Genomic DNA, 56,551 nt, shown 5'->3' on the forward strand with positions numbered 1-56,551 from the left:
GGCCCTTGCCGGGGACCCCGCCCGCGCAACAACTCCTCATCCCTGTCCGTGCCTCCCAGCCTCCCAGCCGCCATCGACAACGCGGGCTTGCCCAGGGTCGGGGCCCTGACGCGGTCGTTCCCACGGTCAGGGCCCCCAATGGCAGACGAGTCGGCTGTCCGCCGGGCTCAGTGCAGCATCATCAGCGCGCACGGGGAGGGTCAGTTGACGCCCCGGTCACGATCCGCCCAGTACGGCTCCCGCAGCTTGAACTTCTGGATCTTCCCCGTCGCCGTCCGCGGGATGGCATCCCGGAACTCCACGCTCGTCGGCGCTTTGTATCCCGTCATCCGCTCCTTGCAGTGCGCGATGATCTCGGCCTCGCTCACCGCCGCGCCCTCGGCCGGCACCACCAGCGCCTTGATCGTCTCGCCCCACTTCTCGTCCGGCACCCCGATCACCGCCACCTCCGCCACCTCCGGGTGACTGAAGATCGTGTCCTCCACCTCGATCGACGACACGTTCTCGCCGCCCGTGATGATCACGTCCTTCTTGCGGTCGGAGATCGTCAGGTGACCGTCCGCCTCGTCGACGGTGCCGCCGTCGCCGGTGTGGAACCAGCCGCCCTCGAGTGCCGCCTCGGTCTCCTCCGGCTTGTCCCAGTACCCGTCGAGCACGACGTTCGACCTGGCCAGGACCTCTCCGGACGCAGAGACCTGCAGCTTGACCCCGAGCGCCGGCAGCCCCGCACGGGACAGCTTGCGCGCCCGCTCCTCAGCCGGCAGCTTCGCATCCGCCGGCCGCGTCCGGTTGAACGTCAGCAGCGGCGACGTCTCGGTCAGACCGTAGATCTGCGTGAACTCCCAGCCCAGCTCCTCACTCACCCGCCGGATCATCCTGCTCGGTGGCGGCGCCCCCGCACACACGATCCGCACCTGATCCCGGCCCGGGATATCGCCCTCCCACGTGGCCGCCGCATCCAGCACCGCGTTCCACACCGCCGGCGCACCGCACATGAGCGTGACACCATGCTCTTCGACCCGACGCAGGATCTCCGCACCGTCGACCTTGCGGAGCACGACCTGCTTGACGCCGAGTCCCGCCATCACGAACGGCATCCCCCAGCCGTTGCAGTGGAACATCGGGAGCGTGTGCATGTAGACGTCGCGTTCCCAGACGCGGGTGTGCAGGCCGAAGGTCAGGCCGTTGACCCAGATGTTGCGGTGGGTGAGCTGAACCCCCTTGGGGCGCGCGGTGGTTCCCGACGTGTAGTTGATCGTCGCCGTGGCCTCCTCGTCCGGGCTCGACCACGGTCGCGGCTCCACACCGAACCTCATCAACTCGGACTCCGTCTGCTCGCCGAGGACGAAGCGGTGACGGGCCTTCACACTCGTCAGAGCGTCGTCCAGCTCGGGGTCGACCAGCAACACCGAGGCCCCGCTCTGCTGCACCACGTATTCGACCTCGTCCGGCTTGAGCCGGAAGTTCACCGGCACACAGATCCGGCCGCTCATCGTCACCGCGAACAGCAGCTCCAGCAAGCGGGCGGAGTTGTGGCTGACCACCGCCACCCGCTCCCCTTCACCGACGCCGAGCGGGTCGAGCCCTGCCTGCCAGGCCCGTACGCGGTCGCCCAACCGCCCGTATGTCGTCATCGGCACCGGCGGTGCGGGTTGATCCGGCTCGTCGACCACGCCGATGCAGTCCCTGAAGCCCAGCTCCGCACGGTCGAGGAAGTCGTTGACGGTCATCGGTACACGCATCGCTCTTCAGCTCTCCCCTATATGACTTGCTGCTTGTCTGGGACTGTTACAGCCAGGGCCGATCGCCGCCCATCCTCCATCACGCCGCGATCCGCGATCGAAAAGCAATGCCCACTGATCTTGGTGTCTTGAAGACGTCGTCGGTGCGGCCGACGTAGGTGATGTCACCGTCGGGGTCGCGCGCACCGTTGTCGCCGGTGCGGGAGTACCCGCCGGCCATCACCTCGGCCATGCGGTCGGAGGCCCCAACCGGGTCGGTTGACAGGTCCAGGGCGATCCCCCCTCGTCCGCGCCGGGCTTTCCGCTGACGGGGTCGAGGGCCCTCCGTGTGGCACCCGTCCGCCTTCCCCACTCGGAGGGTGGTGACGTCACGGTGGCCGGGGTGACCCGCCGCACCGCCCGGGTGACGTCAACCGGTCCCGGTGTCTCAGTCCGTCAACTCCCCGAAGCGCACGTCGTGGTCGGCTCCCGGAGCGACGATCGCCAGCAGGCGCCCCGCCTCCTCGGCCACGGCCGTGCGCTGCGCCGCCGTGAGGCGGACGAAACTCCGCACGGTGAGCGTCACGGCGCCGGCCTCCTCCGCATCACGGTCCCGCTTCCGTCCGCCGCTCCCACCCCGCCCGCAGGTCCGCCAGATCCCGGCCGCGCGACCGTCGACGAGGAGGACACTGCGGGCCTGGTTCCCCTTCCACAAACGATCCCTGAAGTCCGGCGGGACGAAGCGGGAGCGGTCCGCGTGCGAGAGCAGGAGGTTGTCGAACTCGGGAAGCAGACGCGGCGGCGCGGGGGTGTCCGGGTCGGGCCGGGGGCCTTCCGGGAGGTCGAAGAGTTCGACGCCCTTGTCGTCGTGGAAGGCCACAAGTTCGGGGCGCAGGCGCTCGAACGCCCCCTTCAGCCGCGTCAGACCGGACCAGGTCTGCATGTCCCTGACGGAGGCGGGTCCGAAGGCGGCGAGATAACGCCGTACGACCGACTCGGGCTCGGGAGCGGGGCCGACGGGCAGGCCGAACCACTGCTCCGCGGTGGTGAGCGTGACCTGTCCGCTCCTGCCCCACAGCCCGCGCGGGGTCGTCTGCACCAGCGGCAGCATGCAGCGCACGGCCGTGGTGAGCGCGAGCGGATCGGCGTCCGGCCACCGCGCGAGCAGCGCGTCGCGGAGTTCCCCGACCGGCCTGGGCCGTTCCTCCAGCAGTTCCCTGCCCACGGCGGCGAGCCGATCCGGATCGATACCGCCGAGACGCCTCGTGAACATCCGCAGTTCCCGCTCGGGGCCGCCCGGCTGCGCGAAGGGCCGCAGGGTGAGGCAGTCGTGCGCACCGTGGGTGTGGAGGGTGGAACGCATCGTGACCATGCGGGCGACGGCGCGGGACGCCATGAGCTCCGACAGCTCCTGCGGGCGGAAGCCGTGCAGCCGGGCGGCGAGGGCGTGGTACGGGGGTCCGACGTTCTGCGCCTGGAGGCCGATCAGATGCTCCACGGCCACCTCGGCGGTCATCCGCTCCCCCGGGTCGCGGCGCAGCAGCAGCTGGCGGTCCAGGGTGGCGCGGCCGAGGGCGCGGGGGCCGAGCACGGGCGGTGTCTTCGGGGCCATACCGGGACGCTACTCGGCCTTGCGGTCACCGTGCGTCCGCGATGACGATCCTGGGTGCCGACGAGCGCGATCTCTCGGCCCGGCCGAATGGGGGCCCGCCGCAGCTCCCCGGGCGCGGGCTCACCGGCGGTCCGCCATGCCGCCGCCGGTGAGCCCGGATATCCTGCCCGTGCCGGTCAGGAACGCATGTACACGGCGTGAACGCGGGTAGAGGGGCGGGTACGCAGAAGCGCAGCGTGCGCCTCGCTCGCACGGGAGGTGACCCGGGATGCCCCGACGAGCCCGTTCCGCCCCGGCCTCGAAGCGGCAGTCGTGGCGCCGCCGGGCCTCCCCCGCCGCTGCCCCGCCGAAGCCCCCGGAGCCCTCGGCGCCGGCGCCGGCCGAACGGGCGCGCGAGGAGCAGGACCGGCGCAGCATCGTCCAGGCCGTGCTCTACCGTGACGGACGCCGGGTGTCGTCACCCTCGTCGCTCGCCGAGACCTTCCGACTGTTGAGGGACGACCCGGCCGGGATGGCCTGGATCGGCCTCCACCGACCGACCGATGCGGAACTGCGGGCGCTGGCCGAGGAGTTCGACCTGCACGAGCTGGCCGTCGAGGACGCCATGGAGGCCCACCAGCGGCCCAAGCTGGAACGGTACGGGGAGACCCTCTTCGTCGTCCTGCGCGCCGCCCGCTACCTCGACGCCCTGGAAGAGGTCGACTTCGGCGAACTGCACGTCTTCGTCGGCCGAGACTTCGTGATCACGGTCCGGCACGGGGCGGCGCCGGACCTGTCGGCGGTCCGCCGCCGCATGGAGGCCGACCCCGAACTGCTCGCCCTCGGCCCCGAGGCGGTGCTGTACGCCATACTCGACGCGGTCGTGGACGGGTACGCGCCCGTCGTCACCGGTGTGCAGAACGACATCGACGAGATCGAGACGGAAGTCTTCGGCGGCGACCCCGCTGTGTCCCGCCGCATCTACGAACTGTCCCGCGAGATGGTCGAGTTCCAGCGCGCGACCCGGCCGCTGGTCGGCATGCTGCACGGCCTGATGGCGGGTTTCGCCAAGTACGGTACGGACGAGGAACTCCAGCGCTACCTCCGCGACGTCGCCGACCACGTCACCCACATCAGCGAGCGCGTCGACGGGTTCCGCCAGGCCCTGGCGGACATCCTGACGGTCAACGCGACGCTGGTGACGCAGCAGCAGAACGCGGAGATGCGGGCGCTGGCGGAGGCGGGCTTCGAGCAGAACGAGGAGATCAAGAAGATCTCGGCCTGGGCGGCCATCCTCTTCGCACCCACGCTGGTGGGAACGATCTACGGCATGAACTTCGAGACCATGCCGGAGCTGCACTGGAGCTTCGGATACCCCTTCGCCATTGCCCTAATGGCGGTTGTATGCGCGAGTTTGTACGTCATCTTCAAACGCCGAGACTGGCTATAGGCTGCCACCCCTGACACCATCAACGTCATTGAATTTGCGATTGCACACGCCTTGTTGTGGCGCTCCATGTCCGCTGGGGAGTGGCTGGGGAGAATCAGCGCTCTGTGATCTCTTCTCCCTTCAGAACGGCAACCGCTGGATCCGTCACCTATACGGAGCCGTTGAATCTACTGCGGCGCCAACACCCTGCCTTCACCACCGGCTACAGCCCAGTGTCAGCGCCGTCGGGTTCCAGTCGAGGGGCAGCGGTCGTACCGCGACGGACGCTGGCTCCAGTTGGACCGTCTCGTGCATCTCGGCGGACATCGTGATCGCGGTCATCATCTCCAGGACGTGCTGGGCCAGTTCGCCCGTTGTCCGGTGGGCTTCGTCGCGCGGATGGCCCGTGCCATGTCGAGTACCCCAAGGCCGCGCCCGGCCTTGCTGCCCACGACCGGCAGTTCCCGCCAGCCCTTGTCCTCGAACCCGCGTACCAACACTGGTCCGTGGAAGGCGTTCGGGTCCGGCAGCGACAGCGTGCCCTCCGTGCCGGGTGATCTCGATCATCGTGCGCGGCACCGAGGCGAAGCTGAATGTGGAGGATGTTCTTGCTGACCGCGATGCCCGGTTGACGGGCCAGCCCCAACCAGCACCGGCCCCGCCTGGAGCAACGGCGACACCACGACAGCTGGATCAGCAACTGGGTCGGCGTCACCAACATGTTCACCGCCTACGGCACCGACCACCGCCGCCTGCGCAAGCTCGCGACGGACCGGAGCCGTGTGCTGCGCCGCGCACCTCGCCCGGATCACGAGATGATCAAGTACCGTGACCTGCTCTTCACAGCTTCCACGACCTGTGAAACTCTCCGCTCGGTACCGCGGTGTTACGGCAGTGTCATGATGCTGGGGTGTGCGGGGTGGGAATCAACGGCACGCAGCCGATGGTCTGGGCGAGGAGCGGGCGGGGGTCATCAGGGCAGCGGAGCTGGAAGGGCCGGAGCAGCACAAGGAACCGTCCGCGCGTGCGCACATGGTGACCGAACGGCCGCGCCGCGAGGGCTACTCGGCGGCGGCCGCGCCACGTCGGCGCATGATCCGGCGCCCGCCCGAGCCCGCCACAGAGAGCTGCCGTCCGGTCACCCGCACCTGACGGAACCAGACGGAACCAAAAAGGGGAGGGAACACCATGTCGGAACCGGCGGATTTCGTCGCCCGGCTGCGTGCGGAGCGGCAGGACTTGGGACGCAAGGAGGCCCTGCGTCGCGACGGGGAGCATCGGCGGCGCAAGGCGATGCTCTTGGCTGGCGCCGCCGCCCTGGTGCTCGGCGGCTTCGGGGCCTGGCTGGCCGGGGCCACCGCCGGGGAGCGGCCGGAGAGCGAGCCGTACGCGCCATTGATGCTGGACGAGGCCATGTGGCCCGACAAGTGGCCAGCCACAGTCAGGCTTCCGTTCCGGGGTTCACCCGCGGCCAGCTGGTCGAACGGAGCCGACGGGATCGTACTCCCGGAGGCGAACGCCGTCGGCGGGCTGACTCCGTCGCAGGTAGGCGACGCGCTGCGCAATACCAAGGAACTGCTGGTCGAGGCCAACCTCACGGCTGGCACGCTGCAGGGACTGAGTCCCACGCGGGCGCTGAACCTGCTAGATCCGCACGATCACGACAAGAGCGAGCTGGAGGACACCTTCCAGCACCCGCGCGACGGCCACAGCCCGCTTCAGATGTTCACCCGCTTCGACCCCCAGGAGGTTCGCGTCCACGGGGACGTCATCAAGACGCGGGGAACGATGACGTACGAGGTCTCCGCCTCGGGGGAGCTTCTGGTGCACGCCGACTACACCTTCGTGTACCCGGTCGTGAAGGCCAAGGGCGGTCTGGAAGTGGTGCCGGGGGCCGAGGAAGTGGCCCGGGTGATCGTGCGGCGCCAGCTGACCCTCGTGTCAAGAGACGGGAAGCTCAATCCACGCGAGTATGTGCGGCAGATCGGCAATGACGACTGCCGGGAGCCGAAAGACGGGTTCATCCACCCGCTCTTCTCTCAGGAGGCGGCCAAGGCACCGAAGTGGGCCCCTGTGGATCCCTACGACACCAGCAAGGACATCCAGGCAAACTCTAGCAACTGCTCTATACCCACCCAGACCTGACAACCTGCCCGGACCCGATCCCTCCAAGGCCGCACCGCGGCGCAACTTTTCACCGCAGTACTGCCGAGCGCTCTAGTTGACCAAGCAGGCCGACTAAGAAGTCATCTCATTTGGCGAACCTGCGGTAGCAGATGAGGGTGCAGGCGATGCTGGTGAAGGCAAGGAAGTGCTCGGCTTTGCGTTCGTAGCGTCGGTGGAGGCGTCGGCAGGTGGCGAGCCAGGCCATGGTGCGCTCAACGGTCCAACGGTGGCGGCCCAGCCGCTGCGAAGACTCGATCCCCTTGCGGGCAATGCGGTGCGTGATGCCGCGCGCGCGTAACCATCGCCGCAGGTGGGAGTAGTCGTAGCCTTTGTCGGCGTGCAGCTTGTCCGGCCTGCGTCGCCGACGCCCTCGGCGGGAGCGGATCGGTGGTATGCCCTTCACCAGGGGGATCAGAGCCTGGCTGTCGTGCAGGTTCGCCCCCGAGATTCCGATAGACAGGGGCAGACCGGTCCGTTCGGTGATCAAGTGGATCTTCGAGCCGTACTTGCCCCGGTCCACAGGATTCGGACCCGTCAGGTCCCCCTTTTCAGGGCCCGCATGTTCACCGAGTCGATCGCGCAGCGGGACCAGTCCAACTCACCGCGGGAGCCGAGCTCGTCGAGGACCAGGCGGTGGAGTTTCGCCCACACCCTGGCCTTCGTCCACTCGGAAAAGCGGCGGTGAGCCGTCGCCCCCGACGGCCCGAACGACGCGGACGGCAACTGCTGCCACGTGCAGCCCAATGTGGCCACGAACACGATCGCAGCCAGCACCTCCCGGTCACCGTGCCGGCCGGCCACCACCCTGAGGCCGCGACGACGCCTCTGGCACCACCCGCTGGAACAGCTCCCACAACTCGTCCGGCACCAGCCGCTCAACGATCTCCGTCACGACCCGAAGTTTACCGAGCCAACCAAATGAGATGAATTCTAAAGCGTGTTGCAGAAGGCTGTGATCTGGCAGGTCAGGGCCTGGTTCCGACAGTTCTGTTCATGCGGCCAGGATGAGGTTGTGCGTGTGGGCGACGGCGCGGACTGCATGGTGGAGACCGTCGCCGTGCCGCCGCCAGTCCCGGAGGATCTTGTAGTGCTTCATGCGGGCGAAGGCGTGCTCGACACGGGCGCGGACCCTGCGGTGCTCGGCGTTGTCTTCCTCCTCGCTGGCCAGGAGCGGCCCGCCGGGGCGTTTGCGGTGCGGGACGACGAGTCCGGTGTTGATGTACGCACCGTCGCCCAGGACGGTGATGCCTTCACACTGCTCGGCCAGGCCGGAATCCCGCCACGCCTTCGCATCGGAGGTGGTGCCGGGCGCCGGCCGGGCCGCGGCAACCACGAGTTTCGTGTCGGCGTCGATGATGACCTGCACGTTTGCCGAGAACCGGTAGTTGCGCGAGGAGGCTCCGACCTTACGGTCGCGGACGGGAACCAAGGTGCCGTCCACGATCCAGAACCGATCCGCGGCGTCGGCGGGGCGAGCGGCCAGCTCGAGGGCGAGCAGGGGCCGCAGCCGCTGGATGACCCAGCACACCGTCGCCGACGAGATCCTGAACAGCGGCGCGAGCTGCCGCATCGTGAGGTTCGTGCGGTAGTAGACGGCCACCAGCAGGACCCGGTCCGCCAGCGGCAGGCACCACGGCCGGCCGCCACCGGGACGGTTTTTTCGCCCCGCTGCACCACCTTCAACAGACGTTCAAACTGCCGCATCCGCAACCCCCCACCCGCCGCGGCCGTCGTCCGCTGACGTTGCCCGTCAGCGTTGCCGTCAAACCGCTGGGAGCCCCACCAAGTCACGCTTCGGTGGGGCTCCAGGGCGACTCTGTTGCTGAATTGCCTGCAGAGGCACGGGCAGGTCGGCATGATCGTTGGTGCGGTCGTTCTGTCTGCTCCGGCCGCAGGGGGTTGGCGCGGTGTCCATGCGGCCGGGGGGATTGCCGTCCATTCCTGAACAGACGGCCAGAACGGCCCGTGCGGCCTTCCCTGGTGGGAGCCTGCCCATGCGCGTGCGTGACCACCTTGCCGAGGTTTTCGACGACGCGTTGTTCACCGATGCGTTTCCCGATCGTGGGGCTCCCGCCCAGTCTCCGGCCCTGCTCGCGCTGGTGACGGTGCTGCAGTTCACGGAGAACCTGACCGACCGGCAGGCGGCGGACGCGTCGCGGGATCGCCTGTCGTGGAAATACGCGCTGGGCGCGGAGCTCTCCGATGCAGGCTTCGACTTCTCCGCGCTGTCGAAGTTCCGTGCCCGGCTGGTCGGGCACGGCCTGGAGCGGACACTCTTCGACAGGCTCGTCGAGCACTGCCGCGAGGCCGGGCTGATCAAGGCCGGTGGCAAGCAGCGCACGGACTCCACCCATGTGATCAGCGCGGTCCGTGACCTGAACCGGACCGAGCTGGCCGGGGAGAGTGTGCGGGCCGCTCTGGAGGCGCTGGCGGTGGCGGCGCCGTCCTGGCTGGCCGGCGTGATCGACGTCGCCGAGTTCGCCGAACGCTACGGGCCGCGCGTGGATGGCTGGACGATGCCGGGCTCGAAGACCAAGCGGGACCGGCTTGCCCAGGTCTTCGGCCAGGACGCGCTGGTCCTGTGCCGGGCGGCCTGGTCCGATACCGCGCCGGTGTGGGTCCGCGAGATCGAGGCGGTGGCCCTCCTGCGGCAGGTCATGGTGCAGACCTACATCATCCGTACCGATGGCCGGGGACGGGAGGTGATCAAGAAGCGGGACGCCGACGACAGCGGGGTCCCGCCCGGCCATATCCGCCTGGCCTCCCCGTACGACCCCGACGCCCGCTGGTCGGCCAAGGGCGACGACCTGTTCTGGCTCGGATACAAGGTCCACCTCACCGAGACCTGCGACACCCTCCCCGAAGCCGAAGCCGAAGCCGAAGCCGAAGCCGAAGCCGAAGCCGAAGCCGAAGCCGTGAGGCTTCCATTACGGCTGATCACGGATGTCCACACCACCGAGGCGACCGTTCCGGACGTCAAGGCCACCGCGCCCATCCAGCAGAACCTGGCCGAGCGGCAGGTCGCACCGGGCGAGCACTACCTCGACTCCGGATACCCCTCCGTCGACCTGGTCGTGGAAGCGGCGGGCCGGGGCATCGGCATGGTCACCCCGCTCCTGGCCGACCACTCCCCGCAGGCCAAGGCCGCCGAGGGCTTCGCCAAGAGCGCCTTCCGCGTCGACTGGAAGGCCCGCCAGGTCCACTGTCCCCAGGGGGCCACCAGCGCCGGCTGGTACCCGGTCACCCAGCACCGACGAGACGCCATCGTGATCGAATTCGCCCGAGCCGACTGCCGTCCCTGTCCCTCCCGGACCAACTGCACCAGCTCGGTCCGCGGTACCCGCATGCTCACCCTGCGTCCCCGTGAACTCCACGAACGCACCACCACAGCCAGAACCGAACAGGACACCGAGTCCTGGAGGGCCAAGTACGCCCTCCGCGCCGGCATCGAGAGCACCGTCAACCAGGCCCTCGACGTCACCGGCATCCGCCAGGCCCGCTACCGCGGGCTACCGAAAGTCACCCTCCAACACGCCTTCTCCGCCACCGCCCTCAACATCGTCCGCCTCGACGCCTGGTGGACCACCAACCCACTACGCAAGCCCCGCACCAGCCGACTGCAGCGCCTCAGCCACCAACTCGCCGGCTGAAGGATTCAGCAACAGAGTCCAGGGCTCCGGCAAAGTCGTTGATCATGCTGTCAGGAGCAGGTTGATGGGGCGGCCGGTGTCGCGGGCGTGATGGCGTAGGGCGGCGGCGATGTTGTGGTGTCCGGCCAGGCGGAGCAGGGTGGTCACGGTGTTGCGCAGGGTGGCCGTGATGCGGGGTGCGTTGCCGGTGCGGATCTGGGAGCGGTCTTCGTCGAAGGTGACGTCGCGGACCCAGTGCAGGCGGTTCTCGATCTCCCAGTGTGACTGCACCCATGCGGCCAGGATGGCGGGCGGTGCGGTGCGGGCGTCCGCGCTGGTGATCAGGTAGACGATCTCGACGGTCCGTTTGCCCTTCCTGGTGACGGTGCGCCGCAGTTGGGCGACCTGCGCAGCGGCCGTGAACTCGACCCGGATTCATCGGCTTCTCCCTGCTGGCAGCCGGCCTCTGCGACACGCTGGACCTGGGCGACGTGAACCCCGATGCCGGGGCCGCCGTGGGGCGGACCATCGAAGCGAACGGCCTCCACGGAAAGGTCCGCTTCCACCTGTCCGACGGGTTCAGCCAGGTGCCCGATGACCTGCGCTGGGATCTGATGGTGGGCAACCCGCCGCACGTCAACGCGGTCGCGGCCGCCTCGGACTACCAGCGCAGCCACTCCCCGCTCATCTGGAAAGACACCGACTGGGCCATTCACCGCAGCTTCTACGCCAAGGCAGCGCAGCGGCTACGGCCCGGCGGCTCCGTCGTCATCCAAGAGAACCACCGGTTCTCCGCCCCGGAGGACTTCACAGAGATGGCCGAGGAGTCCGGCCTGGAGGTCGTCGGAGCCTTCGAGTGCGGGGCCGGCTACGAGGACTACTACTTCCTGTGGTCCCGGCTGCCCGCGCACGACGACCAATGCAAGCACACTTCATGACACCGCAAGGAGAGACGGCACCATGTTGCGTTCCATGATGAAGTCCAAGATCCACCGGGCGACCGTGACCCAGGCGGACCTTCACTACGTCGGTTCGGTCACCGTGAGCGCCGACCTGATGGAGGCGGCCGACCTGCTCCCCGGCGAGCAGGTCGACATCGTGGACATCGACAACGGCGCGCGGCTCACCACATACGTCATCGAAGGTCCCCGCGATTCCGGGGTCATAGGCATCAACGGCGCTGCCGCCCGCCTGATCAGTCCCGGAGATCTGGTCATCCTCATCGCCTACGGGATGGTGGCGGAGGACGAGGCCCGGACTCTCAGGCCTCGGGTGGTCTTCGTGGACGAGCACAACAGGGTGGTGAGCCAGGGTCACGAACCCGCAGACGTTCCGGACGGCTTCGGCCTGCGGTCCGGCAGCCGGGTGTCCTCGTAGCGGTCGGCCGATTACCAACGAGGGAAGGACATACGGCACATGAACCCTATGATCACGTGGATATACGAGTCCGAGGACGCGGATCCGACAGAGGTGGAGGCATTCGAGCGCAGCATCACGCAGCGCTACTCGGTGCTTTCCCGGCCCCGCGGCCTTGACTTCCGGGTGATCAGAGCAGCGGAGCTGGTGCCGTCCTCCGTGGGCAGGCCAGTCCTGCGCTACCGCGGCGAGGACCTGCTGGAGCAGCGGCAGTGCTACATCGTCGAAGACATGGCCACCCAACCACAGGGCGGCCAGGCGCTGCGCGCCATCTACCGCACCGTCCAGGCCAGCAGTTCGGTCCTGCTCAACCGCTCGTTCGACGGCCCCGACTACCTGGAGCGTGACAAGCTCGCACAACTCCAGCACGCCGGCGCGCTGGGCATCCCGACCACGGGAACCATCACGGTGCCGTCCGGCAAGTACGCCCGCCGGGCGATCGCCGAAGTGCGGCGTGAACTCGGCGACGGCCCCTACATCGTCAAGCCGCGCGAGATGACCGGCGGTTACGGCGTGCTGCGGGTCGACTCCGATCAGCAGCTGGCGGCGACGATCGACATCGTCGCCCAAACCGGGGCCGGATACATCGTGCAGCCGCTGATCCCGCACTACGGCGACATGCGTGTGTTCGTCGCCGACGGCAAGGTCGTGTCCTCTCTGACCCGCCGCCCCCGCCCCGGGGGCTACCTGGCGAGCGTCAGCCAGGGAGGGACCATAGAGGTGAACCAGGACCACCTGCAGGTCGCTGACTTCTGCAGTCGTATGGCACAGGACCTGCGAGCCGAATGGATGTGCGTCGACTGGCTGATGACCGACTCCGGTCCCGTGCTCAACGAGTGGAGCACGGCCCATGGCGGCTTCACCATGATGCCGGAGCCGGAACTCGGCAAGGTCGCCGACGCCTTCTTCGGCTGGATCCGTGGGCGACTGGACGCGGAGGTAGCCCGCCGTTGAGCAGAGGCGTTCCCCCTGGCAGCGTATGACAGGGCCCCACACGGTCCGCGCCGCACCTGCCGGTGAGCAGGGCGGCGCGGACCGTTCTCCGCTGCTGGTCTACGCCTTCGGAGCGGGGCTCACAAGCCCGCCCAGGCGTACCGCCCAGACGACCACGGCGGCGAGAGCGATCGCGATGACGGCCGTGGCCATCCCGGCCTTGATGCCGACGGACACGGTGATGCTGCTGGCCACCAGCGCGCCGAGCGGCACGCCCAGACCCGAGGACAGCATCCGGCGGGTGGTGTTGACCCGGCCCTGAAGTTCGGCCGGCGTCACCTCCTGGGAGTAGGTCATCGTGTTCACCAAGACGATGAGGTAGGCCGTTCCCCACACCGTCAGGGCCACCAGCGCGACCCGCCAGTCGGAGGTGAGCACGACGACGAGGCCGAGGAGCGCCCCGACCGGCAGCACCCACAGCAGCAGGGGGAAGGCGTCGAAGCGGCGCCGAAGCCGAGGCAGCAGCAGCGACCCGCCGATGCCTCCGGCGCTCCAGGCCATGTAGAGCAGGCCGATCCGCCCGTCCGAGCCGTGGATGCCCAGCCCCCGGTCGGCGAAGACGACCAGCTGACCGACGATCGCGCCGCCGGAGAACGACTGGAGGGTGCCGACCACGGTCATGATCCGCAGTGTGGGGTGACCGGCCAGGAAGCGGAGGCCTTGGCCGATGGATTCCTTGAAACCCGGCCTCTTGGCGTCCGAGGGCGCGGACCTGCGCGGGACACCGGTGACCGCCCTGATGAAGAGCGCCGAGACGACGAAGGTCAGGGCGTCGAGCGCGAGCGTACCGGCGGGGCGGAAGAGCATGATGAGGCCGCCCGCGAGAGCGTTTCCGGCGATGCGGACGACGGTCTCCGCACCGTAGATCGCACTGTTGGCGCGGGCCAGGCTGTCCTTGCCGACGATGTCCGGGACGAACCCGTAGACGCCCGCGTCGAAGAAGAGGGCGAGCGTGGACGACAGGAACGCCACCACGACGACATGCCCCGCCGTCAGCACTCCCATGGCCCAGGCCAACGGTATGGAGCCCAGGCACAGAGCGTTGAGCCAGTCAGCCGCGATCATCAGGGTGCGCCGGTCCACACGGTCCGCGACCGCGCCCGCGATCAGGCCGAAGGCCAGGTAGGGCAGCGTTCCAGCGGCTGCGACGAGGGCGACCAGCAGGGGCGATCTGCTTTCCTCGAAGACCAGGACGGGGAGCACGACGGTGGTGACGGCGGACCCGAGGCCGGAAACAGCACGGGAAAGCCAGAAGTTTCGAAATCCAGCGACGCGGCGGAGGGGAACAGTCTGTGAAGTCGACATCTCGTTATGTGTTTCATTCCTGCAGTGGCGAAATCGTGCGATCGTGAGAACCGGTCGGGTCGGCTTGCGTCAGCTGGTCACGTTGCCTCCTGCGCAAGGTGCCTGAGCACGTCCGGCAGGGGCCCCGGGTGCAGCACGTGCAGGCTCTGACCGGCCCGGGTCAGCGCCACGTAGAGGTCGCTGAGGCCTCGCGCGGAGCCGTCCAGGATTCCCTGGGGATCTGCCACCACGACGGAGTCGAACTCCAGCCCCTTGACCTGCCGAACGTTCAGGACGACGACGCCCTGTTCGAGGTCGGCGTCCGCGCCCCAGGAGGTGCCGGGGATCTCTGCGGCGACGGCGGTGGCGAGCCGTTCCAGCGTGGCGGAGGGAACGATCACGGCAACACGGCCGCCCTCGCCGCCCCGCGCCGCCTCGGCCGCGACCGCGGCGAGTCGGGCCGGGAACTCTTGGGTGGTGGTGCGTTCGCACCGCGGCGGTGCCGCTCCGTCGCGTACCGCACGTGCCGGTGCGAGGTCCGCGGCGATTGCCTCGAGTACCGGTCTGGAGGCTGACACGATCTCGGCGGGGGTGCGGTAGTTGACCGTGAGATCCTCCCGCCGCCAGCGCGTCCCGAAGAACGGTTCGAGGGCCTGCTGCCAGGATGTCGAGCCGGCGGCGTCGCTGGACTGCGCGGCATCCCCGACGATGGTGAAGGAGCGGGTGGGGCAGCGGCGAACCAGCAGGCGCCACGTCATCGGCGACACATCCTGCGCCTCGTCGGCGATGACGTGGCCGAAGACCCAGGACCGGTCGGCCGCCGCCCGCTCCGCGACGGTGCGCAGATCGGCCGCCCCGTGCCATTCGGCAAGCTGTTCGGCGGTGACCAGGTCGGCGGCGTTCAGCTGCGCGCCTGCGCCCGCGGTCCCGTCCTCACCGTGAGAGGCGCGCGCGATGTCCAGGACGCCTTGGGCGTAGTCGCGCTGGGCGGCCCGCCGGGCCGCCGCCCGCTCGGTCTCGGCACGGTCGTCGAAGCCGAGCAGTTCGGCCGCCTCATCGAGGAGGGACACGTCGGAGAGGGTCCAGGGCGCCGTCGGCTCACGCAGCAGCAGCGCCCGCTCGGCCTCGGTGAGCTGCGGGGCCGCTTCGGCAAGGCGGTCGGGGTCGGTGAACAGCTCGGTCAGCAGTCCTTCCGGAGTGAGGACGGGCCACAGTGAGTCCATCAGCTTGCGGGCCACCGGGTCGTGGGGCAGCTTGTCCAGCCAGTCGGCCTTGCGCTCGGCGAACTCGATGGGCTCCTGTGCCCGGATGTCGTAAACGGACACGTCTTCCCCGAACACACTGGCCAGATCCTTTCCCACGGCGCGTTCCAGGGCTTCGACGTCGACCTGGTCGGCCAGGACCTCTTCGAAGCCGGCTTCGATGTCGCCGATTACACGGGCGAGCCGGCCGGCCAGTTCGTCGAAGACGGCCTCACGGAACGCGGGGCGGGCGAGGTTGTGCTGGACCCCGCCCTCGGTGGCCCGGGCCGCCGCGTCGGCCAGGAACCTGCGCGTCAGCCGGATGAGCTCACCACCGATCGCCACGTCGACGGGGCCCGTGACGGCCGCCTGCCGGGCCCGTACGGCTGTCTCCAGGACATCGGCCATGACCAGGCGGCCCTTGATCTCGGCGGCGCCGGGGTGGTCCTCGGCACGCGCCAGGACGCCGGGGTACAGCCCACCGACGGACGACAGCAGCACACTGGTCTCGCCGAGGCCGGGCAGGACCTGGCCGATGTAGTCGAGGAAGACGGAGTTGGGACCTACGACCAGGACACCGCTCCGCTCCAGGCGCTGGTGGGTGTAGAGCAGGTAGGCGGCGCGGTGCAGGGCCACGACGGTCTTTCCGGTGCCCGGACTGCCCTGGACGACCATGACACCCGCGTGCGGCGAGCGAACGATGCGGTCCTGCTCGGCCTGGAGGGTGGCGACGGCGTCCTGCATCCGGCCCGTCTTGCTCTGCCGCAGGGCGGCCAGCAGCGCGGCTTCACCGGAGAGCTGGATGTCGTCGGGGACGGTCGACACGTCGGCGAACAACTCGTCGTCCACGCGCAGTACGCGGCGGTTCCGCGTGTGCAGGTGGCGGCGCAGCCGTACGCCTTGGGGAGCCGCCGCGGTGGCGGTGTAGAACGGCCGGGCGGCAGGGGCGCGCCAGTCGATGAGAAGAGGGTCGTCGTCCGGCTCGGCACCGGGTACGCCGATCCGGCCGATGTAGAGCCGGTCGCCGGTCATTCGGTCGAGCCGACCGAAGCAGAGGCCGTTCTCGGCGGCGTCCAGCGCGGCCAGTCGCCGGGTGAGCCGTTCTGCCGTGGCCCCGCGCTCCACCTGCCCCTGAGCGGTGCCGGTGGACTCGCGTAGCACGATGCGCAGTTCCCGGGCGATGTGCTCACGCAGGACCCCCACCTGCTGGTGGAGCAGGTCCAGGCGATCCTGTTCGCGTTCCCTATCCGCTTGCTGGGCTGGTCGCTCCAGCGAAGAAGACGTCATAGAGGACTCCATGGCAAAGGGACCGGCGTGCGCCGTGGCGCCCGTCGGCCTGGCGTGCCGCAGTGAGGCTGCGGTCGGGACAGGTGGTTCCTCGTCACCGGCATACGGTCGGTGACGATCGTGAAAACGGTCGACGTCTGGCCCCGCCAACGGCGGGGTCAGACGTCGACCGAAGAAGACCGCGGTTCCCCTTGCTCAGGGGAGGAGGTCGTTGTGCTGGTGCGCGTCGGCGCTGTTGTCTGCCGGGGTGTACCCGTCAGCGGGGGTACCCGGGAGCACGGATCTGGAGCAGACCGGAGCAGGAGCGCGATGTGCGGGCTCCCCGCGTATCCGCCGACACTCGGGCGGACAGGGTGGTCATGCCCCTCGCTGCACCTTGAGCAACTAGTCCAAAGATCGTGGACTGCGAGGAACTATAGCAGGTTTCGACGAGATCAGGACATGTCAATCCCCTCAGAACCGGCATCCCTCGCGACGCCGTCCTCCCCCTCCTGCGGAGACAGGAACGAACGCACCTTCGGGTCAGCCCCCGGCCCCTCGTCGTCCAGCGGTCTCCATGGAGTGTCTCCCACGGCGGCAACCGCAAGTAGTCGATCGAAACTCCGCTAATGGAACGTCCGTGATCAGTAGAAGTTTGCAGCTTCTGTCACATTGCGTCACCGGGCTGGGAATGGACTTCCCGACTGATACACATAACCCGTTGGTGTCATGCGTCAGGAACTCGTGCGAATTTCACACGTGTTGCGCACGAGCGGCTGCCGGGTCGAAGAGGTGTGGTGTCGGACAATCGCGAATCCCTTCACCGGGCCGGACACGGTGTGCTCTCACTCGCCCTGGCCCAGTGCCGGACCGACAGAACCACCACGGCTCTTCGGGTGCGCGGCCGGCCCGGCGGGGTGTTCCATCTACAGCAAGGAAGCGTGGTCGCGGTCGAGAGTCCGGGAGCCCCCGGGGTCGAGGCACTCCTGCTGCGCTCCGGCCGGGTGAGCGAGGCGGGCTGGGCAGAGCTGTTCCCCTCGCGGACCGCCCCGGAGAACCCGGATGCCGGACTCATCGCCCGCGGGCACATAGGCGCGGCCGAGCTTCAGGTCGTCATCGCGATGGCACTGCAGGACGCGGTATTCGCCGTCGTCGCGGGAGACATGACCGACTGCGCCGCGGCCCACGACGGCCCGGAGGTCCCGGTAGCGCGCGGCGAGGATCCACTGCGGCTGCTGGACACCGCCGCCAGGAAGCTCGCAGGACTCGCCGCGCTGCCCTGCGCCGTCCTGCCCGACCGCGAGCGGGTGGTCGCCGGGCACGGTGTCAGCGGCGCGGCGGAGGAACTGGCGCCGCACAGGCGGGAGATCCTCTTCCTCGCCGACGGCCGGCGCACCCCACGGGACATCGCCTTCGCGCTCGGCCGCGGCGTTTACGGCGTGACCGTCGAGGTGTCCCGCATGCTCGGTGAGGGGCTGCTGGAGCGGGCCACGCACGGTGCGGAGGCGATCGGCGTGCCCAAGGTCTGGGCGGAGCGCGCCCCGGTGCCACGCAGTGCGGCCGCCCCCGGGAACGTCGTGCACGGCGTTGAGGCCCTCCCCCGCCGCACCCCCGGAGCCAGTGGGTTCAGGTCGAAGACTCTCGTCGCGGAGGAATCCGCAGCGAGCTGGAAAGGGCTCTTTCGGTTCAGGAGCCGTACCCGGGAAGCGGAATTCAGGGTCGCCGACTCCTGAAGCCCCGGGGAATCATGCACACGCGCGAGGAGGTATATGAATGGATCACGAGGCGTTGGCCGGTGAGATGAAAGGACTTCGTGACCAGATATCAGGAATTACCGACACGGTGATCGCCGCGGTGGACGGAATACTCATCGCGGCCGACACGGAGGACGGTATCGAACCCAACGAACTCGCCGCGCTCGCCGCGGCCAGTATGGGTATCGCCCAGCGTACGGCAGCGGCCACCGGCCGCGGTCCTCTGCGGCGCACGGTGGCTTGTGGAAGCAGGGGCTGCGCCGCGGTCTACCCGGTGGGTGACACGGCCCTGATGGTGGTCCTCGGTGACGAAGGACTCGCCGTCGAGCAACTGCACCTGGAGTCCCAGCCGATGCTGAAGCGCATCGGAGCCATCCTCTCCGAAGGGAACTGACGAAACATGGCCACGAAGCGCATCACGGGGTTCTCGGACCAGATCATGGCTCTGGTGAAGGCACTGAGGTCCGAGACTCCCGACTGTGTCGCGGCCGGTGTCGTCGACATGGCGACGGGCATGCTCCTGTCCTACGAGACCGTCGACACACACCCCACAGAGGTCCTGGACCTGCTTGCGGGAGCGACTCTGGACCTGTTCCAGGGGCGCACGGTGCTGATGATCGAGGACGTGTTCAAGGAGCGGCGGGGGGTTCAGAATGATCAGCACTATTTCCAGGAGATCCTGGTGAACAGTGAGAATCTGACCCACTTGTTCATCCGGATGAACGACAGTCAGGACGTCGTCGCGGTGGCGGTGTGCCGCAAGTCGGTGAACGTGGGCATGCTCTTCGCCCAGGCCAGGCGCGTGATGAAGGAATACGGCGGGATCTGAGCCCCGGGAGGATCCGGGGGCCCGGCCTCCGGATCGTCACTGCCGTCTGCTTGGACAGCCCTTTGGCGCCGGTGACGGCCCACGGGTCCGCTGCCGGCGTTCGGCGCCCGCCCCGAAGGACCGGCTTCCCGCCGGGCGGCGGCCGAGGAGGGCGCCGGCCGGCTCACCTTCCTCCGCTCCCTCGTCGCCCGCGGCCTGACCGGTGTACAACTCGTCGTCGAAACGTCGCACCCGGGACGCGCACCGCGACGCGGAGCGCGGACGGTCCGCCCTCCGAAGCCGGCAGCCTGCCGACCGCAGCTCTCCCGGACGTGGTTCCGGCGTCCCGGCCGCCGCGAGGGCCCGCGGAGACCGAACGCACCGGGGCCGCCCCGCCCTCTCGGGGGGCGGCCCCGGTGCGAATGCGCGGTCGGAGCGCTCGCCGGTCAGGCGACCGCGTCGGGAGCCGGACCCACCAGTTCCTCCAGGACGTCCTCCATGGTGACGAAGCCGATGACGGTGCCCTTGGTGCCGGTGACGGCGGCGAGATGGGTGCCGGCGCCCCGCATGGCGGTCATGGTGTCGTCGAGGGGGGTGTCGATGGCGACCTTGATGATGGGGTGGAGGGCCGTGCGCGGGAAGGGCTTCGTGCGGTCGGCGGCGCCGAGCGCGTCCTTGATGTGCAGGTAGCCCAGGATCGCACCGCTCTCCGCGACCACCGGAAGGCGGGAGAACCGGTTGGCGACGGAGGCCTTTTCCAGGCCCTGGGGGGTGATTCCGGCGCCGACGGTGAGCATCTTGTTGAGCGGCACCATCACCTCGCCGACCGGCCGGGTGCCCAGTTCCAGCGCGTCCTGCAGTCGCTCGCCGTCCTCCGGTTCGAGGAGCCCGGCCGCGCTGGAGTCCTTGACCAGGCGGGCCAGTTCGTCGTCGGTGAAGACCGAGGCGACCTCGTCCTTCGGCTCGACCCTCAGCAGTCGCAGGAGGGCGTTGGCGAAGGCGTTGATACCGAAGACCACCGGTCGCAGGGCCCGGGTCAGCGCCACCAGCGGGGGGCCAAGGAGCAGCGCGGTCGGCGCCGGGGCGGCGAGGGCGATGTTCTTCGGGACCATCTCGCCGACGAGCATGTGCAGATACGTCGCCAGCGTCAGCGCGATGACGAACGCGATCGGGTGGATCAGCGCCGCCGGGACGCCGATGGCGTGGAACGGGGGCTCCAGCAGATGGGCGATGGCCGGTTCGGCGACGGCACCCAGCACCAGCGACGACACGGTGATGCCGAGCTGGGCCGTGGCCATCATCGCGGACAGGTGCTCGATGCCCCAGAGGGTGGTCCGGGCACGCCGGTTGCCCTTGACCGCGGCCGGCTCGATCTGGCTGCGGCGCACGGAGATCAGGGCGAACTCGGCTCCGACGAAGAAGGCGTTGGTGACGAGGGTGAACGCACCGATCAGCAGCTGGAGGGTGGTCATCGGGTCTCCTCCGCGCTCTGCGCCACGGTGACGGGGGCGGTGATGCGGACACGGTCGGCACGGTGGTGCTCGGTGTGGAGCACGGCGAGCCGCCAGCCGTCGACGTCGAGGCGGTCGGCGGTGGTCGGAATGCGCTCCAGGCGCATGGCGATCAGTCCCGCCAGGGTCTCGTACGGGCCGTCGGGCGCGACGAAGCCGATCTCCCGGAGCTGGTCGATACGGACGCTGCCGTCGGCGTGCCACACCGGACGGCCGTCGAGCGCGGGCTCGGCGGGCGCCAGGTCGGGCGTCTCGTGGGGGTCGTGCTCGTCGCGGACCTCGCCGACGACCTCCTCGACGATGTCCTCGACGGTGGCGACACCCGCGGTGCCCCCGTACTCGTCGATGATCACGGCCATGGTGCGGGCCCTGCGCAGCCGGCCGAGGAGCTTGTCCACGGGCAGCGAGTGCGGCACCAGCAGGGGCGCAGTGGCCAGGTCGGCTATCGGTGTGAGCGGCCTCTTGTCCTCGTCGAGGGCGAGGACGTCGCGGATGTGCACGGTGCCGATGACCTCGTCGAGGCTGCCCCGGTAGACCGGGAACCGGGACAGACCGGTGGCGAGGGTGAGGTTCGCCGCGTCGGTCGCCGTGGTCTGCACTGCGAGGGCGCGGACGTCGACGCGGGGTGTCATGACGTTCTCCGCGGTCAGCTCGCCCAGGTGCAGGGTGCGGACGAACAGCTCGGCCGAGTCGGCCTCGATGGCGCCCTCCCGGGCCGAGTGCCGCGCGAGCGCGATCAGTTCCTCCGGGGTACGGGCCGACGCCAGCTCCTCGGCGGGCTCCAGCCCGAAGCGGCGCACGATCCGGTTCGCGGTGTTGTTCAGGTGGTGGATCAGCGGTCCGAAGGCGGCGGTGAAGCCGCGCTGCGGCCCGGCCACGACCCTGGCCACGGCGAGCGGGCGCGAGATCGCCCAGTTCTTGGGCACGAGCTCGCCGACCACCATCAGGACGACGGTCGAGATCGCGACGCCGAGCAGTGTCGACACGGTCGGGACGGCGCCGGAGGGCAGTCCCACCGCCTCAAGCGGGCCGCGCAGCAGGGCCGAGACCGACGATTCCGCGAGCATGCCGATCACCAGCGAGGTCACGGTGATGCCCAGCTGGGCACCGGACAGCTGGAGGGTGAGGCGTTTCACGGCCTTGAGGGCGCTCTCGGCGCCCCGGTCGCCGGCCCGCGCCGCCCGCTCCAGCTCACCGCGTTCGACGGTGGTGAGGGAGAACTCGGCCGCGACGAAGACGGCACAGGCAAGCGTGAGCGCCAGGGCGACGAGCAGCAGGAGCACTTCGGTCACCGTGCCACCTCCCGGCCCTCGGAGAACGGCGGGCGGGACGGGGCACGGCTGGGACTGGGAGGTTCACCCATTGCGGGTCTACTGCTCCTTCGTGGCTCGGTGGACCGGGATCGGCCCTGTTGGGGTCATGGTCGGGACAGTGTCCGCCGAACCATGGTAAAGGAGGGGTAAAGCAGCTGACCATTCCCTTTGCACTGGCCAACCGTGGCGTTTTCGGCCGTTCCGGGGCCACCCCCGTGTGCGCGGGCCGCGGCGAGAGCTCCGCTCCTATGCTTCTACATGCGTGTAGACAACGCCAAGGGCGGTACGGGATGTTCCCGCGCTGCGGGATGTTCCCGGCGACGAGGAGCGATGCCCACGGGCCCACCCCGTCCGTCCGTGCGGCATCCGCCGCGTCGTCCCGCAGGAACCCCGCACACGAAGGAGTGAACGCCACGATGGTGTTCAAGCGACTGCTCGGTTCGATCGGCGTCGGAGGCCCGGCCGTCGACACGGTCCTCGCCCCCGGAGCCGTCCCGCCCGGCGGCAGCCTCACCGGCGAGGTCCGGCTCGAGGGCGGGGACACCGCCTTCGAGATCGAGCACATCACCCTGGAGTTCGTCGCCCGCGTCGAAGCGGAGACCGAGGAGACCGACGAAGGGGAGCATGAGGCGGAGGTCGCCTTCGAGCGGATCACGGTGGGCGGCGGGTTCCGGCTCGACCCGGGCGCGCGGCACGTCGTCCCCTTCGCGGTGACGGTGCCCTGGGAGACGCCGCTGACCGAGCTGCACGGGCAGGCGCTCGGCGTCGTGCTCGGTGTGCGCACGGAGCTCGGCGTGGCCGGCGCCCGGGACAAGAGCGACCTGGACCTGCTGGCCGTGCGGCCGCTCCCGGTGCAGGAAGCGGTCCTGGAGGCGTTCGGGCAACTCGGCTTCGGCTTCCGGTCCGCCGATCTCGAGTACGGGCACATCGGGGGGACGGGGCAGTCGCTGCCCTTCTACCAGGAGATCGAGCTCACCCCGCCCCCGCAGCACACCCAGGCGGTCGACGAGGTCGAGGTGACCTTCCTCGCCGGACCCGGCCGGGTGGAGGTGGTCCTCGAGGCGGGCGGGCGCGGAGGGCTGTTCGCGGGCGGGCACGACGCACTGACCCGCTTCGACGTCGCCCACGAAGAGGCCGGCGACACGGACTGGAACGCCAGGGTCGGCACCTGGCTGCACCATCTGCTGGAGCACCGCTCCGGCCCCGCCGCGCACGGGCCGCACGGGGGCGACGCCACCCACGGCCTGGCCCACGGCAGCGGGCACGAGGACCACCACCACACCGATCGTCACGGCCACCACCACGGCGGGCACCACGGACCCGGCACGGGCGCCGCCGTGGCCGTCGGCGCGGCGGGCCTGGCCGTCGGCGCGGGCATCGTCGGCGCGGAGGTGGTGGACGAGATCGGCGACGCCCTCGAGGACGAGGGCCCGGACGGGAGCGACGCGGAAGGCGAGGGCGAGGAGGACTGACGGCACGGCGGGCCCTCCCGTGCCCGCGCCACGGCTTGCGGGGAATCAAGGCGTTGCTTCCCTGCAAGCCCTCACAGCGGCGTCGCGGCCTTCAGCACCAGGAACAGCACCACTGCCGAGTTCGCCGACGACAGCGCGGACACCGCCGCCCCCGCCGCGGCGGTCCAGAGCGCCACACCCGCGGCGGTGAAGGCGGGCGGCCAGGTCCCGGCGGGCGGCACCGGCCCCAGCAGAGCGGCGACCCTCCGCGGCACGGGTCCCGTGGCGAAACCGGCCGCAAGCGGGAACGGGGCGCCCCGGGACACCAGGCCCGCCTTGCCGACCGCCCTGGCCGTCACGCGCCGGTCGCCGATCACCCCGGCGGCCTCCTCGTCCGCCCAGCGCTCCGCGCAGTAGACGACGGCGGTGCGCAGGGGGCGCAGGAACGGATTGGCGCGGGAGGCCAGCCGGGCCGCGAGGAGATGGCGGTGGTGGCCCGCGGCCAGATGCGCGCGCTCGTGCGCGAACAGGGCGCGGCGCTCACGCGAGTCGAGACGGGCCAGCATGCCGGTGGACACCACGATCCGGCCGCGCACCGGGCCCCGGCCGCCGGGCAGGGCGTAGGCGTACGGCGAGTCGTCGGGCAGCACCGCGACGGGGGACGGCGGCAGCCCCTCCAGGGCGCGCTCCGCCCGGCGCCGGACGCGGTGGTGCCGCCACACCGTACGGACCGCGGCCGCCGCCACGGCGACCAGTGCGGGGATGGCGGCCTTGCCGACGACCTCGTCGTACGGGACCGCCTCGCGCACCGCGGCGTCGGACCAGGTGTCCGGCAGCGGGTTGCCCGGCAGTTGCGCGGTACCCACCACCATGATGAGGGCGAGGCAGAGGGTGCTGCACAGGGCCATCAGGGCGCCGACCCCGGCCAGGAGACGCGTGGCGGTGCGGGGGTGCAGATGCTGCTCGGCGAGGCGTGCGATCGGCCAGGCCGTCAGGGGCAGCACCAGCGGCAGGAAGACGAAGACGCCCACCCGGTCACTCCTCGGGATCGTCGTCCGTGTGGCCGAGCAGTTCGCGCAGCACCCGCTCGTCCTCGGGGGACAGGGAGGTGACGAAGCTGGTGAGCACCGCCTCCCGGTCCCGTTCCCCGTCGAGGACGCGGCGCATGCGCAGCGCGGCGAGCCCCGCCTGGTCGGCGGTCGCCTCCCAGGCGAACGACCGGCCCTCCCGCTGCCTGGTGACGGCGTTCTTGGCCCGCAGCCGGGACAGGATGGTCATGACGGTGGTGTAGGCGAGCCGCCCGGGCAGGCGCTCCTGCACCCAGGCGGCGGTGACGGGTCCCGGCGCGGTCCTCAGCACCGACAGCACCTGCGCCTCGAGCTCGCCCTGTCCGCGCCTGCGTCCACCACCCGCAGGGAGCGAGCCGGCCGTTTCACGGTTGCCCAACTCCGCCTCCCTCCGGCCTCGTCCGCGGCCTCGCGGCCTCATCGTACTGACCCACGGCGAGTCGGAGCGCGTCACCGGACGGACAATTTCTACACTGCTGTAGATTTCGAGTGTTCGCAGTTCCGTCGCCCGTGTGCCGCCGCACCCGGGCACACACACGTGAGGAGAACCGGTATGGGCGTGAGCCTCGCCAAGGGCGGCAACGTGTCACTGAGCAAGGAGGCACCGGGCCTGAGCGCGGTCCTGGTCGGACTGGGCTGGGACGTCCGCACGACCACCGGCACCGACTTCGACCTCGATGCGAGCGCACTGCTCCTGGACGACTCGGGCAAGGTCGCCTCGAACGGGCACTTCGTCTTCTACAACAACCTCACCAGCCCCGACGGCTCCGTCCAGCACACCGGCGACAACCTCACCGGCGAGGGCGAGGGAGACGACGAGCAGATCAAGGTGAACCTCGCCACGGTGCCCGCCGACGTCACCAGGATCGTCTTCCCGGTGTCCATCCACGATGCCGAGGCCCGCAGCCAGAGCTTCGGCCAGGTCCGCAACGCCTTCATCCGCGTCGTCAACCAGGCGGGCGGGGCCGAGCTGGCCCGCTACGACCTCTCCGAGGACGCCTCCACCGAGACCGCCATGGTGTTCGGGGAGCTGTACCGCAGCGGCGACGAGTGGAAGTTCCGTGCCGTGGGCCAGGGTTACGCCTCGGGACTGGCCGGCATCGTCTCCGACTTCGGCGTGGCGGTCTGACGCGAAGGGCTCCCTCGTACGGCGGAACGCCGCCCCGGGGCGAACGGCAGCGCGCCGTTCGCCCCGGGGCGGCTCCTTCCGCGGCGCTGCGGCAGTCAGGCGACGAGGGTGACGCCGCCGTCCCTCGGCGGGTCGGTCTCCTGCGACGGCCCGGGGAGCGGACCGGCGGTGGCGGGCAGGGGCATCCGCCCCGCCGCCTCCTCCAGCAGCGCGTCGGCCCGTTCGATCAGGGCACCGGTCCCCGAGGCGTCGGCGAGCCCGGTGAGCGACACGGTGACCAGCAGCATGGGGATCAGCGCCAGTACGGCGTAGTACGTCAGTGCCGCGGCCCAGTCGGTGACGTCGCCGTGCCAGGCGGACACCGGCGTCCGGCGCAGGGCGGTGAGCAGATCGCCCCGCGGGGGCGGCACCCCGCCGCGGCCCAGTCGGTGACGTCGCCGTGCCAGGCGGACACCGGCGTCCGGCGCAGGGCGGTGAGCAGATCGCCCCGCGGGGGCGGCACCCCGGACGGGGTGCCGTCCGGCGCGGGCCCGCAGGCGTGGACGGCGCCCGCGTCGGCCGCTGCTGGTGGTCCTCGCGGACGGCCACGACGCCGTGGACAGCCGGGGCCACACGGACGGCCCGGGCGCCTCGGACGGAGAGAGCGACCGATGAGCGGCAGTCGACGTGGTGCTGATGGACGTCCCACGCGTCCGGTCACGGTGCATGTCGTCTCCTGTCGCGGGGGGCGCTCCGGTCCGCGTGCCCGTGCGCGACCGATCGACGCGGGGCGGTCGGCGGCCCCGGACGCCTGCCCGCGTCCCACCCGGCCATCCGTCCCGCGCGGCCGCCACCGGGCGGGTATGTCGTGGCCCCGGGTGTCCGATGCCGGTAAAAAGATATGGTTGCGGTGGCGGGGACGGCCTCTGCCTCTGGATCTGCGGCGCTGCCACGGCCCGCGAAATGAGGGTGACCGATTCGGGGTGTCGGAAGGTATGGACGCGAACCACTCTGCTTCCGGGCCTCGCCGGCGCGACGACCCGGCGGTGGGCCACGAGTTCGTCGAACTTCTCGAGGCCCTGTGGACACGGGGCCGTGAGGTGCCCTACGCCCCGGTCTCCGCGTCGCAGCTCCGCGTCCTCTACACCCTCGACCGCGACGAGGGGATCAACCTCCGCACCCTGGGCGAGCTGCTGGGATCGGCCCCTCCCTCCGTCAGCCGGCTCTGCGACCGGCTCGAGGCACTCGGCTTCGTCCGGCGCCTCCCCAGCCAGGTGAGCAGGCGCGAGCTGGAGCTCCATCTGACCAGCCGCGGCCGGACCTACCTGCAGGAGCTGCGAAGCCGCAGGGACGCGTCGCTGCTCGAAGTGATCGCCGCGATGACTCCGGCCGCGGCCAGGTCCCTCCTCCTGGGCCTGTCGGGCTTCCGGGACGCGCTCGGCGAGACGGGCTCCGCACCGGGGCTGCGCCCGGCCGACAACGCACGTTCCGCCTGACCGCCCGCCGGGCCCCGTCCGAGCGGTCCTGCGAGGGGGCGTTCTTCACGCCCGCCACACCGGATCGTCAACCGATCGGCACAAGGATCGGCGGCCGGTCGGGTAGTCGGGGGAGGGATATGGTTGCCCCCATACCCGCCTCGTGCCCGCGCGACGACGCCGCTCGCCGGAATCCCGGCCACCGGTATCCGTCCGGCGCCGGGGCGCGCGAGGCAGGGGCGCGGCACCGGGTCCGCGGCATCGGCGGAGCACGTCTGATTTGGGGTGTCACGGCATGAGCACGAGTCCGGCTCCACACTCGCGGCGGGCGACCGATGCGGCACGAGCGGCCTGCGACGTCATCGAGATGCTCGAGATCCTGTGGGAGCGGGGCAGGGACACCGCCTCGGCCGTCTCCGCCTCGCAGCTCCGGGTGCTGTACAGCCTGGAGCGCGCCGACGGGATCAATCTGCGCACGCTCGGCGACGTCCTGGGCTCGGCGCCGTCGTCGGTCAGCAGGCTGTGCGACCGGCTGGAGGCCATGGGACTCGTGGAACGCACCCCCAGCCCGGTGAGCCGCAGGGAGCTGACGATCCGCCTGACCGGTCACGGCCGGGCGTACCTCTCGGAGTTGCGCTCCCAGCGCGAGGAGGTCCTGCTGGCGGCGATCGAGGCGATGGACCCCGCGTCCCGAGCGGCGCTGCTCGAGGGTCTCCACGGATTCCGGGACGCCGTGGTGGCCGACGGTGACCGCAGCCCCGGTCCGGACGGCGCCGGGAGCGCACGCCAGGACGGCGGTTCCGCGGGGCACGCGTAGCGGCCCGCGCGACACTCCGCGCCGCGGAGGCCGTCGCGCCCCACCCGTTCAGTCCGCGGTGCCCGCACTGCCGCCGGAACCACTCCCCCGTCCGTACCAGTCGAGGCAGACCACGAGCGCGTCGTCGTCGAGGGGCTTGTCCCCGCGGTGGCCGGCGAGCTCGCGCAGCACGGCCCCGGGGACCTGGGTGGGCGGGAGCAGGCTCGTGGCGAGCAGCGTACGGGCGAGGGTCCGCAGGCCGTAGTACTCGCCCGCGGGGGACACCGCCTCGTAGACGCCGTCGCTGCCGAAGACCAGACGGTCGCCGGGGAGCACGGTGAACCGCTCCGGTACGTACACCGTCTCCTCGAACATGCCGAGCGGCAGCTGCGCGTCGAACGGGATCGGCTCCACCTCCCGGTCACGGAGCCGCCACAGCCGGGGCGACCCGGCGTCGATGACCTCGACCTCACCCGTGGCGAATGCGAAGCGCAGCAGGAGCACGGACACATACGCCCGGCCCCGGTAGTGGGCCCAGACGGCCTGGTCGGCGAGGGCGGCCTGGTCGGCGAGGCCGAGGCCCGCGCGGCGGGCGTTGCGCAGGGCGTTGACGGCGAGATTGCTGAGGAGGGCCGCCTCGATGCCGTCTCCCATGCCGTTGGTGACGGCCATGGTGAGGTGGTCGGACGACACGGACCAGTCGTAGTTGTCGCCGAAGATCGCGTAGGCCGGTTCCAGCTGGGCGCCGAGCGCGAACTCGTCGCGGGCGCAGGCGTGGCCCGGGAGCAGCTGCCACTGCATCTCGGCCGCGAGGGTCAGCCGTGCCGCACGGCGGGCCAGTACGTACAGGTCCGTGTCGCGCTCCGCGACGAGGATCTCGTGGCCGAGCGCCTCGCAGGCCAGCCGGAGGTCCGGGAGGTCGCCCTCGGTGAAGGCGTCCGCGGCCATCCGCACGGTCAGCACACCGAGCCGGTCACCGCGCACGGTGACGGGCAGGTGCACGGCGATCCGGCCGCCGCCGTCCTCGGTGACGTACGGCTCCTGGGAGCCGAATACGCGGCCCTCGGGGGTGCCGTGGATCGGCACCGGTTCCGACGGGCCGGTTCCGGGGGCCACGGCCTGCAGAGAGCGCAGTCCGTAGTCGGCCAGCCGGAGCTCCACCCCGGCGGTGCCGTACCGCTCGTCGAGAGCGGCGCCCACCACGTCGAGCAGGGTGTGGGGAGCGGCACCGCGCAGGGCCTGCTCGAGGGCAGCGAACTTGTCCACGTCATCCGATTCTCGTCGTGCCGGGAGTACAAGCCCAGCATGCCGTCAGTGTGCACGCATCCAGGGACTTCCGAGGCCACGGACGCCGGGCACGAACACGTGATTCTACGAACCGAAAGCAACATTTGTCACGCGACAATGATGTACGGGCGGCAACTCAGCCCGGGGAGGTGTGCGAGCGGCGACACGGGGCACACGTGCTCCGGTCAGCACGGGTGTGCGACCCACACCGCGCGGCGCCCGCCACGGACGCGCCGGCCGAACGAACCATCCGAAAGCGGAGGCATGTCCCCCATGGAACAGAACCTGGACGTCGAGGTCGAGATCCACGACCCCGGCACGGCGTTGGTGACGATCCGCGGCGAACTGGACGTCGACACGGCGACGCTCCTCCACCACCACCTGGCGAACCAGGCCCTCCACGGCCGCCGTCACCTCGTGCTGGACCTGTCCGCCGTGGGCTTCATGGACTCCTCCGGACTGAACGTGCTGATACGGGCCACCCGCGAGATCCGGGCGACGGGCGGCGATCTGCACCTGGCCGCACCCGCACCGCCCGTCGCCAAGCTGTTCGACCTCACGGGCCTGAGCCTGACGACGGCGGTCCACGAGGACGTCGAGGCGGCGCTCACCGCCGTGGCGCGGGCGGGGGCACGGCCGTGACGCACCCGGATCCCTGACGAACGCGGGGCCGGGAGGGCTCCGCGGTACGACCCTCCGACGACTGCCTCGCGCCGGGACGGGACGCCCGGCGCGAGGCAGTCGCGGGAGCCGCGAGATCACCGACGGCCCTCGGGCCTTCGGGCCGAGCCGGCGGTGAGGGCACGCGGCGAGCGGGTGGGCAGCGGACCCCCGACGGCGGGCCCGCGTACGCCGGCCTCGCGGCGGGCCTGCTCCGGATGGCGGCTGCGCCAGTAGGGGTTGTCGTGCGGGAGCCCGCCGCTGACCCGTCCGTACATGCCGAAGGTGACGATCAGCAGGCCCATCACGAAGCTGAAGACGACATTGGACATGCCGAAGTCGAGGATGTTGGCGGGACGGCCGAGCAGGAACAGGTGCACGAAACCGCTGAGCAGGAACGACGTGCCCACGATCATGTTGAGCGTGCTCGCGGCGTTCCCGCCCACGACGGCGCCGCCCAGCAGCAGCAGACCCACGCAGAGGGAGATCAGACTGAGCAGGCCGTTGCTGGACAGTCCGGCCACCCGCGCGCCGTCGGTCTCGAAGAACCCGAGCCCGTCGGCGAGACCGAGGCAGCCGAAGACCAGCAGGACCGCACCGCAGAGGGCCGCGCCCACACGGTAGACGGTGGCGAGAGCGTGGTCGACGGGAAGTTCGTCCCTGAGCCTCACTGTGCCCTCCTTCCCGGCCGGGGCGGTTTCCGTTCCACCCGGCCGGATTCGCGTTCCGCTCCGTCACGGTCCGGCCTTCCTCCGCTCCCGGACCGGTCCTTCCGACTGCAGGCTGCGCCACCGCGGAGCGGCGGGCGAGTCGCATCGGTGCTGCATCGTTCATCGCGGGCATCCGGGAACGCGCCCCACGCACCTCTCCCTCCCGGCCCCGCGGCGTTCACGGTGACCGGCGGCGGAGAACCCCGTCCGCCGTCTATAGGCTGAGCGCGTGGCGAGTACGAACGAGACGGGGCCGGCGGACGCCGCCACCACCTCCACCGGGGACGGCGCGGCCGTGGGGGCCGCGGGCCGCGACCTGCGGGCGTTCGCGGTGCAACTGCGCCGTATGAACGGCGAGATGAACCGGCTGATCCACGGGTTCGCGGCCACCCAGGGACTGCACGCCACCGACATCCAGGCGCTCGCGGCGATCCTGGACTCCGACACCCCCCTGACCCCCGGGCGCCTGCGGGAGCATCTCGGCCTGACGTCGGGCGCCGTGACGGCCTGCCTCGACCGGCTGGAACGGGCCGGCCACATCCGCAGGTCCCGCGACAGCACGGACCGCCGGGTCGTCCATCTGCACTACGCGGCACATGGCAGGGCCGCGGCCCGGGCGCACTTCCAGCCGCTCGCCGAGGCGACGGCGCGCGCCCAGGAGGGCTTCAGCGGCGCCGAACTGGGCGTCGTCCTGCGCTTCCTGAACGCGATGAACGAGGAACTGGACCGGCTCTCCGGCCGCGGCTGACCGTTCCTCATCGCTGAGCAGGAGTGGTTGCGCCCACTCACCCGACTCCGAAGACCGGCAGTCGAAGCCCCTTGCGGCGACTCCGCGCGAGCCCATCGGGCCACGGGGCATCCGGCGGCGGCCCGTCCGCCGAAGAGGAACCGGCACACGCCGCACCGTCACGACCGGCCCTCCCTGCGGACGGCTCCGGGCGTCCCCTCCGCGCAGCGGACCCGGCGCATGCCAAACTGTTTCAATCATTGAGATAGTCGATGAGTGAAACACTTCGTCCGGGTGAGGTACCGGATGAAGCAACCGCACACAACCGGGAGTGCCATGTCCCCCTCCTCGCGACCGGCCCGCAGGCTGGTACCGCTCCTCCTGCTGGCCGTCTGGCTCGCCTGCGGAGCCGCCCTCGGCCCGTACGCCGGGAGGCTCGGCGAGGTCGCCACCAACGACCAGGCGGCCTTCCTGCCCCGCAGCGCCGAGTCCACGCGGGCCGTCGACGCCCGGGAGGCGTTCCGGCAGGACGAAAGCCTCCCGGCCGTCGTCGTCTGGACCGCCGAGGGCGACGGCGTCGCGGACCCGGCGGTGCGGCGCTCGGCGACCGAGGCGCTCGCCTCGCTCGAGGGAACCCCGGGGACCGCGGGCGCCGCCTCCCCCGCCCTGCCCGCCGAGGACGGCCGGGCGCTCCAGGGCGTCGTCCAGTTGCGGCCCGACCTGGGCGACCGGCTCCCCGACGTCCTGGCGGCGGTGCGCGAGGCGGCGGACCGGGTGCCCGGCACGACGGTCCACATCGCCGGGCCGGCCGCCACGCAGGCCGATCTGTCCGACGCGTTCGCGGGGATCGACGGACTGCTGCTCGGCGTCGCCCTCGCCACCGTGCTGCTGATCCTGCTGCTCGTGTACCGCAGCCTGCTGCTGCCGCTGGTGGTGATCGCCGGCGCGGTCCTCGCCCTGGGCCTGGCCTGCGCCGTCGTCTACGCGCTCGCCGACCGGGACGTGGTGCGGGTCGACGGCCAGGTGCAGGGCATCCTCTCGATCCTGGTCATCGGCGCCGCCACCGACTACGCACTCCTGCTGACGGCCCGCTACCGCGAGGAGCTGGCCGGGGACGCGGACCGGTTCGCAGCCATGCGGGCGGCGCTGCGGCGCTCCGCCGGCCCCGTCGTGGCGAGTGCGGCCACCGTCGCCCTCGGGCTCCTCGCGCTGCTCTTCAGCGATCTGACCAACAACCGGGCCCTCGGGCCGGTCGGTGCCATCGGGATCGTCTGCGCCGTGCTCAGCGCCCTCACCTTCCTGCCGGCCGTACTGGTCCTGCTCGGGCGGGCCGCGTACTGGCCCGCGCGACCCAAGCAGCCGGCCGGCGAAGGCTCTTCGGCCCGGGGCGTCTGGACGCGCGTGGCCGCTCTGGTGGACCGCGCCCCGCGCAAGGTCTGGGCGGCCACACTGGCCGGACTGCTGGCGTGCGCCGCGTTCGCCCCGGGGCTCGTCTCGAAAGGGGTGCCCCTGGACGAGATCTTCGTGAACGACGCGCCGTCCGTCACCGCGCAGGCCGTTCTCGGCGAGCACTTCCCCGGCGGCTCGGGCAACCCGGCCGTCGTCATCGCCGACGCAGGCCGGGTCGGGGACGTGACGGCCGCCGCCGCGGCGACGGACGGTGTGGACTCGGCGGCTCCCGCGACCGCCTCCGGGCGCCCCGGCGCGGGAGAGCCGCTGGTGGCGGACGGGAAGGTCCGCATCGACGTCACCCTCAAGGACGCCGCCGACAGCGACGCGGCCAAGGACACGGTGGTACGGCTGCGCGACGCGGTGCACGCCGTGCCCGGCGCGGACGCCCTCGTCGGCGGATACACGGCGCAGCAGTACGACACCCAGCGGACCGCCGAACGCGACCGCCTGCTCATCGTGCCCGTGGTCCTCGTGGTCATCCTGGCCATCCTGGTCGCACTGCTCCGGTCCGTGCTGGTGCCGGTGCTGCTCGTCGCGACCGTCGCCCTCAACTTCCTCGCGACACTGGGCGTCTCGGCGCTGGTGTTCCGGGGCGCGTTCGGCTTCTCGGGCACCGACGCCTCGGTGCCGCTGTACGGATTCGTGTTCCTGGTGGCCCTCGGCGTGGACTACAACATCTTCCTGATGTCCCGCGTCCGCGAGGAGTCCCTGCTGCACGGGACGCGCGAGGGCGTCCTGCGCGGTCTCACCGCGACCGGCGGGGTCATCACCTCCGCGGGCGTGGTGCTCGCCGCGACCTTCGCCGCGCTCGCCGTGATCCCGCTGGCGTTCCTGGTCCAGATCGCGTTCATCGTCGCCTTCGGGGTCCTGCTCGACACCCTCGTCGTCCGGTCCCTGCTCGTCCCGGCCCTCGTCAGGGACATCGGCCGCACGGCCTGGTGGCCCGGGCGGCTGAGCCGCGAGCAGGTGCGCGAGAAGCCGCCCCGGGTGCCGGCTGACATCGCCTGAGCCCCGCCCGGGACCGAGCGCCCCGGTCCCGGGCGGGGAACCGTTCCGTGACCCTGCCTGTGATCGCCCTCTCCCCGGGTAGCCGCGCCCGCGTGTCACGCTCGTGGCGGCCGCGGGCGCCCGTGAGGAATGACCTGACGGCGCCCGGTCCGCTCCTGGCGGCGCCGCCCGAGCGCGAACGGACGATCCTCACCCTGCGGTTCGTCCATGACATGAGCCGGTCCCGGATCGGCGCCGAGCCGGGGATCTCCCAGACGCACGTGTCCCGATTGCTGCGGCGCGCGCCGTCCCGGCTGTGCACGGAGCCGACGCGGGACTGAGCGGACCGGCCGCTCCGGGCCCGCACCGGCGACCCCCGGTGTGCGGGCCAGGTGCTTCGGGGCCCCGCCGTCCCGCGCCTCGGGCGCCGCGCCGGAGCCCCGGTGCGCGGCCGCGCCCGCACCCGCCGTCCCGGACCGCGGGCCCCGCCCGGCCGGGCGACCGCCCCGGCTACGGAACCGCCGCGCGCGCCCCGGGACCGGAGACCGCCGGCACCGGCCCGTCCGCGCGGGGCACGGGCACGTCGTGCGCGAGGGCGTCCCGGGGCTGGAGCAGCGCGTCGGAGACGTCGAGCAGGGAGAGTCCGTCCCTCGCGCCGGCGGCCTGGAGCATCGACAGCGCTTCGGCGACGGGACAGTCCTCGCGAGCCGCGAGATACCCGGCCGCCCGGTGGATGCGCTCCCAGCGGGCCGCCCGGGTGTCGGTGGTCCAGACCGGGCAGTCGCACTCGTCGCTGCCGTGCACGGGACGCCAGCGCAGCAGCGCGTCGAGCGCGAGGCCCGCCGCGTGCTGCCCCTCGGCGATATGAGCGTCCGTCACTTCGGCGCGGACGGTGTAGTACAGGCAGATCACGCCGACCGGCGCACGCTGGACGTGCAGCGGGAGCGCCAGCATCTGGCGGACGTCGGCGAGCCCCTCGTGGAGCGGCGATCCCGCGCGGCACGGCTCGCCGCGCACGTCCCGGACGTGGACCGGCCGCATGCGCAGGGCTGCGCTGACGGACGGCCCACCGCCCAGGGTGAACTGCGTCGCCTCGCCGCGAAGGGCCGGTTCGTCGGTGGCGTGGAGCAGCCTCCAGTGCTCCACGCGGGGCAGGAGCGACAGGGCCGCCCGCTGGGCGCCCAGCGCCTGGGCGAAGGCGGCGCACAACCGCTGCGGCAGGGTTCGGCGGCCGACTGCCGCGGCGACCGAGACGTCATGGACGATCGACGGTGGTTCCTCCAGCATGTTCAATTCCCTTCAGCCGTGGCTGCCGTGAGGCGGCAGCCCCGCGGGCGCGTCCCGGACGCGTGTTCCGGACGTCCCGGGGATGCCCGTTCGTCTACCACGCTCCCGAATGCCTCATGTGCCATCCGCCCGTTCCGTCCCGCACCGGGCGCATTCCGGCGTTCCGGACGGGAGCCGAACGACTCGCGTCCGTAGCCGCCCAGCGGGCGGACGGCGCAGCACGCCCTGGGCCGTTCGGGTCATGCCGGACCGGCCGCGGCGATTACCGTCCGCCGTCACGGGTAGCCGGTTGATCACGTTCAGTGGCCGCACTGTTCCGGCGCGGGCCGGCAGAACGACCACGGCAAGGAGCGCGCCATGAAGAGCCGATTGGAAGCATTGCTGGACCAGGTACGGGAACGGGGCCGCTACGTCAGGCGGCAGGAGGCGGCCAGGGCCGTCGAGAGCGTCCTGGACGTCCTGGGTGCCCATCTCGTGGGCGACGACCGCAGCGATCTCGCCCGGCTGCTGCCCCACCAGTGCGGCCCGCTGCTGACGGGCGGCCCGCCCTCCAGCGAACCCCTCACCCCGCGCGGCTTCGTCGCAGCGGTCGCGGCCCGCGACCACGGCGACTTCGGCGAGGCACGGCGCGCCGTCACGGCCGTGCTCGGCATCGTCGCCGAGGTGGCGGACGACGCCCTGCTGCGCCGCATTCTGACCCAACTCCCCCCGGGCCACGCGGGGTTGTTCGGCCGTACGGAGCCGGTATGAGCGGGGCGGAAGCGACGGGCGGGTCCTGGTCGGACGGGGTTCGCGAAACCCGACTGCCCGATCGGCGAGCGACGGGGAATGCGCTCCGGCATCCCGGGTATGCGGACCGGGCACGGGGGTTGGAGACACGGACGACAGGGGTGGATGGCATGGCAGCCGTGACCGCAGTGACAACCGCGGCACCGGAGAAGACGTCGGCGGCCGGGGCGATCGGCATCACGCACATCGCGGACCCGTCCAAGGTGGCTCCCCAGGACGCACGCGACCTCTCCCGTCAGTTCTTCGCCCGGCTGGCACAGCTCGAGGAGGGCACGCACGAGTACCAGTACGTGCGCAACACCCTCATCGAGATGAACCTGTCGCTGGTCAGGTACGCGGCGGGTCGCTTCCGCAGCCGGGGCGCGGACGAGATGGAGGACATCGTCCAGGTCGGCACGATCGGTCTGATCAAGGCCATCGACCGGTTCGACCTGTCCCGCGAGGTGGAGTTCACCACCTTCGCCGTGCCCTGCATCGTCGGTGAGATCAAGCGCTTCTTCCGGGACACCAGCTGGGCCGTGCACGTCCCCCGGCGGCTCCAGGAGGCCCGCGTCGAGCTGGCCAAGGCCACCGAGGAGCTGCGGAGCCGGCTCGGCCGGACCCCCACGGTGAGGGAGCTCTCCGAGCTGATGTCGCTCCCGGAGGAGGACGTCATCGAGGCCCGCAAGGCCTCCAACGCCTACAACTCCGCCTCCCTGGACGCCGCCCTCACGGGCGACAACACGCAGGACAGCGAGGCGGCCCTGGCCGACTTCATCGGCGAGGAGGAGGCGGCGCTCGAGCTCATCGAGGACTTCCACTCCCTAGCCCCCCTGATCGCCGAGCTTGAGGAGCGCGACCGCCGGATCCTGCACCTCCGCTTCGTGGAGGAGCTGACACAGGCCCAGATCGGCGAACAGCTGGGCATCTCCCAGATGCATGTCTCACGGCTGCTCACCCGCATCATCAAGCGGCTCCGTGCAGGTCTGCTGGAGACCGGCACCGGCTGAGCCGGCGGACGCGCACAGCAGACACACGCACGATCGGCGGTGGCCCCCGGCCCGGCAAGGGCGAGGGGGCCACCGCCGTTCGGCGTGCCGTCGGGCCGTCGGCCCGGGACGGGACGTGCGGGTGCCCGCGGGCGGCCCGTCCGGGCCGGCGACCGGGGAGACACCACCGCGCGTGCAACACCGAGCGGCCGGATCCGCCCGGACGGCGGCCTCGTGACTACCGGAGCTGCGCGGTGACGGGCATACTCCGCACCATGGACGCGAGCAGCGAAGACCGGCCCCGCGGCGACGTCGGGTTCCGGCAGGACGGAGAGGGTCCGGTGGGCGTCCAGTACGCGGCCGGAGGTGCCTGGGTGATCGCCGCCAGAGGCGATCTGGACCTGACCAGCCTTCCGCCGCTGGACGCCGCGCTGACCGCCGCGTCCGCGGAGCACTCCCAGGTGATCCTGGACGTCTCCGGCGTCACCTTCGGCGACTCGGCCTTCCTGAACCTGATGCTGCGGGTCCATCAGAACGCGGACCTGCGCGTCGCGAGGCCGCAGCCCCAGCTGCGGCGGCTTCTGGAGATCACGGGGGCCGACCAGGTCCTGGACGTCAGGGACGACCTGGACGCCGTGCCCCGTCCCTGATGGGGCGCCGGCCGCTCCGGAGCGGCCGGAGCGCTGCGGGCCGTCGGCGCACCGCGCCGGTCGCGGCGCGGCGGACGGTCCGGCGCGCACGCCGTCAGGGGCACACGCGGTCAGGGCAGGACACGCGCACCGTGATGCGCTTGCCGACCGGCTCGCGCTCGACGGTGAGTCCCTCGCACAGTGCCAGGACGATCTCCAGTCCGTGCTGGCCGACGCGCCCCGGGTCCGCGGCCCGCGCGAGGGGAAGCGTCGTGCTGCTGTCCCACACGGTGACCTCGATGCCCGACGGGATCCTCTCCAGGTCCATCGCGCACGGCCCGTGGGCGTACTTGCACGCGTTGGTCACCAGTTCCGACACGATCAGCTGGACGGCCCCCACCGTCTCCGATGCGGCTTCAAAGCCGTGCCTGTCCACCAGGAACCGCGTGGCGAAGCCGCGGGCCTCGGCGATGCTCCCCGGGCCGCCGTCGTACACGGCGCCCGCCCACGCGTCGCCGGCCCATGCCGCGGCAGCCCCGCGGCCCGTCCCGATCACACTCGAACTCATCTGCTGGTCGTCCTGTTCGTGCCTGCCGTCCCTGGGTCGGCGCTCTCCTACCCCGAATCCGCGCGACGGCACCTCCCGGCGGACGGAAAACGAAACCGGCGGCGAACGCGGGGGGCGCGTCCGGCCGGTCGGTTCCCGGCCGTGTGACGCCGGCGTGCCCGGAACGGCAGGACCGACCGGCACGGCAGGTGCACGGGCGCTCCTTCGCGGCACGGTGCGCACGGCTGCGCACCTCGTTCGGCTGACGTTCACCAGCCCCCCTCGTCGGATGCCCGGTTCGCCCGGGGAACGCTCGGCGCCCCGCACCCTTCGCGCCGCGCCGCCCTCCGAGGCCCGGGCCGAGGGGTCCCAGCCGGGATCCAGGCCCCGCGCCCCCGCCCGGGACCGCGCGCCACGTGGAGGCGACGTGCTTCAGGAGCGGGGCAGCCGCACGACGGTGACGAAGAAGTCGTCGATCTTCCTGATCGCGGCGATGAACTGCTCCAGGTCGACCGGCTTGGTGACGTAGGCGCTGGCGTGGAGCCGGTAGCTGCGCAGGATGTCCTCCTCCGCCGCGGACGTCGTCAGCACCACCACGGGGATGTGGGTGAGCTCCGAGTCGGCCTTGATGCGCTCGAGCACCTGCCGTCCGTCGTACTTGGGCAGATTGAGGTCGAGGAGGATCAGGTCGGGGCGCGGGGCGTCCTGGTGGGCTCCCCTCCGGTAGAGGAAGTCCAGCGCCTCCTCGCCGTCGCGCACCACGTGAAGCGTGTTGCCGATCTTGTTGTCCTCGAACGCCTCGCGGGTCATCAGTTCGTCGCCCGGGTCGTCCTCGACGAGCAGGACCTCGATCGGCTTGGTGGCGCTCATACGTTATCTCCAGTGGTGAGGGGCGCGTGGCCGTCACGGGCCGGGTCCGCTGCGGGGTGCTGCGGTGCCGCGCCCGTGGACTCCGTCTCCGCGGGAGGTTTCTCTGCGGGGACGGCCGGCAGGGTGAAGTGGATCCGCGCCCCCTCGGACTGGTCGGTGTCGATCCAGATCCGGCCGCCGTGGTGCTCCACGATCTTCTTGCAGAGGGCCAGGCCTATGCCCGTACCGGTGTAGGCGTCCCGGCCGTGGAGCCGCTGGAAGATCACGAAGACCTTTTCCGCGAACTCCTCCGGGATGCCGATGCCGTTGTCGTCGACACGGTAGTGCCAGGCCGGGACCTCGCCGTCGTTCTCCGCCTCGACGGTGACGCGGACGAGCGGCGGGAGGCCGGGGGTCCGGAACTTCACCGCGTTGCCGATCAGGTTCTGCCACAGCATCGTCAGCAGCGTCGGATCGCCGGTCGTGGAGTGGAGGTCGTCCGGGCGCTCGACGACGGCACCCGCCTCCTCCACGGCCGTGCCGAGGTTGGCCAGCGCCCCTTCCAGCGCGGAGTCCATTCCGACGGTCTCGCTGACGTCGTTGAGCCGCCCCACCCGGGAGTAGGCCAGCAGATCGTTGATCAGGACCTGCATGCGCTTGGCGCCGTCGACGGCGAAGTCGATGTACTGCTTGGCCCGGTCGTCGAGCTGGTCCCCGTACCGCTTCTCGAGGAGCTGGCAGAACGAGGCCACCTTCCGGAGCGGCTCCTGCAGGTCGTGCGAGGCGACGTAGGCGAACTGCTCCAGCTCGGCGTTGGAGCGGCGCAGTTCCACCGTCTGTTCGTCGAGGACGGCCGTGCGCTGGGCGAGCAGTTCCTCACGCTGCTGCGAGGCCCTCAGGGCGTCGAGGACGCGGACGCGCATCGCCTCGACGGCGACGGCGAGGTGCCGGGTCTCCGCCGGCCCGCCGGGCTCGATGCTGTGCTCGAAGTCGCCGTCGGCGACCCGCTGGGCCGCCGTGCGCAGCCCGTCCAGCGGCCGTCCGACGGCCCGGTGGAGCACGACCACCAGCACCGCGACGAACGCGACGAACGCCGCCAGCATCCCGGCGAGGACCCAGTTGTGGCCGGTGCGGGTACGGTGCATCTCCGCCCTGGCGGTGGTCCGTTCCGCGGTCAGGGTCTCGTTCAGCTCGTCGAACCGCTCACGGAGCCGGTCGAAGGCGACCTTGCTCCGCTGGAGTTCCGTCGTAGCGGACGCGGGCAGAGTGCCCTGGCGGGCCCGTTCCACGAGCGGCCCGGCGTGGCCGGTCCGCCAGGCCTCGGCCGCCTCCTCCGTCGCCGACACGACGGAGAGCAGGGCGGGGTCGCCGGCGAGCGCCTCGCGCAGGGCCCGCTCGGCGGACTCCTCGTCCCTCTGCCCCTGGGTGTAGGGCTCCAGCCAGCGGGTGTCCCGGCTGAGGACGAAGCCGCGCACCCCGGTCTCCTGGTCGATGAGCGCCTTCTGCATCCGGTACGCGTCCACCCGGGCCGGCTGGATGCGGTCGACGAGGTCGTCGGACTCGGCGGCCGTCCGGGAGAGCAACTGCGCCCCCACCACGGCGAAGCCCGTCACCACGACGAGGATGGCGGCCAGGACGATCCCCAGCCACATCGGGACGGTGAGCGCGGTGCGCCGGTCCCGAGCGGGTGGTGCGCCGGTGGGCGTCAGCGGTTCTTCGCGACTGGTCACTTCTGCTGGTTCCATTCGAGGTGGAGGAGGGCGACGTCGTCGCTGTGGCCGCCGTGGTCGGCCGAGAGGGCGCGCGTCTCCGCGATCACCGCGGTGACGAACTCCTCGGCGGGCCGGCCGGCGTAGCGGTCGGCGAGCGCGAGCAGGCCGTCCTCACCGAGCCGCCCCCCGTCGGAGCTGACACGCCCCTCGAAGAGTCCGTCGGTGAACAGGGCCAGGCCCCCCGCGGCGGGCAGGTCCAGATGGTCCTCCCGCCAGTGGCAGCGGCCGTCGGGGAGCAGGCCGAGCGCCGGCCCGACGGCGGTCTCCACGAGCCGCACTCCCCCCGGTCGCCGCAGCAGCAGCGGCGGGTGACCGGCGCGGACGACCTTGGCCTTCGTGAGGCCCGGGGGCAGTTCCACGGTCGTGACCGTGGCGAAGATCTCGGCGCCGGTCCGCTCGGCCACCAGGACCTTCTGCATGAGTTCGCACACACCGGTGCCGGTGACACCGGCGAGGGTGAAGGAGCGCCAGGCGACTCTGAGGCACACGCCGAGCGCGGCCTCGTCGGGGCCGTGTCCGGAGACATCGCCGATGACGGCGTGGACCGTGCCGTCCGGGGTCTCCACGACGTCGTAGAAGTCACCGCTGAGCAGACCGAGGGACCTGCTCGGTTCGTACCGGGACACGACCTGCACCCCGGCGCCGTGCAGGAGCGGCGAGGGCAGCAGTCCCCGTTCGAGCCGGGCGTTCTCCTGGGCGCGCATACGGCTGGCCTCCAGGGCCATCGCCGCCTGCTCGATCTGGCGGCGCTGCACCGCGTATCTGACCGATCGCGCCAGCACGGTGGGCTCGAAGACGCCCTTGATCAGGTAGTCCTGGGCGCCCGCCGCGACGGCGGAGAGACCCACGCCCTCCTCGGCCAGCCCGGTCAGCACGACCACCGCGGCGCGGGGCGCCTCGGCCAGCACCTGGCCGACGACGTCCAGTCCCTGGGCGTCGGGCAGGTGCAGATCGAGCAGCACGCACTGGGCGGGAGGGCCGTGCTCGCCACTCAGCTCCCTCCGCGCCTCGGCCATGGAGCGGGCGCGGGTGAGCCGGACGGCGAGACCGCTGTCGCGGAGGGTCTCCTCCACGAGGAGCGCGTCGCCGTCGTCGTCCTCGACGAGCAGGATCGTGAGGAAGGAGTCGCCGTCGGCCGCGAGGCCGGCCGGTGACACGCGGGCCAGAGGCACCTGCGGGACCGACGCCCTCGGCCCCGGCACCTCCTGGCCTTGCCCTCCGACAGGGCTCCTCACAGCCGACCTCCCCATACCCTCGGCCGCACGCGAGCCGTGGGGCGCAAGCAGAATACTTGCCGCTCGCGAATAATTGCACTCGCGCGGCTCCTGCTCGACCGTACCGCCCCGATCAGGTCAAACGGCACGTGGATCTTGCTCGATCGCCCTCGCACGGCGACGGTGGCGGGCGGCACCCCGGGCCGTGCGGCCCGGAGTGAACCGCGGCCGCGCGGAGGCTCCGCACCGGTCGTGGCCTGCGGTCCGGCGGCGGGCCGCACCCGGATTCACCCCGGGACGAACGGACGCGGGGATTCCGGAATCGTGGCGGAGGTCACGCCTCGCGGGCGATCCGCGCCTCGGCTCCGCGCGGTTCATGCCCGGGAACGGAGTGGGTCTTGTCTCATCGCCGGCCGGCGGCTCGCGCCGCTCGCCGGCGGCGGCGCCACGCGGCGGCACCTCCCCCCGCGGCCACCGCGAGCACGGCGGCGGCGATCCGGAGTGCGGCACGGCCGGTGCGGGCCCGGTCCCCGCGAACGGGCCCGCCGGCCTCCGGCGCGGGAGGCCGTCCGTCCCCCGGCGCCCGAAGCCCCCCTTCGCCCGTCTCGCGTGCGAGGCGGGCCCACACCCCCGGCGGCGGCGGCCCGACCAGGTCCGAAGGTGTCGCCGAGCGGACGGCCCGGACGAGGCGGCGCAGCGAGTCGAGTTCCCCGCGACAGCCAGCGCACGTCCGCAGGTGCTTCCGCACCCGCGGAGCCGCCTCTTCGAGCACGCCGCCCGCCAGGGCGAGCTCGGCCAGGTCCACCGGATCCAGATGCCCCGTCACCGGTCACCGGCTACCGGTCGCCGTGCGCGCGGGCCGCGGGGCGGACGTACGGCGACCGGTGCGCGCTCCCCGCACTCGCCGCCATGCGGGCCCCCGCTGCGGGTTCCACGGCGTCCCGGCATGGGACGTCCTGCGATATCGACGCGTCCTGTCATCTCGGATGTCCTGTCGTCTCGGCTCGGGGCGGGCCCCCGGAGGACCCCACACCCCGTTCCCGCGGAGGACGGCGTCCGGATGCGGACGGTCAGGCCGGGCGGACGAGCGCGCCGGACGGACGAGCGCGCCGGACGGACCGGACGATGCCCGGAGGCGCCGCCCTCGAACAATTGCGACGCAGAAACGTTGCAAGTTGTGGGGCTCCGGCGCGGTGACGAGTCTGACGGTGCTGCGGCGCACGGAAGCGCCCAGGCACGGCAGGCCCGGTCCCCGCGAACGGGCCCGTGCCCGGAACCAGCGCCGGGCCTGACGGCCCGGCACGAGGAGCCGAGATCATGGTCCTTGTCGGATCCGCAAGGCCCCACCGCCTTTCCGCGGTTCCCGGGCCGGGTGCCTCCCGCCCGGCACCGGGAGCCGACGTACCCCACCCGTCGCCCGGAACCGCCGTCCCCGGCCGGGCGCCCGTGGCCCGCGGCCCCCGTCCGGCCCCCGGAACCGGCAGCGGAACCGCCCCGGGCGGCCCCCGCGACGACGCCGCGCTGGCGGCCGGGTTCGTCGCCGGCGAGGAGGGGTCGCTCGAGGTCGTCTACCGCCGCTGGGGCTCCCTCGTGTACACCCTCGCCCGGCGGACCCTGGGGGACGAGCGCGAGGCGGAGGACGTGACGCAGCAGGTCTTCCTCGCGGCCTGGCGCGGACGCCACGGCTACCGGCCGGGACGGGGCGGACTCGCGGGCTGGCTGGTCGGCATCACCCGCCACAAGGTCGCGGACGCCCTCGCCGCCCGCAGCCGGCGCGCCGAACTCGTCGCCGCCGCCGGTGCGTTCCTCGCTCCCGCGCCCGGGCCCGCCACCGGTGCCGGTCCCGAGCAGGTGGTCGACCGGGTGCTCGTGCTGCGCGCCCTGCAGGATCTGCCCTCCGCCCAGCAGCACGTCGTACGGCTCGCGTTCTACGCCGACCTCACCCAGACCCAGATCGCCGAGCGGACCGGACTCCCCCTCGGCACGGTCAAGAGCCACATGCGCCGCGCACTGCTGACTCTTCGCCGCTCGCTCGCGACGACGGCGTGAGGCGTGCTCGCGTCCCGCGGTGCGCGACACGCACCCGGTGACTGCATCCGCCGGCGGCCCTTTCGCGGAAGCATCGACGGCATGGCCTTCCCACCCGGGAGGGCCGCCGCCGTGCCGTCACCACCGCGGGAGGACCACCGTGCACGACGTGGACGTCGTCATCGTCGGTGCGGGTGCGGCGGGTCTGTCCCTGGCCCACCGGATCACCGCACCGCAGGCGGGAGCCGGTCCGCGGCTGTCCGTCGCGCTGGTCGACGCCCCGGCCGGGCCGCTGCGCCCGCCACCGCGCACCTGGTGCTTCTGGGAGGAGGCCGGCGGCGAGTACGACGACGTCCTCGCGGCGAGCTGGGACCGCCTGCGGGTCACCGCCCCGGACGGTACGGCGGTGACCGTCCGGCCCGCGCCGCTGCGTTACAAGATGATCCGCTCCACGCACTTCGAGGAGCGCACCGGCACCCTGCTCTCCCGGTCCGGCTGCCTGCGGTACGAGGCCGTCGTCCACCGGGTACGGGATCTGCCCGGCGGCGGCGCCGAGGTCCGCGGACGGGACGGCACCGGCGCGGAGTTCCGGCTCCGGGCCCGCTGGGCGTTCGACTCGCGGCCGCCGCGGCCGGGTGCCGCCCGAACGACGCTGCTCCAGCACTTCCGCGGCTGGTTCGTCCGCACCGCCCGCCCGCGGTTCGACGACGGCGTCGCCGACCTCATGGACTTCCGCACACCTCAGCCCGGCCGGGGCCTGGCGTTCGGCTACGTGCTGCCGCTCGGCCCGCGGGAGGCCCTGGTGGAGTACACGGAGTTCTCCCCGGCCGTCCTCGGCACCGCCGCGTACGAACGGGCCCTGCGCCACTACGCCGAGGACGTGCTGGGCCTCGGCCCGTTCCGCGTCACCGCCGCCGAGCAGGGCGTGATCCCCATGACCGACGCGCGCCTCCCCCGCAGGGCGGGCAGGTCCGTGTTCCCCATCGGCGCGGCGGGCGGCGCGACCCGGCCCTCGACCGGCTACACCTTCGCCGCGGCGCAGCGCCACACCCGGGCCGTCGCGGACGCGCTGGCCCGAGGCCGCACCCCGCTGGTCCCCGCGCCGCACTCCCCGCGCTCCCGGTTCATGGACGCGGTGCTGCTGCGCGCCCTGGACACCGGGCGGGTGGACGGCGCGGCGTTCTTCACCGGGCTCTTCCGCGAGGTGCCGGCGCACCGCCTGCTGCGCTTCCTCGACGGCGGCACCCGCTGGTGGGAGGACGTCCTGATCGGGTTGCGCACCCCCGTACGGCCGATGCTCAGGACCGTGCTCGAACTGCCCGTGCTCCCCCGCCGCGCCCACGCGCCCGGCGGGTCCGCGGGGCCCGCGGGGTCCCCCGGGCCCCGACAGCCCGACCACTAGGCCCGTTGCCGTTGCCCGTTCCCCGTCCCCTTCCGCCGTCCGAGGAGTTGCCGATGTCCCTGCTGCACGACGCCGACCTGTCGGCGGCGTTCGACCACGCCGCCCGCTCCTACGACCGTATGGTCGCGGCCAATCCCGGCTACCACCGCCAGCTCCGGCGCTCCGCCCGGCGGCTCGGACTGCCGGGCGGGGGCGTGGGGATGCGGGTGCTGGACCTGGGCTGCGGGACGGGGGCGTCGACCGCGGCGCTGCTCTCGGCCGCCCCGTACGCGGAGATCACTGCGGTGGACGCGTCGGAGGGGATGCTGACCCGGGCCCGGCGCAAGTCGTGGCCCCGGAGCGTCTCGTTCGTGCACGCCGCAGCCGAGGGGCTGGGCGGGGCCGGAGTGACGGGGCCCTTCGACGCCGTCCTCGCGGCCTATCTGTTCCGCAACGTCTCCGACCCGGACGAGGTACTCGCCCGGGTGCGCGGTCTCCTGGCACCGGGCGGGCGCCTCGCCGTCCACGAGTACACGCTCAGCGGACGGCCGGCGCACCGCGCGCTGTGGACGGCCGTGTGCCGGGGGCTGGTGCTGCCCGTCGCCCGGTGCTCGGGGGACGGTTCGCTGTACGAGCATCTGTGGCGCAGCGTCGTCCGGTTCGACACGGCGGACGCGTTCGCGGCGCGGATGGAGCGGGCGGGGTTCGCGCGGGTACGGATCCTTCCGATGCCCGGGTGGCACACGGGCATCACGCACACGTTCGTGGCGCGGGTGCCTGCCGCGGAGGGCGAGGGCGCGTGAACGGCGGGAGCAGACACACTGGCGCAGGGCCGGGGCGTGCGGACGGCGGCGCGGACGGCCGGGCCCACGCGGGCGCCGACGGCGCCGACGGGACGGGCGAGGACGCCGTCGCCCGCGGCCGGGACCGGCACTCGCGCGTACTGCCCGCCCGGCCCGGCCGGGCACGGGTGGACGGATCCGCTCCGCACGCCGGGATCGTGGGCGGCGGCATCGCCGGTCTCGCGGCTGCCACGGCCCTGGCGGAGCGCGGTGTCGCCGTCACGCTCTACGAACGCGACTACGGGCTCGGCGGCAGGCTCGCCGGCTGGCCCGTCGAACTGGCCGACGGTTCCGTCGCCACGATGAGCCGGGGCTTCCACGCCTTCTTCCGGCAGTACTACAACCTGCGCGCGCTGTTGCGCCGGACGGACCCGGGACTGCACTCGCTCACCCCGCTGCCCGACTATCCGCTGCGGCACAGCGGCGGCATGCTCGACAGCTTCGCGCGCGTGCCGCGCACTCCCCCGCTCAGTGCGCTGGGCTTCGTCGCGCAGAGCCCGTCATTCGGCTGGCGCGGCCTCCTGCGGATGGACCCCGGCGCCGCGCTGCCGCTGCTGGACGTGCGCGTGCCCCGGATCTACGAGTCGCTCGACACCGTGAGCGCGGCGGACTTCCTCGCCCGGATCCGCTTCCCCGAGGCCGCGCAGCACCTCGCGTTCGAGGTCTTCTCGCGCAGCTTCTTCGCCGATCCGCGGGAGCTGTCGGCGGCGGAACTGGCGCTGATGTTCCACATCTACTTCCTCGGCTCCAGTGAGGGGCTGCTGTTCGACGTCCCCCGGGAGCCCTTCCCGCAGGCGTTGTGGGAACCACTGGCGGAGTATCTGCACCGCCGCGGAGCCACGATCCGTACGGCGACGCCGGTCGACTCGGTCGAACCCGCGCGCGACGGACGGCTCACGGTCACCGCGGCGGGCGGCACGACCACGCACGACGCGGTGGTGCTCGCGCCGGACACGGCGGGCCTGCGGCAGGTGGTCGCGGCGTCGCCCGGGCTGGGCAGCGCGCAGTGGCGGGCGGGCGTCGCGGCGCTGCGCACCGCGCCCCCCTTCCTGGTGTCCCGGTTCTGGCTGGACCGGCCCGTGGCCGCGGACCGGCCCGGATTCCTCGGTACGAGCGGCTACGGCGACCTGGACAACATCAGCGTCCTCGACCGCTGGGAGGGGGAGGCGCACCGGTGGGCGCTGCGGACGGGCGGCTCCGTGGTGGAGTTGCACGCCTACGCGGCACGCACCGACACGGGCCGGGCGGCCGTACGGGACCGGCTGCTGGAGCAGCTGCACCGCGTCTACCCGGAGACCCGCGGCGCCGGGGTGGTCGACGAACGGCACGAATGGCGCGACGACTGCCCGCTGTTCGCCGTCGGCGGCCATGGGGCGCGGCCGACCGTCCGCACCCCCGACCCGGCCCTGATGGTGGCCGGGGACCTGGTCCGCACGAACCTGCCGGTCGCCCTCATGGAACGCGCGGCCACGAGCGGCTTCCAGGCGGCCAACGCCCTGCTCGCCCGCTGGGGCGTGCGCGGCCACCCGCTGCGCACGGTCCCCGCCAGGGGCCGCTCGGCGCTGCTGCGGGCCCTGGTGAGGCTGGGGGCCCGGTGAGGACGCCGGAACTCGCACGGGGGACGACCGGGGAGTGCCGAGGAACCGCCTTCGTACCGGCGTCACTGACCGAAGGGCGCGGCCACCGACCGGCCGTCACGGTCACGGTCATCGTCTCGCCGTCACGGTCGCCGTCACCGTCACCGTCACCGTCGCCGTCACCGTCACCGTCACCGTCGCCGTCACCGTCACCGTCGCCGTCACCGTCGCCGTCGCCGTCGCCGTCGCCGTCGCCGTCACAGGCTGACCGGCACCGCTCTGCCACCGGTCCCGGTGCCGGTACCGGCACCGGCACCGGCACCGGCACCGGCGGGCTTTCACCGGCGGACGGGTAGGGCACCGGCCGACCGTCAACGTCGCCCCCGCCCTCGCCCACGGGGCGACGCGAGCGCACTGACGGCCGCCCGGAAGAGCGCCGCCCCACCCGCCGTCAGCCCGGGAAACGGCCCGTGCTGCGCAGGTGCCAGCGGCGTTCCGCGTAGGCGAGGTCGTCGCGCCAGAGGCGGGCCGCCGCGGCCCGCATCAGCGGACGCAGGGCGGGGGCGGCGGCGCGGGCCGCGGCGAAGCCCGGGCGGCCGGAGACGGCGACCACCGCCTCGACGACCGCGGTGCGCGGCCTGCCGAGGCGGTCGGTTCCGAGCGGCGTGGCATGGGTCTCGACGACGGAGCCCTCCCCCTCGCCGCCGATGATGTGCATGACCACCGTTCGGGGTTCGGGTGCCGTGAACACCGCCGTGACCGGGACGACGACCCGTCCCGCCACCTTGAACGACACCTCGACCGTGAACGCGTCGCCCTCGTCCGCCGTGCCGGGGCCCCCACCGGTGCAAGTGCCGGGGCCCGGGGCGTCGACCACCGCGAGGTCGACGAACGAGTACGGATGGAACCAGGAGCCGTGCCAGGGGTCGAGGCGGTTCGCCACCACGTCCTCCGGCTCGCAGACTCCCGCACCGGTGTACACGGCTGCCACCGACGCCGCCGGCCGCGGCCGTGCCGGCAGCACCGGCCGTTCCAGCGGCTCCTCGCCGCCGGCCTCGTCCAGCCGGACCCATGCGAGCACACCGTCGTCGTACGCCGGGAACGGCTCCCAGCCCGCGAACGGCCCGCCGTCCAGGGCGAGTCCGTGCCAGTGGCAGATGAGTGTTCCGCACCGGACACGGCTGTCGCGCAGGGGCGCTCCCAGGTGAGGGCATGCGCCGGGTCCGGCGACCAGGCGTCCGCCGGGGTCCCTCCAGGCGACGACTTCGACCCCGGCGACGGTCCGGCCGAAGGGGGCGCCCGGCCGGACGGCGCGGGCGTCGCCGAGGACGTACCAGTTCCCCGACGGACGGGCGAGCGCGCGCTTGAGCGCGCTGTCGATCAGTGCCGGGCGGGCGTCCCGCCAGGTGGGCCGCTGGCGCTCCCACACGGTGGCGGGGCGGCGCAGCCGCAGGGGCAGGCGGCCGCGGCGCGGGCCGGTGCCGGGCGCGGTGGGGCGCGTCATACGGCCGTCTCCTCCACGGTCGGTGCGAACGCCTCGTGCCGGTCCGCCCGTCGGGGCCGGACCGGCTCCGCCGGACGGCGCGATGCGGCGAGACGGGCGGCCGCCACCCGGGTGAGACCGTCGAGGGCGACCGCCGCCCGGCGGGCCGGAGCGACGACGGCGCGGCGGTGCACGCACGCGTACCCGTCGTCGGCGACGGCCTTCAGGATGCCGCCGTACAGGACGAACGCGGTGCGGATGCAGGGCCTGGACACCGGGTCCAGCATGGGTAGTCCCGGTGCCGCCTCCCGGTACACGCTCCGGGTGAGCGCGGCAGCGGCCCTGAGGGCCCCGGTGATGCGGGGGTCGCGCCGGCCCGTGGCACGGCTCCAGAGCAGCAGGTTCCGGTCCACGCCGTGCGCGGCGAGCAGATCGGCGGGGAGGTAGACGCGTCCGCGGTCCAGGTCCTCGCCGACGTCGCGCAGGAAGTTGGTCAGCTGGAAGGCGACTCCGAGGGCGGCGGCGTGCGGAGCCGCCTCCTCTCGGGGGACGACTGTGCCGAGGACGGGCAGCATCTGCAGTCCGATCACGGCGGCGGAACCGTGCATGTAGCGGTGCAGTTCGCCGTAGTCGGCGTAGTCCGTCACCTCCAGGTCGCTGCGCATCGACGCGAGGAAGTCGGTGAAGTGGCGGTGGTCGATGCCGTAGCGGCGGGCGGTGTGCGCGAGCGCGTGGACGACGGGCTCCGGGCTGCGGCCGACGCGCAGCCCGGAGTCGAGGCGCTCCGACAGCCGTCGCAGCGCGGCCGCGCGCTCGGCGGTGGTGGCGCCGCTGTCGAGGTCGTCCACGATGTCGTCGGCCCAGCGGGCGAAACCGTACAACGCGTGGACGGCGGGGCGGCGTTCGACGGGCAGCAGCCGGGTGGCGAGGAAGTACGTCCGGCCGTGGCGGGCGTTGAGCCGGCGGCAGTCGGTGTAGGCGGCGCGCAGATCGGGGTCGGTGATCCCGGCGGCGTCGAGTTCCCGGCGCGTCATGCGGTACCGCCTTTCGGAGTGCGGAGGGTGTCGGCCGGGGCCCTGCCGGGCCGGGCCGTACCGGTGCCCCCACGGCCGTTCGCGGAAGCGGGCGGACGGTGCGCCGCGCCGGCGGTAGGGTGCGGTCCCTTCGCGGCCCGGTGCGCACCCGTGATGCGGGCGGCGGCGAGCTTCCCCGAGATCAGCACGGTGGGAACGCCGACTCCTGGCGTGGTGCCGCAGCCCGCGACGACGGCGTTCTCGGTGCCGTTCACGAGGTTGCGCGGCCGGAACGGTCCGGTCTGGGCGAAGGTGTGCGCGACGGAGAACGGGGTGCCCGCGGCGTGGCCCTGACGGGTCCAGTCGGCGGGCGTGACCAGGCACTCCTCCTCGACGGCCGCGTCGATACCGGTGAGGCCGCGGCGTTCGAGCTCGGCGAGAAGACCGGCCCGGTAGCGGGGGGCCAGATCCTGCCACTGCGCCGCGCCGGGGCCGACCTCGGTGTTGGGACAGGGGGCCAGGATGTAGTGGACGTGCCGGCCGGGCGGTGCCAGGTCCGGGTCGGTGGCGGTGGGCCGGGTGATGAGGAGGGACGGGTCCGTCATCAGGTGCCCGGTGCGCGTCAGTTCGCGGAACGTGCTCTTCCAGGCGGCGCCGAACGAGATGGTGTGGTGCGCCAGGCCGGGCCAGGTGCGGTCGGTGCCCGCGTGCAGGACGACCGCGGACGGCGAGTGGCGCAGCTTGAGGGGCCGCCGGGGCTCGCGGCCGAGGAGCCGGTAGGTGGCCGGCAGGTCGGGGGTGAGCACGACGGCGTCACAGGGCAGCCGCTCCCGGTCGGTCACCACGGCGGTGATGCGTTCGCCGGTGCGCTCCAGCCGCGTGACCGTCCGCCCGTACAGGAGGGCCGCGCCCGCGTCGGCCGCGGCACCGGCCATGGCGCTGGGCACGGCGTGCACTCCGCCCCTCGGGAAGTGGACCCCGGCGACCGTGTCCATGTAGGCGATGACCGCGTAGGCGGCGAGGGCCCGGGACGGGGCGACTCCGGCGTAGAGGGACTGGAACGAGAAGACCCGGCGCAGCCGTTCGTCACGGAGGAAGCGCCCCACCCTGGCGTCGAGCCGGCCGAAGCCGCCGAGTGCGGCGAGACGGGCGAGGTCGGGCGTGAGCAGTTGCAGCGGCGAGTCGAAGTTGGCGTCGATGAACCGGCCCATCTGCACCCGGTACAACCTCTCCAGCCAGCCGCGCAGACGCCGGTAGCCGACCGCCTCGCGCGCGCCGGCGAAGCGCTCGATCTCCGCCTCCATGGCCTCGGGCCGGGTGTGCACGTCCAGGACGCTTCCGTCGGCGAACGCCGCCCGGTACGCCGGGTGCAGCGGGACGAGTTCCAGCCTCTCCTCCAGCGTGTCGCCGACCGCCGCGAAGGCGTCGGCGAGGAGACCGGGCATGGTGACGACGGTCGGTCCCGTGTCGAAGCGGTAGCCGCCCTGCTCGATCCGGCCCGCCCGGCCCCCGGGCAGGAGGTCGCGCTCGACGACGGTGACGCTGCGGCCCGCGCCGAGGAGGTGCAGGGCGGCGGACAGGCCCGCGAGCCCGGCTCCCACCACCACGACGTGGTCGGTGCGGCCCCTGACGGTCCTCATCGGCTGCTCCTGTCCGCTGTCGCAACCCACGGGCGCCGCGCGGCCGGTCCACCGCCCGGTCGGACACGCCGGGCGGCCGGGTGCGGATGGGTCACGGGGTTCGCGGGCGCGGCGGCGGGGGTGGCGGGAACGGGCCCCGGCGCGGCGGCCGTCGGCGTCGCGGGAGCGTCCGCGGCCGAGCGCACCGGCCCGTCGGCCGCAGACGTGGCGGGAGCTTCCACGGGCGGCCCCACGGCTGCGGCCGACGGCGCCGGACGGGCGGGCACGGACGCTCCGCACGGCCCCGGCCCGGCGGACGCGGCGGACACCGCCGCGTCAGGCGTCACGCCGTCGTCCGCGGCCGGGATCACCTGTGCGGCGGATGCCTCGGACGTGGCCCCGGCCGCGGGGACAGGCCGCCCGGCGGGCGGCGCTTGCGCCGCCGAACTCGGCGGTACGGCGGGCACCGGACCGGCCGTGGAACCGGTGGGGGCGGCCGCCGCGGCCAGCAGTGCCCGCAGCCGACGTGCCGGGGCCGGCTCCAGGGCGGCCGCGGCGAGCCGGCGTTCACCGGCCGCGAGCAGCCGCCCGATCCGCTTCTCCACGGCCTCCAGGGCACCGGTGTCCGTGAGGACCTCACGTACCCGCAGCAGCCGGTCCTCCGTCAGATCCGCATTGCCGAAGGCACCTTCGAGGACGGCCAGTGCCGCGCGGTCCCGGCGGGACCCGGCCCGGGCCCGGGCGACCGCGACGAGATACGTGGGCTTCCCGGAGCGTATGTCGTCACCCGACGGTTTGCCGGTGAGGAGGGGGTCGCCGAAGACGCCCTCGATGTCGTCGCGGAGCTGGAAGGCGGTACCGGCGTACCGGCCCGCCGCGCACAGGTCGAGGACCGTCCGCGGGTCGGCACCCGCGACCGCCGCACCGAGGGAGAGCGGCCTGGCCACCGAGTACAGAGCGGTCTTGAGGCAGGCGGTGAGGATCGCCCGGGCCGCGGATCGGGAACCGGTCGCCTGCCCGTGGAGGTCCAGGTACTGGCCCGCGACCATCTCGGTGCGCATGGCCCGCCAGTTCTCCAGCACGCCGTTGCGGACGGCGTCGCCGCCGAAGTCCGTCCCGGCGACGATGTCGTCGGCCCAGGCGAGGGCGAGGTCGCCGGCCAGGACCGCCGCGGAGGACGCGAACGGGGCCGCCGCGGTGGCCGGTGACACGGCGGAGGGGTACCGGGCGGCCAGCCGGGCGTGGAACGAGGGCCCGCCCCGGCGGCGCGGCGAGCCGTCCATCACGTCGTCGTGGACGAGCGCGCAGGTCTGGATCAGCTCCAGCGCCGCGGCCGTGCGGAGCGCCGCGGGCGTCTCCGGCGCCGCTCCGCCGCAGGCCCGCATCGCCCACCACAGGAAACGGGAGCGCATCCGCCTGCCCCCGTCCAGGGTGAACCGTGCCACGGGCGCGGCCACGTCCGCCGCGAAGTCGCCGTCGAGTACGGCGGCGCCCGCCACCCGTTCCCTCAGCAGGAGGTCCAGCTCCCGTCCCACCGCAGCGGGTACGTCGGCGTCCACAGCGGCGGGTACGTCGGCGCCCCCCGCCCCGCAGGAGGGCCCGTCCGTCCCACAGGTCGGGGCCGTCTCACGGTTCGGAACCGTCCCCGGGTACGGGGCCGTCCCGGGGTTCGGCCCGGTCGGGGTCGGTGTGTGTGGCCCCGGTCGGTGCATGCGATCCTCCGCGTCGGTCGGTTGCTGTCACTCGTCCTTCCGCGGAGGGGCGGCGTTCGGATGCGCCCGGCACGGCGCGCGGCGGGGAGGCCGATGCCGACCAGTCGACCACGCCCAGGCGCGATCCACGGCAGCACACGGGCGGACGGGAGCCCGCTTCCGCCCGATTGCCTCATTCGCCGTGCGCCGGGGCCGTCCCACGTCCCCTCGCCCGCGTCGGCGGCCAGGCGCTCACGATCCGGTGCCGGGCGGCACCGGACACCGGCCGTCTCCACCACCCGGACGCGGCCTCGCGGCCGCCCACCCCGCCGTCCGGCCCACCACCCGTACCGGGCGGCGCCACGGTCCCGGCCCGCGGCGGCTCAGGGCGCCGACCGCCCGCGCCGACGCTCCTGCTCCAAAGCCGCAGGCTCTCGCTCCGCCGTTCGGCCGCCCAGGCGGCGAACTCCTCGCGGGGCACGAGGAAGCCCCGCGGGCAGCACGTCGACGTCCGGCAGCCCGGCGACGAACCGGGCTGCCGCGTGCGAGGTCGGGTGGCGGGCCGTCGTACGGCTCCTCCCCGCGGCGCGGGCCAGCCCTTCCCGGTAGGTGTCGGCTTTCACGTACCGGACCCGGTCGCCGAGTGCGGCGGCGCGGTGGCACATGGCCGAGAGCACGAGGTGGGCCTCGGCGCGGTGGAAACTCCGCCGGCGGAACGCGGCACGGGACTCGATCACGACGATCGGCCCGTCCTCGTCGGGTCCGTCCACTCCGGGCCCGGTGAAGCGGGGGCCGAGCCGGGCCCCGAAGAGCAGGTGCGCACGGGGCCTACCGGGCGGGCGGGGGCGTTGTGCACGACCGGACATGGACGCTCCTGTCAGCGTGGGAGCAGTGCCTCGACGACGTCCACCGCGGAACCCAGGCCGTGCAGCCGCAGGGACCCCGGGTACGCGCCGCCCGCCCAGCCGGGTCCGGCGAGGAGCACGGAAGTACGCTTCCGCGCGCCCTTCACGCCCCAGTGGATGCCGGAGACGATCCGCACCAGCGACCGGTCGGCGGTCGACCGGGACTGGGCCCAGAGCACCACGGCGGCCGGGCCCAGACGGCGTACGGCCTCGTGGAGCGCGTCCGCGGGCAGTGCGGGCCCGAACATCCGGGCGGGCAGACCACGTTCCCCCAGCGCCGCGGCCAGCGCCTCGACGGGAAGGCTGTGCTGCTCGCCGGGTACGCAGGCGAGCAGCACGGGCGGCGCGTCGGGCCGTTCCGCCGCGGCTCGTACCCGGCGCAGCGCGGACGACACGTGCCAGGACAGCAGATGTTCGACCTCGACGTAACGCTCGCCGGACGTCGCCCATTTGCGCCCCACGGCGTGCAGGGTCGGGGCGATGACCTCCTCCCAGGCGACGACGAGACCGTGCTCGGCGAGCACGGCGTCCAGCAGGGCGTCGACGGCCGGGGCGTCGAGACGCACGGCGGCGCGGGCCAGCCCCCGGCATTCCTGCCGTACGTCCCCGAGGGGCAGGGCGTTGGGTCCGCCCGGCGTGTGCGAGGCGGGGGCGTTGTGCTGCCCGGTCGGCGCGGCCGGTCCGCGGCGCAGCGTCGTCGCGGGGGTGCTCATCGCCGCGCGCGCGGCCTCGGCGGGCGGGACGCCCTGGGCGGTGAGCCGGCACATCTCCTCGAGCCGGGCGATGTCCTCGGGCGTCCAGCGGCGGTGCCTGCCGTCCTCGCGCGTGGCGGGGCCGATCGCGTAGCGCCGTTCCCAGGACCGGAGGGTCGTGGGCGCGACACCGAGCCTGCGGGCGACCGCGCCGGTGCTGAGCGCGGCGGTGACACCGTCCTCTGCCGGGCCCTGCGGGCCGCTGTCGGCCTTCACCAGGCCCATGGTACGGCGCGGGGCGCGGCCCACCGCCGCGGCGGACGGGCCGCCGTCGTGGTCCGGGCGGCCGTTCACCGTGCCCGCCCGGCCAGTACCTCCCGGGCCGCGCGGGTCCCGGAGGCCATGGCGCCCTGGACCGAACCCGTGGCCCGGTGGTCGCCGCAGACGTGCAGTCCGTCGGCGATCCTCGTGGTGCGGCTCAGCGGCCACGGCGGGTCCATGGCGGGGAGGGCGCCCCGCACGGTGCGGGCCGCGAGGAGCTCCCAGCCGCCGGTCTGCGTCCCGTACACCTCGGCGAGCACGTCGCGCAGCGATTCCTCGCTGCCGGGGGCGTCGGCGCCGAGCACCGAGGTCGAGACGAGCGCACGGCCGTCGGGCGCGTAGCCCGGCACCACCTCGGACAGCACCGCGGTGTTGAGGAAGCGGCCCGCCGAGTCGAGCAGCAGCGTCGGTTCCCTCAGCGGCGGGGCGGCCGCCGCGTGGTGGTACGTCGTCACCGTGCGGGTACGGGTCGGGTCCACGCGGGGGAGGAGGGCCGAGGCGGTGGCGGCGTCGGTGGCGACCACCACGGAGGGTGCGGTACGCACCGATCCGTCGGCCAGCGTGACACCGCCGTCGGTGACGGCGGACACCGGCGCCCCCGTCTCCACGGTGCCCGCAGGCAGTCCGCCGGCGAGCTGGGCGGGGACGGCCCCGATGCCGGCGGCGGGCAGCGTCATGCTGCCTCGGACGAAGCTGCGCCAGACCAGGTGGAACATCCTGCTGGTCGTGCGCAGTCCGTCCTCCAGGAACACACCGGCGAGGAACGGGCGCACGAGACCGTCCACGACCTCCGCGGACACACCGGCCCGGGAGAGCTCGGTGAGCGTCGTGTGCTCGGGGAGCCCCTTGAGCACACGCGGTGGCAGCAGGGTGTCACGGGCCGTCAGGGCGCCGAGGGCCAGCAGGTCGCGTACCGGGACGCGGCGGCCGGTGACGAGGGCGGCGGCGTCGCGGGGCCGGCGGGTCGGATCGCAGAACCGGATCCTGCCCTGCGGTGTGTGCACCAGGACGCCGGGGGTGAAGGGCCGCAGCCGCAGGTCCGCCAGTCGCAGCCGCCGCTTGACCTGGGGGTAGGAGGTGTTGAACACCTGGAAGCCGCGGT

General features: G+C 72.6%; 50 protein-coding genes and 4 pseudogenes (1 of these 54 cut by a window edge). 25 read left to right on the forward strand and 29 right to left on the reverse strand.

What is annotated here, in order from left to right:
• Positions 1-200: 200 nt before the first annotated feature.
• From FEF34_RS07140 to FEF34_RS07150, 3 genes and pseudogenes are all read right to left on the reverse strand, one after another.
• A complete protein-coding gene (locus FEF34_RS07140; RefSeq protein WP_138052375.1) occupies positions 201-1,742 on the reverse strand; it encodes an AMP-binding protein in 1,542 nt (513 codons plus the stop codon).
• Between the two features lie 79 nt (positions 1,743-1,821).
• Positions 1,822-2,060 (reverse strand): annotated as a pseudogene (locus FEF34_RS41080) (hypothetical protein); the annotation flags it as partial.
• Between the two features lie 109 nt (positions 2,061-2,169).
• Positions 2,170-3,333, reverse strand: coding sequence for a winged helix DNA-binding domain-containing protein (locus FEF34_RS07150; RefSeq protein WP_138052376.1), 1,164 nt, complete (start codon positions 3,331-3,333; stop codon positions 2,170-2,172).
• Positions 3,334-3,601: 268 nt separating this feature from the next.
• Between FEF34_RS07150 and FEF34_RS07155 the strand changes: the two genes are divergently transcribed.
• Positions 3,602-4,762 (forward strand): magnesium and cobalt transport protein CorA, encoded by a 1,161-nt coding sequence (locus FEF34_RS07155; protein WP_138052377.1) that lies wholly within the window; start codon positions 3,602-3,604, stop codon positions 4,760-4,762.
• Positions 4,763-4,954: 192 nt separating this feature from the next.
• On the opposite strand, the gene FEF34_RS43630 is transcribed toward FEF34_RS07155, so the two are convergent.
• Positions 4,955-5,086, reverse strand: coding sequence for a hypothetical protein (locus FEF34_RS43630; RefSeq protein ID WP_267905193.1), 132 nt, complete (start codon positions 5,084-5,086; stop codon positions 4,955-4,957).
• Complete coding sequence (locus FEF34_RS41085; protein WP_171052858.1) at positions 5,083-5,241, reverse strand: hypothetical protein; 159 nt, start codon at positions 5,239-5,241, stop codon at positions 5,083-5,085. Before FEF34_RS41085 ends, FEF34_RS43630 begins: the two co-directional genes overlap by 4 nt.
• A 688-nt stretch (positions 5,242-5,929) precedes the next feature.
• Between FEF34_RS41085 and FEF34_RS07160 the strand changes: the two genes are divergently transcribed.
• Positions 5,930-6,886: a hypothetical protein gene (locus FEF34_RS07160; RefSeq protein WP_138052378.1), complete on the forward strand. Its 957-nt coding sequence runs from the start codon at positions 5,930-5,932 to the stop codon at positions 6,884-6,886.
• Positions 6,887-6,992: 106 nt separating this feature from the next.
• Here FEF34_RS07160 and FEF34_RS07165 read toward each other — a convergent pair.
• Positions 6,993-7,790: pseudogene (locus FEF34_RS07165) on the reverse strand (IS5 family transposase).
• A gap of 108 nt (positions 7,791-7,898) precedes the next feature.
• A pseudogene (locus FEF34_RS07170) lies at positions 7,899-8,611 on the reverse strand (transposase family protein).
• Between the two features lie 209 nt (positions 8,612-8,820).
• Here FEF34_RS07170 and FEF34_RS07175 point away from each other — a divergent pair.
• Complete coding sequence (locus FEF34_RS07175; protein ID WP_138057341.1) at positions 8,821-10,557, forward strand: IS1182 family transposase; 1,737 nt, start codon at positions 8,821-8,823, stop codon at positions 10,555-10,557.
• A gap of 42 nt (positions 10,558-10,599) precedes the next feature.
• On the opposite strand, the gene FEF34_RS07180 is transcribed toward FEF34_RS07175, so the two are convergent.
• The gene (locus tag FEF34_RS07180; protein ID WP_407698344.1) at positions 10,600-10,971 is read right to left on the reverse strand and encodes an ISAs1 family transposase; all 372 of its coding nucleotides are present in this window, start codon (positions 10,969-10,971) and stop codon (positions 10,600-10,602) included.
• A gap of 56 nt (positions 10,972-11,027) precedes the next feature.
• Here FEF34_RS07180 and FEF34_RS07185 point away from each other — a divergent pair, with 56 nt between their 5' ends.
• The 3 genes from FEF34_RS07185 to FEF34_RS07195 are packed head-to-tail and all read left to right on the forward strand — an operon-like array spanning position 11,028 to position 12,906.
• Positions 11,028-11,474, forward strand: a complete 447-nt coding sequence (locus FEF34_RS07185) for a class I SAM-dependent methyltransferase (RefSeq protein WP_234042310.1) — start codon at positions 11,028-11,030, stop codon at positions 11,472-11,474.
• 22 nt (positions 11,475-11,496) lie between these two features.
• Positions 11,497-11,913 carry an aspartate 1-decarboxylase gene (panD, locus tag FEF34_RS07190; protein ID WP_138052380.1) on the forward strand — a complete coding sequence of 139 codons (417 nt, stop codon included), beginning with the start codon at positions 11,497-11,499 and terminating at the stop codon, positions 11,911-11,913.
• 39 nt (positions 11,914-11,952) lie between these two features.
• On the forward strand, positions 11,953-12,906 hold the full coding sequence (locus FEF34_RS07195; protein ID WP_138052381.1) for an ATP-grasp domain-containing protein: 954 nt from the start codon (positions 11,953-11,955) through the stop codon (positions 12,904-12,906).
• Between the two features lie 99 nt (positions 12,907-13,005).
• Here the strand turns inward: FEF34_RS07195 and FEF34_RS07200 are convergent, their stop codons facing one another.
• The gene (locus tag FEF34_RS07200) at positions 13,006-14,250 is read right to left on the reverse strand and encodes an MFS transporter (protein ID WP_138052382.1); all 1,245 of its coding nucleotides are present in this window, start codon (positions 14,248-14,250) and stop codon (positions 13,006-13,008) included.
• A gap of 77 nt (positions 14,251-14,327) precedes the next feature.
• Positions 14,328-16,757, reverse strand: a complete 2,430-nt coding sequence (locus tag FEF34_RS07205; RefSeq protein WP_138052383.1) for a HelD family protein — start codon at positions 16,755-16,757, stop codon at positions 14,328-14,330.
• A 920-nt stretch (positions 16,758-17,677) separates the two neighbouring features.
• Between FEF34_RS07205 and FEF34_RS07210 the strand changes: the two genes are divergently transcribed.
• Genes FEF34_RS07210 through FEF34_RS07220 form a run of 3 tightly spaced genes read left to right on the forward strand, consistent with a single transcriptional unit; the run spans position 17,678 to position 19,319 of the window.
• The gene (locus FEF34_RS07210) at positions 17,678-18,469 is read left to right on the forward strand and encodes a MarR family transcriptional regulator (RefSeq protein ID WP_199800647.1); all 792 of its coding nucleotides are present in this window, start codon (positions 17,678-17,680) and stop codon (positions 18,467-18,469) included.
• A gap of 40 nt (positions 18,470-18,509) precedes the next feature.
• A complete protein-coding gene (locus FEF34_RS07215; protein ID WP_138052385.1) occupies positions 18,510-18,884 on the forward strand; it encodes a roadblock/LC7 domain-containing protein in 375 nt (124 codons plus the stop codon).
• Positions 18,885-18,890: 6 nt separating this feature from the next.
• Positions 18,891-19,319, forward strand: coding sequence for a hypothetical protein (locus tag FEF34_RS07220; protein WP_138052386.1), 429 nt, complete (start codon positions 18,891-18,893; stop codon positions 19,317-19,319).
• 425 nt (positions 19,320-19,744) lie between these two features.
• Here the strand turns inward: FEF34_RS07220 and FEF34_RS07225 are convergent, their stop codons facing one another.
• Positions 19,745-20,770 carry a hemolysin family protein gene (locus FEF34_RS07225; protein WP_138052387.1) on the reverse strand — a complete coding sequence of 342 codons (1,026 nt, stop codon included), beginning with the start codon at positions 20,768-20,770 and terminating at the stop codon, positions 19,745-19,747.
• Positions 20,767-22,101 (reverse strand): hemolysin family protein, encoded by a 1,335-nt coding sequence (locus FEF34_RS07230; protein ID WP_138052388.1) that lies wholly within the window; start codon positions 22,099-22,101, stop codon positions 20,767-20,769. Before FEF34_RS07230 ends, FEF34_RS07225 begins: the two co-directional genes overlap by 4 nt.
• Before the next feature lie 437 nt (positions 22,102-22,538).
• On the opposite strand from FEF34_RS07230, the gene FEF34_RS07235 reads away from it, so the two are divergent.
• Complete coding sequence (locus FEF34_RS07235; protein ID WP_138052389.1) at positions 22,539-23,594, forward strand: sporulation protein; 1,056 nt, start codon at positions 22,539-22,541, stop codon at positions 23,592-23,594.
• Between the two features lie 71 nt (positions 23,595-23,665).
• On the opposite strand, the gene FEF34_RS07240 is transcribed toward FEF34_RS07235, so the two are convergent.
• Positions 23,666-24,604 (reverse strand): M56 family metallopeptidase, encoded by a 939-nt coding sequence (locus FEF34_RS07240; RefSeq protein WP_138052390.1) that lies wholly within the window; start codon positions 24,602-24,604, stop codon positions 23,666-23,668.
• Positions 24,605-24,608: 4 nt separating this feature from the next.
• On the reverse strand, positions 24,609-25,019 hold the full coding sequence (locus tag FEF34_RS07245; protein WP_138052391.1) for a BlaI/MecI/CopY family transcriptional regulator: 411 nt from the start codon (positions 25,017-25,019) through the stop codon (positions 24,609-24,611).
• A 174-nt stretch (positions 25,020-25,193) separates the two neighbouring features.
• Here FEF34_RS07245 and FEF34_RS07250 point away from each other — a divergent pair, with 174 nt between their 5' ends.
• Positions 25,194-25,769, forward strand: coding sequence for a TerD family protein (locus FEF34_RS07250; protein WP_138052392.1), 576 nt, complete (start codon positions 25,194-25,196; stop codon positions 25,767-25,769).
• A 95-nt stretch (positions 25,770-25,864) separates the two neighbouring features.
• Here FEF34_RS07250 and FEF34_RS44175 read toward each other — a convergent pair whose 3' ends face one another.
• Positions 25,865-26,179 carry a YhjD/YihY/BrkB family envelope integrity protein gene (locus FEF34_RS44175; RefSeq protein WP_407698262.1) on the reverse strand — a complete coding sequence of 105 codons (315 nt, stop codon included), beginning with the start codon at positions 26,177-26,179 and terminating at the stop codon, positions 25,865-25,867.
• 564 nt (positions 26,180-26,743) lie between these two features.
• Between FEF34_RS44175 and FEF34_RS07260 the strand changes: the two genes are divergently transcribed.
• Together FEF34_RS07260 and FEF34_RS07265 are read left to right on the forward strand one after the other, a co-directional pair.
• The gene (locus FEF34_RS07260; protein WP_171052860.1) at positions 26,744-27,244 is read left to right on the forward strand and encodes a MarR family transcriptional regulator; all 501 of its coding nucleotides are present in this window, start codon (positions 26,744-26,746) and stop codon (positions 27,242-27,244) included.
• Positions 27,245-27,518: 274 nt separating this feature from the next.
• Entirely contained in the window at positions 27,519-28,040 is a 522-nt protein-coding gene (locus tag FEF34_RS07265) for a MarR family winged helix-turn-helix transcriptional regulator (RefSeq protein ID WP_138052393.1), read from the forward strand.
• A gap of 48 nt (positions 28,041-28,088) precedes the next feature.
• On the opposite strand, the gene FEF34_RS07270 is transcribed toward FEF34_RS07265, so the two are convergent.
• On the reverse strand, positions 28,089-29,285 hold the full coding sequence (locus FEF34_RS07270) for a PP2C family protein-serine/threonine phosphatase (protein WP_138052394.1): 1,197 nt from the start codon (positions 29,283-29,285) through the stop codon (positions 28,089-28,091).
• A gap of 285 nt (positions 29,286-29,570) precedes the next feature.
• Here FEF34_RS07270 and FEF34_RS07275 point away from each other — a divergent pair, with 285 nt between their 5' ends.
• Positions 29,571-29,948: an STAS domain-containing protein gene (locus tag FEF34_RS07275; protein ID WP_138052395.1), complete on the forward strand. Its 378-nt coding sequence runs from the start codon at positions 29,571-29,573 to the stop codon at positions 29,946-29,948.
• 116 nt (positions 29,949-30,064) lie between these two features.
• On the opposite strand, the gene FEF34_RS07280 is transcribed toward FEF34_RS07275, so the two are convergent.
• A complete protein-coding gene (locus FEF34_RS07280; RefSeq protein ID WP_138052396.1) occupies positions 30,065-30,637 on the reverse strand; it encodes a DUF4383 domain-containing protein in 573 nt (190 codons plus the stop codon).
• A 334-nt stretch (positions 30,638-30,971) separates the two neighbouring features.
• Between FEF34_RS07280 and FEF34_RS07285 the strand changes: the two genes are divergently transcribed.
• The 3 genes from FEF34_RS07285 to FEF34_RS42670 all read left to right on the forward strand — a co-directional run bounded on the left by FEF34_RS07285 (position 30,972) and on the right by FEF34_RS42670 (position 34,183).
• On the forward strand, positions 30,972-31,424 hold the full coding sequence (locus FEF34_RS07285; protein WP_234043063.1) for a MarR family winged helix-turn-helix transcriptional regulator: 453 nt from the start codon (positions 30,972-30,974) through the stop codon (positions 31,422-31,424).
• Between the two features lie 315 nt (positions 31,425-31,739).
• Positions 31,740-33,863 carry an MMPL family transporter gene (locus tag FEF34_RS07290; protein WP_138052398.1) on the forward strand — a complete coding sequence of 708 codons (2,124 nt, stop codon included), beginning with the start codon at positions 31,740-31,742 and terminating at the stop codon, positions 33,861-33,863.
• A gap of 122 nt (positions 33,864-33,985) precedes the next feature.
• Positions 33,986-34,183 (forward strand): sigma factor-like helix-turn-helix DNA-binding protein, encoded by a 198-nt coding sequence (locus FEF34_RS42670; RefSeq protein WP_325063624.1) that lies wholly within the window; start codon positions 33,986-33,988, stop codon positions 34,181-34,183.
• A 169-nt stretch (positions 34,184-34,352) separates the two neighbouring features.
• Here FEF34_RS42670 and FEF34_RS07300 read toward each other — a convergent pair whose 3' ends face one another.
• Positions 34,353-35,129 (reverse strand): GAF domain-containing protein, encoded by a 777-nt coding sequence (locus FEF34_RS07300; RefSeq protein ID WP_138052400.1) that lies wholly within the window; start codon positions 35,127-35,129, stop codon positions 34,353-34,355.
• Positions 35,130-35,486: 357 nt separating this feature from the next.
• On the opposite strand from FEF34_RS07300, the gene FEF34_RS07305 reads away from it, so the two are divergent.
• The 3 genes from FEF34_RS07305 to FEF34_RS07315 all read left to right on the forward strand — a co-directional run bounded on the left by FEF34_RS07305 (position 35,487) and on the right by FEF34_RS07315 (position 37,536).
• Positions 35,487-35,879, forward strand: coding sequence for a DUF2267 domain-containing protein (locus tag FEF34_RS07305; protein WP_138052401.1), 393 nt, complete (start codon positions 35,487-35,489; stop codon positions 35,877-35,879).
• Positions 35,880-36,028: 149 nt separating this feature from the next.
• On the forward strand, positions 36,029-36,907 hold the full coding sequence (locus FEF34_RS07310; protein ID WP_234042311.1) for an RNA polymerase sigma factor SigF: 879 nt from the start codon (positions 36,029-36,031) through the stop codon (positions 36,905-36,907).
• A 254-nt stretch (positions 36,908-37,161) separates the two neighbouring features.
• A complete protein-coding gene (locus FEF34_RS07315) occupies positions 37,162-37,536 on the forward strand; it encodes an STAS domain-containing protein (protein WP_138052402.1) in 375 nt (124 codons plus the stop codon).
• 94 nt (positions 37,537-37,630) lie between these two features.
• On the opposite strand, the gene FEF34_RS07320 is transcribed toward FEF34_RS07315, so the two are convergent.
• From FEF34_RS07320 to FEF34_RS07335, 4 genes are all read right to left on the reverse strand, one after another.
• On the reverse strand, positions 37,631-38,083 hold the full coding sequence (locus FEF34_RS07320; protein ID WP_234042312.1) for an ATP-binding protein: 453 nt from the start codon (positions 38,081-38,083) through the stop codon (positions 37,631-37,633).
• Between the two features lie 411 nt (positions 38,084-38,494).
• Positions 38,495-38,932, reverse strand: coding sequence for a response regulator (locus tag FEF34_RS07325; RefSeq protein ID WP_138052403.1), 438 nt, complete (start codon positions 38,930-38,932; stop codon positions 38,495-38,497).
• Positions 38,929-40,641: a sensor histidine kinase gene (locus FEF34_RS07330; protein WP_138052404.1), complete on the reverse strand. Its 1,713-nt coding sequence runs from the start codon at positions 40,639-40,641 to the stop codon at positions 38,929-38,931. The genes FEF34_RS07325 and FEF34_RS07330 overlap by 4 nt, the downstream gene beginning before the upstream one ends.
• Positions 40,638-41,933 (reverse strand): PP2C family protein-serine/threonine phosphatase, encoded by a 1,296-nt coding sequence (locus tag FEF34_RS07335; RefSeq protein WP_407698263.1) that lies wholly within the window; start codon positions 41,931-41,933, stop codon positions 40,638-40,640. Before FEF34_RS07335 ends, FEF34_RS07330 begins: the two co-directional genes overlap by 4 nt.
• Positions 41,934-43,214: 1,281 nt before the next feature.
• Between FEF34_RS07335 and FEF34_RS07340 the strand changes: the two genes are divergently transcribed.
• The 5 genes from FEF34_RS07340 to FEF34_RS41090 all read left to right on the forward strand — a co-directional run bounded on the left by FEF34_RS07340 (position 43,215) and on the right by FEF34_RS41090 (position 47,993).
• Positions 43,215-43,946, forward strand: a complete 732-nt coding sequence (locus FEF34_RS07340) for an RNA polymerase sigma factor (protein WP_234042314.1) — start codon at positions 43,215-43,217, stop codon at positions 43,944-43,946.
• A 139-nt stretch (positions 43,947-44,085) separates the two neighbouring features.
• A complete protein-coding gene (locus FEF34_RS07345; RefSeq protein WP_138052405.1) occupies positions 44,086-45,327 on the forward strand; it encodes a lycopene cyclase family protein in 1,242 nt (413 codons plus the stop codon).
• 53 nt (positions 45,328-45,380) lie between these two features.
• Positions 45,381-46,109, forward strand: coding sequence for a class I SAM-dependent methyltransferase (locus FEF34_RS07350; RefSeq protein ID WP_138052406.1), 729 nt, complete (start codon positions 45,381-45,383; stop codon positions 46,107-46,109).
• Complete coding sequence (locus tag FEF34_RS07355; RefSeq protein ID WP_138052407.1) at positions 46,106-47,746, forward strand: FAD-dependent oxidoreductase; 1,641 nt, start codon at positions 46,106-46,108, stop codon at positions 47,744-47,746. Before FEF34_RS07350 ends, FEF34_RS07355 begins: the two co-directional genes overlap by 4 nt.
• A gap of 34 nt (positions 47,747-47,780) precedes the next feature.
• Positions 47,781-47,993 carry a hypothetical protein gene (locus FEF34_RS41090; protein ID WP_171052861.1) on the forward strand — a complete coding sequence of 71 codons (213 nt, stop codon included), beginning with the start codon at positions 47,781-47,783 and terminating at the stop codon, positions 47,991-47,993.
• 183 nt (positions 47,994-48,176) lie between these two features.
• Here FEF34_RS41090 and FEF34_RS07360 read toward each other — a convergent pair whose 3' ends face one another.
• The 7 genes and pseudogenes from FEF34_RS07360 to FEF34_RS07390 form a co-directional block, all read right to left on the reverse strand.
• Positions 48,177-49,229: a DUF5914 domain-containing protein gene (locus FEF34_RS07360; protein WP_138052408.1), complete on the reverse strand. Its 1,053-nt coding sequence runs from the start codon at positions 49,227-49,229 to the stop codon at positions 48,177-48,179.
• Positions 49,226-50,242, reverse strand: coding sequence for a phytoene/squalene synthase family protein (locus FEF34_RS07365; RefSeq protein WP_138052409.1), 1,017 nt, complete (start codon positions 50,240-50,242; stop codon positions 49,226-49,228). The genes FEF34_RS07360 and FEF34_RS07365 overlap by 4 nt, the downstream gene beginning before the upstream one ends.
• Positions 50,239-51,861: a phytoene desaturase gene (locus FEF34_RS07370; RefSeq protein WP_138052410.1), complete on the reverse strand. Its 1,623-nt coding sequence runs from the start codon at positions 51,859-51,861 to the stop codon at positions 50,239-50,241. Before FEF34_RS07370 ends, FEF34_RS07365 begins: the two co-directional genes overlap by 4 nt.
• Positions 51,858-53,399 (reverse strand): polyprenyl synthetase family protein, encoded by a 1,542-nt coding sequence (locus tag FEF34_RS07375; protein ID WP_325063625.1) that lies wholly within the window; start codon positions 53,397-53,399, stop codon positions 51,858-51,860. Before FEF34_RS07375 ends, FEF34_RS07370 begins: the two co-directional genes overlap by 4 nt.
• Positions 53,400-53,955: 556 nt before the next feature.
• Positions 53,956-54,397: pseudogene (locus FEF34_RS07380) on the reverse strand (cryptochrome/photolyase family protein); the annotation flags it as partial.
• A gap of 11 nt (positions 54,398-54,408) precedes the next feature.
• On the reverse strand, positions 54,409-55,413 hold the full coding sequence (locus FEF34_RS07385) for a MerR family transcriptional regulator (protein ID WP_407698345.1): 1,005 nt from the start codon (positions 55,411-55,413) through the stop codon (positions 54,409-54,411).
• Positions 55,414-55,478: 65 nt separating this feature from the next.
• On the reverse strand, positions 55,479-56,551 hold the 3' portion of the coding sequence (locus FEF34_RS07390; RefSeq protein ID WP_138052412.1) for an NAD(P)/FAD-dependent oxidoreductase. Its footprint extends 172 nt past the window's final position; only the last 1,073 of its 1,245 coding nucleotides appear in the window; the start codon falls outside the window, past its right edge — the gene reads right to left on this strand; the stop codon is at positions 55,479-55,481.

It is taken from the genome of Streptomyces marianii, assembly GCF_005795905.1.
Taxonomy (GTDB): Bacteria; Actinomycetota; Actinomycetes; order Streptomycetales; family Streptomycetaceae; genus Streptomyces; species Streptomyces marianii.

Excerpts from the sequence above, each read along its gene's own strand:
- FEF34_RS43630 (WP_267905193.1), bottom strand. The coding sequence starts at position 5,086 with ATGATGACCGCGATCACGATGTCCGCCGAGATGCACGAGACGGTCCAA.
- FEF34_RS07350 (WP_138052406.1), top strand. The coding sequence starts at position 45,381 with ATGTCCCTGCTGCACGACGCCGACCTGTCGGCGGCGTTCGACCACGCC.
- FEF34_RS07360 (WP_138052408.1), bottom strand. The coding sequence starts at position 49,229 with ATGACGCGCCCCACCGCGCCCGGCACCGGCCCGCGCCGCGGCCGCCTG.
- FEF34_RS07265 (WP_138052393.1), top strand. The coding sequence starts at position 27,519 with ATGAGCACGAGTCCGGCTCCACACTCGCGGCGGGCGACCGATGCGGCA.
- FEF34_RS07250 (WP_138052392.1), top strand. The coding sequence starts at position 25,194 with ATGGGCGTGAGCCTCGCCAAGGGCGGCAACGTGTCACTGAGCAAGGAG.
- FEF34_RS07215 (WP_138052385.1), top strand. The coding sequence starts at position 18,510 with ATGGATCACGAGGCGTTGGCCGGTGAGATGAAAGGACTTCGTGACCAG.
- FEF34_RS07300 (WP_138052400.1), bottom strand. The coding sequence starts at position 35,129 with ATGCTGGAGGAACCACCGTCGATCGTCCATGACGTCTCGGTCGCCGCG.
- FEF34_RS07155 (WP_138052377.1), top strand. The coding sequence starts at position 3,602 with ATGCCCCGACGAGCCCGTTCCGCCCCGGCCTCGAAGCGGCAGTCGTGG.
- FEF34_RS07290 (WP_138052398.1), top strand. The coding sequence starts at position 31,740 with ATGTCCCCCTCCTCGCGACCGGCCCGCAGGCTGGTACCGCTCCTCCTG.
- FEF34_RS07325 (WP_138052403.1), bottom strand. The coding sequence starts at position 38,932 with ATGAGCGCCACCAAGCCGATCGAGGTCCTGCTCGTCGAGGACGACCCG.
- FEF34_RS07320 (WP_234042312.1), bottom strand. The coding sequence starts at position 38,083 with ATGAGTTCGAGTGTGATCGGGACGGGCCGCGGGGCTGCCGCGGCATGG.
- FEF34_RS07220 (WP_138052386.1), top strand. The coding sequence starts at position 18,891 with ATGGCCACGAAGCGCATCACGGGGTTCTCGGACCAGATCATGGCTCTG.
- FEF34_RS07150 (WP_138052376.1), bottom strand. The coding sequence starts at position 3,333 with ATGGCCCCGAAGACACCGCCCGTGCTCGGCCCCCGCGCCCTCGGCCGC.
- FEF34_RS07235 (WP_138052389.1), top strand. The coding sequence starts at position 22,539 with ATGGTGTTCAAGCGACTGCTCGGTTCGATCGGCGTCGGAGGCCCGGCC.
- FEF34_RS07315 (WP_138052402.1), top strand. The coding sequence starts at position 37,162 with ATGGACGCGAGCAGCGAAGACCGGCCCCGCGGCGACGTCGGGTTCCGG.
- FEF34_RS07225 (WP_138052387.1), bottom strand. The coding sequence starts at position 20,770 with ATGACCACCCTCCAGCTGCTGATCGGTGCGTTCACCCTCGTCACCAAC.
- FEF34_RS07305 (WP_138052401.1), top strand. The coding sequence starts at position 35,487 with ATGAAGAGCCGATTGGAAGCATTGCTGGACCAGGTACGGGAACGGGGC.
- FEF34_RS07200 (WP_138052382.1), bottom strand. The coding sequence starts at position 14,250 with ATGTCGACTTCACAGACTGTTCCCCTCCGCCGCGTCGCTGGATTTCGA.
- FEF34_RS07140 (WP_138052375.1), bottom strand. The coding sequence starts at position 1,742 with ATGCGTGTACCGATGACCGTCAACGACTTCCTCGACCGTGCGGAGCTG.
- FEF34_RS07335 (WP_407698263.1), bottom strand. The coding sequence starts at position 41,933 with ATGGGGAGGTCGGCTGTGAGGAGCCCTGTCGGAGGGCAAGGCCAGGAG.
- panD (WP_138052380.1), top strand. The coding sequence starts at position 11,497 with ATGTTGCGTTCCATGATGAAGTCCAAGATCCACCGGGCGACCGTGACC.
- FEF34_RS07260 (WP_171052860.1), top strand. The coding sequence starts at position 26,744 with ATGGACGCGAACCACTCTGCTTCCGGGCCTCGCCGGCGCGACGACCCG.
- FEF34_RS07310 (WP_234042311.1), top strand. The coding sequence starts at position 36,029 with ATGGCAGCCGTGACCGCAGTGACAACCGCGGCACCGGAGAAGACGTCG.
- FEF34_RS07275 (WP_138052395.1), top strand. The coding sequence starts at position 29,571 with ATGTCCCCCATGGAACAGAACCTGGACGTCGAGGTCGAGATCCACGAC.
- FEF34_RS07365 (WP_138052409.1), bottom strand. The coding sequence starts at position 50,242 with ATGACGCGCCGGGAACTCGACGCCGCCGGGATCACCGACCCCGATCTG.
- FEF34_RS07385 (WP_407698345.1), bottom strand. The coding sequence starts at position 55,413 with ATGGGCCTGGTGAAGGCCGACAGCGGCCCGCAGGGCCCGGCAGAGGAC.
- FEF34_RS07175 (WP_138057341.1), top strand. The coding sequence starts at position 8,821 with ATGCGGCCGGGGGGATTGCCGTCCATTCCTGAACAGACGGCCAGAACG.
- FEF34_RS07195 (WP_138052381.1), top strand. The coding sequence starts at position 11,953 with ATGAACCCTATGATCACGTGGATATACGAGTCCGAGGACGCGGATCCG.
- FEF34_RS07160 (WP_138052378.1), top strand. The coding sequence starts at position 5,930 with ATGTCGGAACCGGCGGATTTCGTCGCCCGGCTGCGTGCGGAGCGGCAG.
- FEF34_RS07205 (WP_138052383.1), bottom strand. The coding sequence starts at position 16,757 with ATGACGTCTTCTTCGCTGGAGCGACCAGCCCAGCAAGCGGATAGGGAA.
- FEF34_RS07370 (WP_138052410.1), bottom strand. The coding sequence starts at position 51,861 with ATGAGGACCGTCAGGGGCCGCACCGACCACGTCGTGGTGGTGGGAGCC.
- FEF34_RS07340 (WP_234042314.1), top strand. The coding sequence starts at position 43,215 with ATGGTCCTTGTCGGATCCGCAAGGCCCCACCGCCTTTCCGCGGTTCCC.